Here is a 56,132-nt window from a genome sequence, read left to right as displayed (position 1 = left end):
ACGCGCTCGCGCTCATCGACGGGCGCTGCAACGACCTCGCCGGCGACGCGGACGGCGACCGCTACCGGGTCGAGCTCGACATCGTGTCGGTCACGATGCAGTTCGAGGACCGCGGACAGGTCGAGCACTTCCCGCTGATCGAGGTGCTCGATGTCACGATCGTCGACCAGCACTCCGGCGAGCGCCACCAGGGCATCGTCGGCAACAACCTCTCATCGTACCTGCGGGACCACGACTTCGCCGTCCGCCTGCCGTCGGCGCCCTCGCTCCCCGCCGACTTCGGCCAGCTGCACGGGCAGCTCTTCCAGCACTTCCTGCGGTCGGACGCGTTCCGGTCGGAGTTCGACGCGGAGCCCGTCGTCTGCATCAGCGTCTCGACGAGCCAGACCTACCGGCAGACCGGGTTCGTCCACCCGGTCCTCGGCGCGGAGTACGAGCACGAGCACTCGTCGCTCACCGACGACTACTTCGGCCGCATGGGCATGCAGGTCCGGTACTGCATGCCGCCGGGGTCCACGGCACCGCTCGCCTTCTACTCGCGCGGCGACGTCCTCACCGACTACTCGGACCTGCAGCTCATCGGCACGATCGCCACCATGGAGACGTTCCAGAAGATCTACCGGCCGGAGATCTACAACGCGAACGAGGTCGCGCCGAGCACGTTCCGCCCGACACTCGAGCACCACGACTGGACGTCGACCGGCATCGCCTACGACCGCGAGGAACGCAGCCGCCTCGGTGTCACGCAGGGCCGGTGGAGCGAGGAGCACCTCGTCACACCGCACCGCGACTTCCTCGATCGATGGCTCGCCGAGCAGACCACCCTCACCGGCGGGACCGCACCCGCCGCCCTCGCCCACTGACCGACTGGACCCCCACGCGCATGAGCACGCTCCTCCCCACCTCGATCGTCGGCAGCCTGCCGAAGCCCTCCTGGCTCGCCGAGCCCGAGCGACTCTGGTCCCCCTGGCTGCTCGAGGGTGACGCCCTCGTCGAGGGCAAGCAGGACGCGCTCCGCTCCGCTGTCCACGAGCAGGAGCGCAACGGCATCGACATCGTCAGCGACGGCGAGCAGACCCGGCAGCACTTCGTCACCACCTTCATCGAGCACCTCGACGGCATCGACCAGGAGCGCAAGGAGACCGTGCGCATCCGCGACCGCTACGACGCCGCCGTGCCCACGGTCGTCGGCGCGGTGAGCCGCCCGGAGCCGGTGTTCGTCGAGGACGCGAAGTTCCTCCGCGCGCAGACCGACCGCCCGATCAAGTGGGCGCTCCCCGGCCCGATGACCATGATCGACACCCTCTCCGACCAGCACTACAAGAGCCGCGAGAAGTTGGCGTGGGAGTTCGCGACGATCCTCAACCAAGAGGCACTCGAGCTCCAGGAGGCCGGCGTCGACGTCATCCAGTTCGACGAGCCCGCGTTCACCGTGTTCCACGACGAGGTGCAGGACTGGGGCGTCGCCGCACTCGAACGCGCCGCTGAGGGCCTCAGCGCCGAGACCGCCGTGCACATCTGCTACGGCTACGGCATCGAGGCGAACAACCGGTGGAAGGAGACCCTCGGCGCCGAGTGGCGGCAGTACGAGCGGTCCTTCCCGCTCCTGCAGCAGTCCTCGATCGACATCGTCTCCCTCGAGTGCATCCACTCCCACGTCCCGCTCGAACTCGTCGAACTCATCCGCGGCAAGAAGGTCATGCTCGGCGCGATCGACGTCGCCACCGAGCAGGTCGAGACGCCGGAAGAGGTCGCCGCAGTCCTCCGCCGCGCCCTTGACCACGTCGACGCCGACAAGCTCATCCCGAGCACGAACTGTGGCATGGCGCCGCTGGCGCGCGGAGCGGCCCTGCAGAAGCTCGGTGCGCTCTCGGCCGGCGCGGACATCGTGCGAGCCGAGCTCGCGAGCGTCGCGGTGCCGGCAGTGCGGTAGCGGCGCGGCTCCAGACCGGTCTGGAGGCACGGCTCGGTCCCTCGACGAACGTGACGATCGACTGCTTCGCCTGCTCAGGGCTCTTCCCGCAGCGCTCGGGCCCGCCGCGCGACCACTGACACAAGCAGGTCAGGCTGGGAGCGTTGACTACGCCCATGATCACCAAGAGCACGATCCACGAGGTCGAGAACGCGCCCGTCAAGGACCGCGACGGCGCATCCGTCGGCAAGGTCGCGCAGGTGTTCCCCTCCGCCGAGGACGGCAGCGCCGCGTTCGTCAGCGTCGCGACCGGACTCCTCGGGGGTCACACCGTGCTCGTCCCGGTCGAGGACGCCACGTTCGACGGCACCGACCTGCACGTCGGCTACTCGAAGAGCGCGATCAAGGATGCCCCCTCCCCGGGAGCAGGGAACAGCGTGACCGACACCCAGGCGAATGCCGTCCGCAAGCACTTCGGGCTGTCCCCGGCGGGCAAGGCGACCGGCGACATGGGCGACCCGCACGAGAACCTCGACCAGGCCGGTACCGGTCCGGCGGGCGCTGACGACACCGAGGGCGCGGGAGCGACGCCGCCGGCATGAGCCGCACCAGGACGAGCGACGACCGCGACGCCTTCGCATCGAAGGTGCGTGGCACCTTCTTCCGCGCGGTGGATCCACGCTTCCGCGCATCCGTCATCGCAGGGTCACGGTCCGCAGGTCGGTACTCACGACCTGACGAGCCCACGCTGTACCTCAGCTCGTCCGTCGCGGGCGTGGAGGCAGCGCTCGTGGCGCATCCGGACACGCGCGCCACGGAGCCGGTGATCGTCGAGGTGGACGTGGTGGCGCCCCGGATCGTCGACCTTCGCGACGCGACCGCTCGTGCTGCGGCCGGGGTCGACCTCGAGGACGCGACCGCGCCGTGGCAGCAGGTCGTGGCCGACGGAGGCGTCCCGGCCTCGTGGAGCGTCCGAGACCGCATCGTGGCGCTCGGCGCTGACGGCCTCATCGATCCGTCGCGGAAGCGCCCGGGTCTCTGGCACCTCGTGTTGTTCCGCTGGAACACCGACGACGCACCCCAGGTCCAGGTCAGCGGTGCCACCGGTGCGGCCGACGCTGCAGCGCTCTGACACCCGCTCACCCCGGCTGGGTACGGTCGAACGATGCTGTGCACGTGGGTGTCCCATCCCGAGGTGACCGTCGACGCAACCGTCCGGATCCAGGACTGGGGCCTGTCGCAGGTCGGACGCGCCCGCGCCGCACGCATCGCGACGCTGTTCCCCCAGCCCCTCCGCATCGTCAGCAGCAGCGAGCGGAAGGCCCTGGACACCGCGGAGATCATCGCCGGACAGTCGGACTCGGAGTTCGAGATCGACGAGGACCTCGGCGAGATGGACCGCAGCGCGACCGGCTACCTCGACCCGAGCGAGTTCGAACCGACCGTCGACGCGTTCTTCGCCGAACCGCAGCGGTCCGTCCGTGGTTGGGAACGCGCGATCGACGCCCAGAGCCGCGTCGAGCGCGCGGTCCGACGCATCGCGGCACAGACACCCGAGCGGAGCATCGCGTTCATCGCTCACGGCGGGGTCGGCGCACTCCTGCTGGCGAGCCTCCGACGCGAGCCCATCAGCCGCGCACTCGACCAGACCGCGATGGGCAGCTCCTTCGCCTTCGACCCGCAGGACTGGACGGCGCTGTCGTCGTGGGAGCACATCCGCTGAAGCAGGCCGACGGGGCAGGTCCGGCGGCGGCAGATCAGGTCGAGAGCAGTACGCTGCCGTCAGGGGAACGCGAGGGGGGAACCGTGACCACAGATCATCGGGAACGAGCGACGGCCGGGCAGCTCGAGTGGCCCGCGGTGTCCTGGCCGGGGCTGCCGTAGATGGACCACAAGGACACGCGCTCAGGCCTCCCGTACGACTCATGGCCGGAGTCGGAGGTCGACGACCAGCGCACCATCGCCCAGGTCAACAGCAGCCGGAAGGCCTTCCGCACCACGGCCAGGGCCGGCTTCATCATCGCGCCGGCGATGTTCCTCCTCCCGCTCGTCTACCCGCTGCTCGGCCTCGGGTGGCACTTCCTGCCGATCATCTGCATGACGGCGGCGTGGGCGGTGCTCGTCTCCGCGTGCTCGTTCGCCGCGATGACCACCACGGAGCCAGCAGGTCACCCCTGGGTGCACCAGGTGTGGGCGGTACCCGCGGCCGTCCTCGCGATGTTCCCCGGCGGCATCGCCGCCTTCGCGCTGTACGGGTCGGTCGTCGCAACGGTCCACCAGGCAACGAAGTGACGGGCGGGCGCCGCTGCACCCGCAGGACCCGCGCCTCCCGGCCCGGACCGGAGGCGCGCGAGCGCCGCTGACCCGAACGGTGTGCTGCACCAACCGTTGCTCGGTCGACGTGGACGCTGCTGGCGTTCGTCGGTCTGGTCCGACGACGGGGAAGGTGGCGACGATGCCGCTCAGTGCCCCTCGTGGACTGTTCCCCACGAAAGCCGCCCCCGAGCTCGTCGGACCGCGGCCCGTCCTTCCCGGAGTCATGGCAACGCAGCACTGAGCTGACCGACACGGCAGAGCGATCGGGGTGTTCCTGACCGCGAGCTCGATCGGGACAGCACTCTTCCCGCTCACCCTCGGACTGCCGCGACCATGAGGACATGGAACCGTCCGGCGCCCGTGGCTCGGGAGGGTCCTGTCCGATCAGCAAGTGCTTGCCAAAGTGGCAAGCGTGTGCCAGGTTGGAACCGAGAGGGGAACACCATGGACAACCAGCACAGCATCAGCCCGGCAGAGGCGCGGACGCTCCTCGACACCGCCGATCGCCTCAGTCGACGAGCGCACGAGTCCACCCGGTGGCCGTACGTGACGTTCATCCTCGCGCTCGGCTTGGTGACCTCGTTCGGGACCCTCGGGATGGGCCTGACGACCGGCTCGGCCTTCGGCCTCACCTACGTCGGCACACTCGCCGCCTTCTTCGCGTTGATCGTGTTCTTCGCGGTGTCCATCCGCGGGCGAGCGGCCTTCGCGCGGAGCCGTCGATGGACGATCTACATCGCGAGCTGGTTCGTCACCTACGGGGCTGCGATCGCCGTCGTCGCCTGGGCGCACGGATCCGTCCTGTGGTCCGGGATCACGTCCGGAGCGATCCTGGCGGTCACGATGGCCTGCGCGTCGTACGAGGCACGACGATGACGACGACGAACCAGGCACCGGTCCATCCCCGTCACCGGCTCGACGGGCACTTGCTGAACCCGGTCCGCTTCTCGATCATGGCCGCACTCGACCGTGCCACCACGCTGGGGTTCCGCGAGGTCCGCGACGCCGTCGAGGTCACCGACTCGGCGCTGAGCAAGCAGGTCGCGCTCCTCGAGACGGCGGGGTACGTCGCCGTCGGGAAGGCCTTCACGGGGAAGACCCCCCGGACGTCGCTCACCGTCACACGCGAGGGCCGGACGGCGTGGCGTACGCACCTCGCAGCGCTCCAGGAGATCGCCGACCCGTCCTGATCCCTGCGGTCGTCGCTCACGCGGCACGGGACGAACCTCCTGGAGCGGCCGTCCGCTCCGCTACTGTCGGTGCGGACGGCGGGGAGGCCAGAGTGCACCGAGAAGCGGTCGACACGTTGGGGAACGACGGGGTGTACTTCGACCCACTGTGGCGGATCGAGGTGCGCCTCACGACGACCGAACAGCGTCTCCTCCACACCTGGCCGGTGCGGCGTCTCGCCTTCATCGCCCACGCAGGAGCCGCGTCGATCACGACGGTACAGACGTACTCCCGCCTCGAGCACTCGCTCGGCGTACTCGCACTCGTGGCCCACTTCGCGCCCGAGCACCAGCCCGCACGCACCGCTGCGTTGCTGCACGACGTCGGCCACCTCCCGTTCAGCCACACGCTCGAGGGCCTCGCAGGTCTCGACCACCACGACCTCACCCGACAGCGGATCACCGCGTTGTTCGCCACCGATGCAGCACTCGGCGGCGATGCCGGGACGATCATCGCACTCGACGACGGCAGCATCCCCTCGCCGCTCACGGCGTCGCACGGCGGCCTGAAGCTGGACCACCTCGACTCGTTCCTCCGCAGCGGACAGGCCCACGGGCGCACACGATCAGCACCGCACGAACTCCTGCGACGGCTACATCTGCGCGACGGTGCCGTCGATGCCGATCCGGTCGATGCGGTCGAACTGGCGGACCTCGCGATCAGCGAAGCACTCGCCCAGAGGAGCGCGGCGAACCTCGTGCCCGTCGCCGTCATGCGGGGCCTGGTGAGCCGCCTCTTCGACACGGGAGCCCTCGAACCGACCGAGTTGGCCAGCATGACCGACGACGAACTGTGGTCAGTGCTCCTCTCCACCGCTGTGACCCGTGCCGACGCAGCGTCGTTGCGACGGCATCCTCAGCGGTGGCAGCTTCGCCATCACAGCGACGACAGTTGCGGCGAACCCTTCTCGCACGTGGTCCGACGCAGCTACCTCGACCTCCCCAGGAGTGGCGGTCGCATCACCTCCGACCCGCGCGTCGCCGCCTTGCAGGAGGACCTCCCGATGTGGGTGAGCGCGAAGCGGAGCGACGATCGGACCCACGTCGCCTGAGCCGAACCGCGCCCGGTGGTGGATCGGCCGCGGACGGACCGGCTGTGCGCCTCGTGCAGTACGGGTAGGAGCCGACACGAGCCACGGGCCCCCACCGGTAGGGCGTCCCGCAGATCCGCGCCGCCACGACTCCCCGATCGTCGTCGCGGTCCCCGTCAGGACAGTCACCGGACGGGCTGCGGAGGAGGCTTCCGGTCAGTCCGACGATGAACGGACGAAGAGGTAGTCGGGACGTGGCACATCGAGTGATCCGCTGTAGAAACCGAGTGCTCCGTTGGTCGGGTAGCCCTGGCGCACGAAGTGGTCATCGAAGTAGAACCGGATGCCGGGCGAGTCACCGTCGGCCACCGTCCATCGTCCGGAGAAGCTCGCCGAGTCCTCGCCGTTCGCACAACCCGGAGGGCTCGTCGCAGCGTTGCCGGTTCGGCACGCGAGGTCGGTCGGGATGTTGCGTGCTGTGTACGTCCGGTCCGCCGACACGGTGAACTCCGTCGCTCCGTCGCCGTCTGCACCCTCGAGCACCCAGGTGCCGGTGTAGTCCTCCGGCTCGGGCTGTGCCATGACGGTGCAACCGGTCAACAACAGCGTCAGCACCGCGATCGACGTCGCGATGCCCGCCGAGTGTCTCGTCACCACTTCACCTTCTCCTTCCACGTGAACCGCTCCGTCACCCGTGAGAACGGCCCGTGGTCTCCAGCGGCTCGGTTCAACGCGTCGTAGTCGAGCCCGGGGATCCGCAGGGCCGAGCCGAGCGTGGTCTCGTTCGTTGCCGTGTACTCGACCACGGCGGTCCCGTCGTCGCCCTTCGACACGACCCTCGCATCCACGTCGTACGTCCCGAGGGCAAGGAGAGTCCGGTCCCGTTCGGACGCCACCGGCCAGGTGACGACTGTGCGGATGTCTCGTAGGAGGTTCTGGTTCGTCAACGACGCGGGTCCCGCCTGGTAGCCGTACCCGGTCGCGACGCCTGTCTCCTTCAAGTCGTCGAGGATGTCCCTGCGCTGGTCACCCGGCAGCTCGTTCTTCACGACCTGCGTCATCTTGCTGTCCGATCCGTAGAGCAATGTCCGGGGTGACGTGCCAGTCGCCCACCCGAACAGCATCTCGCCCTGCCCACTCGTCAGGACGGTCCCGGCGTAGAAGTCCGCCGCCATGCCGACGGGGATGCCGACCATCGGGAGCGGACTGAGCGCGCCGAGGACGACGCCGGGACCTGGCCTGCGTGGGTCGAGGAGTGACATGCCGAGCAGCCATGACAATGCGTGTGAGGCGTGCAGGTCCCCGTCCATGGAGAAGGCACCGTTGTTCGACAAGTGGTACGAGATCCCGAGCAAGCCCTGCCGGCCAGCTGCGTACGCCGCGAGTTCAGCGTCCGTGATCGGTCGGAGTCCGGTCGGGTCGGTCTGGTTGACCGGATCGTTACCAGCGAAGGCGTACGGGTTGTCGGCCCAGGCCGCACCTGCCACCGGGGGCAGGGGATCTGGGGACAGGAACGACCGTGCCGACGGGTCGTACGCTCGCGCTCCGCTCAGTTCGAGCCCAGCGACCATGACGGTGCCGGTCTGGCTGACCTCGATGCCGTCGGGGAGGCTCGGTGACGTCGCGACGTCGGCCGAGGACCACGGGTCGTGCATCTGCGCAGAGCGCGCCTGGCGCCAGCCTGAAGTCGACCAGATCCCGTCGACACCGAGCATCCCCGGTACGGAGACGATCGGAACCTCACCGATCGACAGCAGGGTGGGCACGGGGGCCGTCGGGTCCCAGCAGAGCGTCGTTCCGTCGACCTCGGCGAGTTCACCGAGAGCGTTCACCCACAGGTCGAAGCGCTTCACGCCTGCCCCGTCTTCACGCACGACGGCGCGGAGCTGACCGAGCTCGTCCCACTCGTACGTCGTGGTGCCGTCGTCGGTTGCGGCGAGGACACGCCTGCCCGAGCCGTCGTACTCGAACCGGACGACCGCGGTCCCATCGCCGCGGCGTTCGGCCCGCAGGAGCGCTCCGGCAGGATCGTGCAGGTACGAGGTGTTCCCGGACGCGCTTCGCTCCTCGAGCATCCGGCCGGACCGGTCGTAGGTCCAGGTCGACGCAGTCGTCCCGGTCGCGGCCACCAACTGCGACGCCTCGTCGTACTCGTACGTCACGGTCTTGCCGTCCGGATCGCGCACAGCCGTGACACGCCCTCGGCTGTCGCGCTCGAGCGTGGTCGCCCGCCCGCCTGACGTGTGCCCGACGACGAAGCCATCGCGGTACTGCCACGACTGACCCACGGACCCGGCGACGACCTCGGTCAGTCGGCCGTCACCGTCGTGTCGGAACGAGGCGTCGGGGAAGCCGGGTCGCCTGATGCCGGTCAGGATGCCCGCACGACCGCGGTCGTACTCGGTCCTGACTCCGTCTGGCGTGGTCATCGCGCGCTGATTGCCAGCGGCGTCGTACTCCCATCGGGTCGTCGTGCTCCGCCCGGCACGACTCGTCGTGCGCCGGACCAACTCCTGCCGGGCGCCGTACTCCAGCCGGTGCACGGTCTGCTCACCGTCGGGGTGGGTCATGTCGGTGATCGTGACCGATCGGCCGGACTCGTTCCGCGCGACTGCCGCAACGAGTCGGCCGTCCTGACGAACCTCGGCCAGCCGCCCAGCTGGGTCGTGCCCCCAGGTGGTCGTGTGGCCATCGGGATCCCTGCGGGCTGTCGGCCGGCCGGCCGCATCCCGCGTCCACGCCACGGCGCGGCTCATCGAGTCGGTCGTGGATGAGACGTCACCGCACCCGGTCCAGGTGGTCAGCGTGCGCCCGCCAGAGGGGCTGATCTCCTGTGTCACCCGTCCGAGGACGTCTCGGTGGAAGGTCGTGGAGTGCCCGAGCGCGTCGTCGACCGCGACCGCCTGCCCGGCAAGGTCCCGGGTGATCGTCCGTCGACCGTTGGTCGGGTCGTCGACAGTGACCAGGCGTCCGGCAGGGTCGTGACCGTACCGCGTCGTCCCGACGCCGGGCACTCGTTCCGCAACCAGCCGTGAACAGGCGTCGTACTCGAACGTCGTGACGGCGCCCGAGGGCTCGATGCGTTCCACGATCCGCGAGTCCGCATCGTACCGGAGCATCGTCCGGCCACCATCTGAATCGGTCCACGCCGAGAGCCGGCCGCAGACGTCGTACTCGATGGTCGCACGGTCACCGAGCGGTGAGGCCCCGGCGACGACGCGGCCCGCGAGGTCGAGGTCGAGGTCCAAGAACGGTACTGACGCACGACGGTCTGCCTGCTCGACGACGGAGCGGACACCGGTGGGATCGATCCGGGCCGTGGGGCGCCCGATGGCGTCGTACTCCCGGAGCCATCGCCCACCTTCCGGATCCGTGACCTCCTGCAGTCGCGAGAGCCCATCGTGGAGCATCGTCCAGCGGGTACCGTCTGGCTGGAGGAGTTCGTGCACGTTCCCCAGACGGTCGTACTGGATGTCGCTCGCCCGTCCGAGCGGATCCGTGGCGCGCGTGAGGCTTCCACTCGCTCCGTACTCGTAGGTCGTCTGCCCACCAACCGGATCGACGACCGAGGTGACACGACCACCAGCGTCGCGTTCGAGCTTCCACACGGACCCATCCGGGGCCTCACATGACGTCACGCGGCCCGCAGGATCACGCTCGAAGCGCGTTCGGTGTCCCATGGGTGTGGTGGTCGTGACGACGTGACCAGCGTCGTCCCGCGTGTACCGAGTCGTCGCGCCCAGCGCGTCCCTGACGGCAACGAGATCACCCGAACGGTCGTAGTCGTACGTCAGCACGACACCTGCCGGGTCCTCGACGCGGACGAGCAGGTCGTCCACCCATGCCAACGTGAAGCGGGCACCCCGTTCGTCGACGACGTGCGAGGGCGACGTCGCAGAAGAGTCGGCGTACTCGTACGAAACCCTTCGCCCATGGCGCTCGACGCGGTGCACGCGGTCGTGATCGTCGTGGGCCACGAGCGTGTCGGTCCCGTCCTCGGCCAGGGTCCGAGTGAGGCGTCCACGGTCGTCGTACGTGTGGACCGTGACTGACCCGTCACGCGCGGTCGAGGCAACCAGGTTCCCGTGCTCGTCGTGGCTCAACGATTGTCGTCGACCATCTGAGTCGGTGATCGAGACCACACGACCGTGACGATCGGACGTCCATGTGTTCGAGCGCGTGCCGTCCTCGTCGGCGACGGACGTGACTCGTCCGGGGAGGTACGCGAACCGGATCGTGCGCCCCTGCGGCGTCGTCTGCAGGACCACCCGACCGTGCTCGTCGTAGGTGTTCGCACACTCGACGACGCCGTCCGCAGCGGTCACCCGCTCGATCCGACCGTCGACGTCCCACGAGTACGTCCGTGTTCCGCCGGGACCCGTCACCGTTCTGAGTGCACCGTCGTCGGCGTACTCGTACGTGACCGTCCGGCCGTCGGACGAGCGCGCCGAACGGACCAGCCCGTCGAGGTGCAGGAGGTCGATGAACCGTCCGCGTCGGTGCTGGAGCCGCACGAGCCTCTCGTCGCCGTCCCGCACGGCTCTGGTGGTCGCCGCGGTCCCGGTACCGGTCGCGATCCACAGCCCGCTGGTCGTGAACGACCACCAGGAGCCGGCATTGTCGCGGACGACGAGGAGTACCTCACGGTCGGCCGTCGAACCCGCCGAAGGGTCGGGTTCTGGTGCCAGCCACAGGTTCTCTCCGACGGCACGGACCGCTGTGTCGCCCCGGGTCGGGAACGTGCTCCGTCGTCCGTCGTGGTGGACCAACTCGACGTGGTCGGCGAGGACTTCGAGGCGCTGGTCGAGGACCGAGGACCAGCCGCGACCGAAGGACCCACCGACGACGTCGAACGAGTTGTACATCCGCGTGAGCTCGAAGCCCTCAGCGCCTCCGGCGAAGGAGAGGTCACGCTCCAGCTCGACGAAGTTGCCGGTCGCCGTGTTCACGGGGTCGGCTGCGAAGCCACTGGTGGGGACCGCGCCGAGCAACGAGGGCTTGCCGAAGGCGAGGTCGGTCCGCGTCCTGCCCACCCCTGCCGCCAGGAGCGCGGCCAGGAGCGAACTGTCGTTCAGCGAGACGACATCGCCGCTCGCCCCGGCTGCCTCGAAGGCGGCTGCGACCGTGTTCGCCCAGTCCACGTCGCCTTCGTTCGCGGCCGACCAGGCCCGGAAGCCCGCGAGGAGCGGCGACAGGTCGACGCGGCCGAAGTCGCACCTCTGGGTGAAGCCCGCCAGGGCAGCCGCTATCCGCCCCGGCAGCGCCTGCACGCTGCCGTTGAGGGAGCTGGTTCCGGAGGCGAACGATCGGAGATGGTCCGGTCGCGCAGACGAGACACTGCCCCCGGTACCCGGACCGGCGCCCGGCGGCGGCGTGCTCCTCGTGCGCGCCTTGTAGCTCGTACTCGGGAAGGCCGGAACGTCGACCCTGCCACTGCTCGGCGGGGGTTCCTCACCGAAGATCTGGTCCCATGTGCTGTCGACGATGTCGGCCCGGCGAGCCATCACGCGATCCCGCCAGGCACGGGCCTCGCGACGACGGGTGTTCTCGGCGCGCGCGGCATCGCTCAGCGCACGGATGCCGCTCGCGACCTCGCCGAGCTTCGTGGTGAGCTCGCGCGCATCCTCCTGGGCGATCTCCGCGTTCGACCGGAACGTCTCTGCGAAACCGCCTGCGAAGTCGGTGCCGGCCAGCACGACGAGCGCCGCGCGCGACGGAGACTGAAGCTCCACCGTTGTCTTCGCCAGGTCGCACTGCCGTGCGAGGTCGTCGGCCGCGGCGAAGTCGTACGTCAGGTCCGGCAGCGCGTACGCGGTCAGGTCTGTCGGTCCAGTCACCGTTGTGTCCCCCCATGGAATCCGGTGTTGTCTCAGTCGAACCTAACGCAGGCTTGTCGCCCGTGCCGCTGATCCTCGAGGGAACCGGCCCGATGGATCGGACCACCTGACTACGGTGCTCGTACCGTGGCGAGGACCGGCTTCATCGTCGGGACGGTGATGGTCCCCCTCCCGCTCGCCAACGCCCTGCTCGACCGCGGGTGGGACTCCCTGCCGATCATCGCTATGACGGCCGCGTGGGCCGTGCTGGTGTCCGCGTCCTCGTTCGCGGCGGCGGCCACGAAGCCGGGTGGCCATCCCTGAGTGCACCAGCTGTGGCCCGTCCCCGTCGCGGTCATCGCGATGGTCCCCGGCGTCGCGATCACACTCCTGCTGGACGGGTGGCTCGCGTCGACGGCCCAGCACGCGACCAGGCGACGGGCGGATGCGGTCGCGCCTGCGGGATGCGCGCCTCCAGGTCCGGACGGGAGGCGCGGTGGCGGTCAGTCCCGCCGCTCGCGTCGCCGCGCGTAACCCTGGTACCGGGCGTTGATCAGTCCCAGGGACCGTCCGCGGTTCCGAGGTGCTCTGCACCGAGCGGTGTGATCGGCAGTGCCGCGAGGCTCGCGATCCCCACCTGCAGGAGCGCCGCTCGTGAGGTCCCGACGCGTCCGATCGCCCCCATCCCCTCGATGACCGCGCAGAAGTAGGTGCCGAGCGCCTCGGCGTCGGCGTCGGCCTCGACCTCGCCGGCCGCCTGCGCGTCCACGATGCAGGCCGTGTAGCCAGCGCGGATGGTGTCGAAGGCCTCGGTCACGGTGGCGGCCACCTCGGGGTCCCGAGCCGACAGCTCCACCGCCGCGCGGAGCAGCAGGGACGGCGGAGCCTGCGCAGCCCCGTGCTCGACCGCAGCGGAGACCAGCTGCGTCCGGATCCGCGCGATCGGGTGCTCGGCGCTCCGCAGGACGGACTGCACGACCTCGACGGCGTCGGCGGTGTCGCTGAGGAACGCGCGCATGAAGAGTTCCTTCTTGCCGCCGAACGTGTTGTACAGGCTCTGCCGACCGAGCCCCGTCGCCGCGAGCAGGTCGTCGAGCGACGTGCCGTCGAACCCGGACTCCGCGAACGTGCGCCGGGCGCGCTCGACCACGTCGGCCTCGTCGAACTTGCGCGGTCGGGGCATGCGGACTCCTCGGAAGTCGTTGTTGACTGATCAGTCAAGCACGGCGTACCGTTCTGGACCAAGCAGTCAACAACACGTTCAGGAGGTCATCATGACAGGAACACTGCAGGACAAGACCGCACTCGTCACGGGCGGGACGTCGGGCATCGGACTCGCGGTCGTGCGCCGCTTCGTCGCCGAAGGAGCTCACGTCTTCATCACTGGCCGGCGGCAGGAGGCGCTCGACGCACTGCGCGAGGAGTTCGGCGACGCGGTCACGCCGATCCGGGCGGACGCTGCCCAGCCGACTGACATCGCGACGGTCTTCGCCGCGGTCGCCGAGCGTGGTCGCGGTCTGGACGCCGTGCACGCGAACGCCGGCGGCGGGGAGTTCAAGGCACTGGACGCCGTCACCGCCGAGGACTTCGAGGCGACGTTCGGCACCAACGTCCGCGGGACCACCTTCACCGTCCAGGGCGCGCTGCCGTTCCTGCGCGAGGGCTCGGCCGTCGTGGTCACCGGTTCGACGGCGGCGTCCGGCACCGAGCCGTCGTTCGGCCTGTACGGGGCGTCGAAGGCAGCGATCGCGACCCTCACCCGCACGTGGGCGGCCGAGCTCGCACCGCGCGGCGTCCGGATCAACACCGTCGTCCCCGGGCCGACGGAGACGCCGGGTCTCGCGGGCCTCGCCACGGGCAGCCCGGACGCGATGCTCCAGCAGATGGCGAGCGGGATGCCGTTCGGTCGACTCCTCCGTCCCGAGGAGGTCGCCGCCACGGTGCTCTTCCTCGTGTCCGACCAGAGCTCGGGGATGACGGGGAGCGAGCTCCTCGTCGACGGCGGCAGCAGCATCGCCTGATCCACGGGTCGGCTGGGTTCCGGGCCGCCGGTCAGGACCGAGACGGATGCGCCGTCTCCTCGGTCAGTTCGATGTAGTCGACGGCGAGCCGTTCGACCGCTCGACGGAACGAAGGACCGGGCCCGGCGCCTCGTGCGTCGAGTTCATCGAGCTCGTCGTCGACGAGTGCGAGCTGCTGTGCACCCTGGGGCCCCTCGTGGCCGATCTCCCGGTGCACCCAGGACGCGAAGGTGCGGAGCGTCCAGTGCCCGAGGAGGAACCGGTGACTCGCGACACGCAGCGCGAGGAGCGGCACGTCGTCACCCGTGAGGTCCACGGGGCGCACCCCGGCCTCGACGAGTGCCGCCTGACCGAGCTCGACCGCGTCGGAGGTGGCGGCGCCGGAGTACAGGGAAGCGAGTGCGACGAGCGCGTCACCGTCGTGTCCTGACGCCACGAGCTCAGCCGCGAGGGCGCTCACCTCGTCGGTCGAGACCATCCCGAAGGCGAGAGCCGCATTCGCTTCCCGCAAGCTCGAGATCGTCGGACGGAACAACCCGCCGGTGCTTGACGTCGCGGGCCCTCCCCGATCGACCGGTCGGTCGTCGCTCGGAGGAGTGCGCAGCACTGCTGACCGAGGCTCCACCAGACCGCGAGGGACCTGAGCGAAACAGACCGTCGCCCCCGTGGATGGCTGGCCGTGACCGTGCTCGTGGGCGCACTCGCTGCACATCGTCAGCGATTCGTCCGGGTCCATCGAGTGTTCAGCCCACGGGTGCTCGCACTCCGGACAGGCCGTGGTCCGCAGCCGCTTGACGGCGTACCGGTGGTCGAGGACCACCGGTGCGGCCGTGCTCCAGGGCCGCCAGCGCCCCCAGCGACGCACCGCGATCGGTGTCGTCCCGACCTTGAGCAGCGCCTGGCTCTGCACCGACGTCGTCACGACGATCCGGGCGGGGGCGACCCCGACGAGCGTCACGGTCGTCGGGGTCACCTCGACCCGGTCGAGCACGAGCTCACCGGTCCCACCGACGGAGTCAGCGGAGACGTCGACCGCGTTGGGGACCGTCAGCGTCACCGGCAGACGAGCCGTCCCCACGCTCGTGCCGTGTTCGACGGCCCAGCCGCGCAGCACCACCCGCCCGTCGGTCACCTGCGCGTCGCCGACGTCGAAGGTCCCATCATCGAGCATCGCGAGGTCACGCAGGGGCACGGCGCGATCCTCCCATCGTGACGCCGGTCGCGACAGAGCGGTGCCGGTCGCGCGTCACGCGGGCGGCTACGGTGTGCGCGAGCTTCTCCGGCCGTACGCGGAACCCCCTCCTTCGCTGCCGGCGGGCATCGAAGCGAGTCGCCACCTGCTGCGCCTGCCGGATGAACCGGGAGATCTCGTGGGGCACCTGTCCCTCCACCCCGACCGCGTGTACGACGTGGAAGGGCCGTGAAGGCAGCGGCGTCGGGTCCGTCCCCGTCCAGGGGTTGCGGGCGTTGAGCGTCCGGTTGGGGATCCCCTACCGGGACGCGATCGCGACTCAGAGCGAAGTCAGGAGGACGACACGGAGCGACGCTGCTCACAGCACGGGTCGATGAGCGTCTCGTGAACGACCGTCTGTGAACAGGTACTCCTGATATCACGAGTTGCCCATTGAGCAACATTGCCCAATGGGCAACTGTGCTCTAGGTTGGTGTCATGACAGACGAGGTCTCGCTCCGTGAGCAGAAGAAGGCAGCGATCCGTGACGCGTTGAGCGTGACCACCGTGCTGCTCGCCCGGGAGCGGGGGCTCGACAACATCCGTGTCGAGGACATCGTCGGTCGGGTCGGAGTGTCGAGGCGGACGTTCGGGAACTACTTCTCGAGCAAGGAAGACGCGATCGCGGACCGCCACGTGCAACGCGTGCGCAAGGCAGCCGACGATCTGCTCCAGCGGCCACGCGAGGAGCCGTTGTGGACTGCCATCACGGAGGCGCTGCTCGCGCCGTACGAGGCAGGAGAGACGACGACCCCGTCCCGGGAGGAGCAGAGCGGGCTGCTTGCAGTGCTGTCGACGCCGGGCATGCAGTCAGCCGTCGACCGAGGTGCTCGCGCAGCGAACGCAGTGTTCGCGGCCGCCGTCGCGGCCCGCTCAGACGCAGCACCGGAAGATCCCGTTCCTGGTCTGGTGTCCGCCGCTGCGCTTTCGACCTTGTTGACAACGCTGGAGTCCTGGGCGGCGCGCCCGGAGCCACACCCCCTCCAGCCGTTCCTCCGAGCTGCGTTCCAACTCCTCGGCGACGGTTTCGGCCACCTCCGCTGACCACTGATCCCACACTCTTCGTCAGAAGGAAGACCATCATGTACGACGTCGTCATCGTCGGAGGCGGACCCGTGGGCATCTTCGTCGCCTGCGAGCTGAAGCTCGCGGGTGTGAACCCCCTCGTCCTCGAACGCCTCCCCGAGATCAACCAATGGGACAAGGCGCACGGCTTGACCGGGCAGGTCGTCCGACTACTGGATCACCGCGGCTTGTTCGAGCGGTGCGCTGGGAGGGCCGTCCCGGAGCCGGCTCCGAGCTTCTTCTTCGGAGCGCTGCCGTTGCCGCTCCACACGCTCGGCGACCGCAACCCGATGTACCTGCTCCACATCAACCAGCGCGACCTCGAGAGCGTGCTCAACGACCGCGCAGCAGAACTCGGCGTCGAGATCCGTCGCGGCGTCGAGATGTGCTCCTTCACCCAACACGACGACTCCGTCATCGTCGACCTTGTCGACGTCGCGAGCGGAGCAGAGAGCACCGTGTCGGCGCAGTACCTCGTTGGTAGTGACGGGGCGCGGAGCACTGTGCGGAAGCTCTCCGGTATCCGCTTCCCCGGCAACACCGACCACCACGTCGTGGATCGCACAGCCCTGATCGCACCAACTGAGCAGCTGACGCCCGCCAGCCCCGGGAAAGTGCATGTTGCGGGTCTGGGAGCGATCGCGGACAGCTTCCACCGGACCGAAACCGGCGTCGTCACCATCGCCCTCCGTGACCCGGAGCACCCGCTGGTCTACACCGCGGAATGGGAGGACCAGCCTGACCGCAGCTTCCCCGGTGAGGGAGCAGCCATGACGTTGACCGAGATGGAGGACAGCCTCGAGCGCGTCCTCGGCGTCCGCCTCGACCTCCACGCGCCAGCCGACGGTGAGCCGACGTTGCTGCGTCGTCTGACCGGTCGGAACACCCGCGTCGCGGACCGCTACCGCGACCGGCGGATCTTCCTCCTCGGCGATGCCGCACACGTGCACTCCGCCGCCGGCGGACCCGGCCTGAACCTCGCGCTGCAAGACGCGGCGAACCTCGCCTGGAAACTCGCCGCCAGCCTCCACGGCTGGGCCCCCGCGGGCTTGCTCGACACCTACGAGACAGAGCGCCGCCCGCTCGGGCAACGCGTCTTCATGCAGACCCAAGCGCAGACCGCGCTGATGGCGCCCGGCTCGGATGTCACAGCCCTCCGCGACCTCTTCGCCGAGATGCTCGCCGACACGACCACCGTGCAGCGCGTCGCAGATCTCCTCGCCGGCTCGGACGTCCGCTACGACATGGGTCCCGCGAACCCCGACGGCCCTACCGGATGGTTGGCACCGTCAACACAGGTCGAACTCGCCGACGGGACCCTCCGCAGGATCCCGGAACTGCTCCGCACCGCCCACCCCATCGTGCTCGACGCGACCGGCGGACTCCGCCACGCCATCGCCCCATGGAACGACCGCGTGGACTACGTGCCGCTGGCCGCAACGAACGAACAGACCTCGATCCTGATCCGACCCGACGGATTCATCGCCTGGTCCCACACCGATCCCGCCTCCCTCACAGAGGCACTTGCCGCATGGTTCGGAACACCCGACCACGGCTCTGCTGGAACGGTGTGAAGCGTGAACCTCGACGTGATCGGAGCCGCGATCGTCTCGATCAGCGGCGCGCTCTTCGCGACCGCTTCGAGCTGGTGTCTGATCGGTCTCTTCCTCGGAACACGAGCAAAGCCTGTGCTCCCAGCAGCTTCCAGAGCCCACCTGTTCACGTCGGCATCGACGGTCTTCGCCGGGCTCGTGGTCCACATCATCGGATTCTTCCCCGAAGCCTTCGTGCTCATCTACGCGGGTGCAACGTCAACGCTTGTCGCCGTCTTCGTCGCACGTACGACGGAACGCACTACTCCCCGCCGGGTCACGGGACCAGCACTACTCACCGCAAGCGGGATCGTCGCGCTCACCATCGGGCTGCTCATCTGACCGCTGAACAGTCCCAGGGCGAAGGCACGTACGCATGAACGCGTCGTTCGGCGTCCTCACCTACACCCGTCTCTCCGCGGAGCGAGTCCGCCCCGTCGTCGTCCGTCCGACGATCGATCATCGGACGCTCGAGGGCGTGAGTTCTCTGGCGCTCGGGCTTTGACACCGATACCGTGCTCGACCTGACTGCGACGGGCATCGGCGGGCTCTTCTTCCGGAGTCGAGATCCGGAAGCCCGCGCCGCGTGGTACCGGAAGCACCTCGGCATCGACGCCGGCGCGGACACCTTCTGGCGCCAAGCAGCCGGTGTGACGGTCTTCGCACCGTTGCCTGCTGACAGCGACTACTTCGCCGCCGACCAGCCCCTCATGCTCAACATCAGGGTGACGGCACTCGACGAACTGATCCGCCGTCTCGAAGCGGACGGCATCGCGGTCGAGCGCCGCGCCGAGTGGGAGACAGAGTACGGGCGCTTCGTCCGTGTGCACGATCCAGAGGGACTGCCGCTCGAGCTGTGGGAAGAGAACAGTTAGCGTCTGCCCTGGTGGAGTTCGGTTGCATGGTTCCTCTGGAGTCGACCATGTGGCCCTGATCAGGGGAGCGACTGCCCGGTTGGCGATCGTCTACCGGTCGATGCGTGCGAGCCAGTCGCGGATCAGGGCGGCGGTGATTCCGGGTTGTTCGAGGTGCACGTTGTGTCCAGCACCGTCGAGGACGACGAAGCTCCCTCGCGGGTAGTGGTCCCGGAGTGCGAGCCCGTCCTCGTAGCCGACGACGTCGTCCTGCCGACCGAACAGGTGCAGCGCCGGAGCGGTGAACGGTTCCGGGTGGCGCTCCTCCGGCACGGCATCGAGTGCGTAGTCGGCGGCGATACGGTCCATCACAGCAGGGTCGGCACCACGGAGACCCGGCAGCACGTACCGCTCGAACGCTCTGAACGCGGCGGCGTCCTGGATGACGCTGACCTCCTCGAATGCTGCTCGCGCATCGCCGGCGGCCTCGAGGACGGACGGTTCGGTGTACAGCACGGTGCGCTCGGGGACAGCACGGTCTGCGTGTGCCGGATGCACCACACCCGCCAGGGTCGCGATGCCGAGGACGTGGTCTCGGCGTTCGTGGGCGACGTGTCGGGCGATCATGCCGCCGAAGGAGTTCCCGATGACAGCGAAGGGCTCGTCGCCGAGGTGGTCGTCGATGTCGGCGAGGACCTCGGCGGCCACGTCGACCGCGCTCGTCGCGGTCGCGGTCACAGCGGCGGCTTCAGCCCACGGCAGGTCGAGGAACACCAGCCGCCACGGCAGACCCTGCACCGCGTCCGCCAGCGGCAGCATGATGCGGTGGTCCACCCCGAAGCCGTGGAGGGCGACGAGCGGACGACCAGAACCAAGGACTCGCGCGATCACCCAGCAAGCCTACGAATAGCCAGTACCGACAGTTGATCGGTGAGCGAAGCGGACTCCGGAGCGGATCGCGGAGCGCCGCACCCGCGCCGCCCCGTGCTGCTCGACCGCTTCGAGCGTCGCCCCGTGGCGTTCGAGCGTCGCGACCGACCCCGCATTGTCTTCGAGACAGAACGCCACCACGGGATCGATCCCCAGTGAAGCGGCGCGAAGCAACACTTCACCGAGCGCCCACGTCGCGACACCTCGCCCGCGGGCGGACGGCCGGATCCCGTACCCGATGTGACCGACGCTCTGCACGCGCTCGTCATCAGCAGCACGGAGCGCGATCCCACCGAGGACTTCCCCGTCTTCGACGATCCACCACAGCTCGGTCGGGCCGTGCTCGATCCGAGCGACCCAGTCGCGGAAGCCGTCGACCGTGTTCACCTCATCGTCCGAGGTGATTCCGAAGCCGTCTTCGTGCAGCCCGGGACCCCACTCGCGACGTGCTTCGCTCCGCTCCTGGAACAACTCCGCACGCGGTCTCACCAGCTCGAACACACCTCATCCTTGCAACCAGACAGGGCGGACACCAGAAGCGCAGTGGTGCGATGGGGAGCACGCACCGTGACCGACAGACGGTCCTGGACCGGACTCGATCGCACGCGAGACACGCTCAGTGACCGCCTGTCTCACTCGACCCGTCCGGAATCGTTCTCGGTGGAGGGGCGCCTTCCGGACACGTTCGCGGCGCGGGAAGAACGAGAACGCCCCGCCGGCCGGAGCCAGCGGGGCGTCCTCACGAGTCAGACCGGGATCAGAAGTCCCAGTCCTCGTCCTCCGTCACGACGGCCTTGCCGATGACGTACGACGAGCCCGACCCCGAGAAGAAGTCGTGGTTCTCGTCCGCGTTCGGCGACAGCGCCGACAGGATCGCCGGGTTCACGTCCGTCGTCTCCTTGGGGAACATCGGCTCGTAGCCCAGGTTCATCAGCGCCTTGTTGGCGTTGTAGTGCAGGAACTTCTTGACGTCCTCGGTCAGCCCGACACCGTCGTAGAGGTCCTGCGTGTACTGCACCTCGTTCTCGTAGAGCTCGAAGAGCAGGTTGAACGTGTAGTCCTTGATCTCCTGCTTGCGCTCCTCGGAAGCGCCCTCGAGGCCCTTCTGGAACTTGTACCCGATGTAGTACCCGTGCACGGCCTCGTCGCGGATGATCAGGCGGATCAGGTCGGCGGTGTTGGTGAGCTTCGCCCGGCTGGACCAGTACATCGGCAGGTAGAAGCCGGAGTAGAACAGGAACGACTCGAGCAGCGTCGAGGCGACCTTGCGCTTCAGGGGGTCGTCACCCGTGTAGTAGTCGAGGACGATCTGGGCCTTCTTCTGCAGGTTCGGGTTCTCCGTGGACCAGCGGAAGGCGTCGTCGATCTCCGGCGTCGAGGCGAGCGTCGAGAAGATCGACGAGTAGCTCTTCGCGTGCACCGACTCCATGAACGCGATGTTCGTGTAGACGGCCTCTTCGTGCGGGGTGATCGCGTCGGGGATCAGGCTGATCGCGCCGACGGTGCCCTGGATCGTGTCGAGCAGCGTCAGGCCGGTGAAGACCCGCATGGTGAGCTGCTGCTCCTCCGGCGTGAGCGTGTTCCACGACTGCACGTCGTTCGACAGCGGCACCTTCTCGGGCAGCCAGAAGTTGTTGACCAGCCGGTTCCAGACCTCGACGTCCTTGTCGTCCTGGATGCGGTTCCAGTTGATGGCACTGACCGCGCTGATCAGCGGGATGGACTTGCCCGTGGCGTGGACCGGGTCGGTGAGGGTCATGGCTTTCTTCCGGGTGGTGGTGGACAGGACGATCGGACGGACTGGAGGCGCGGGGCGGGGCCCGCCCCGCGCCTCCAGGAAGAGAGCAGCAGCTCTACAGCATGCAGCTGACGCAGCCCTCGACCTCGGTGCCCTCGAGGGCGAGCTGGCGCAGACGGATGTAGTAGATCGTCTTGATGCCCTTGCGCCATGCGTAGATCTGGGCCTTGTTGATGTCGCGCGTGGTGGCGGTGTCCTTGAAGAACAGCGTCAGCGACAGGCCCTGGTCGACGTGCTGGGTGGCAGCCGCGTAGGTGTCGATGATCTTCTCGGCACCGATCTCGTACGCGTCCTGGTAGTAGTCCAGGTTGTCGTTCGTCATGAACGGCGCCGGGTAGTAGACGCGGCCGAGCTTGCCTTCCTTGCGGATCTCGATCTTCGACGCGATCGGGTGGATCGACGACGTCGAGTGGTTGATGTACGAGATCGACCCGGTCGGCGGGACGGCCTGCAGGTTCTGGTTGTAGATGCCGTGCTCCTGGATGGACGCCTTCAGCGCCTTCCAGTCGTCCTGCGTCGGGATCGTGATGTTCGCGTCGTCGAACAGCGAGGCGACGCGCTGGGTCGCCGGCGTCCAGGCCTGGTCGGTGTACTTGTCGAAGAACTCACCCGACGCGTACTTCGAGTCGCGGAAGCCGTCGAACGTCTCCCCCGTCTCGATCGCGATGTTGTTCGAGGCGCGCAGGGCGTGGAACAGCACCGTGTAGAAGTAGATGTTCGTGAAGTCGATGCCCTCTTCGGAGCCGTAGAAGACGCGCTCACGAGCGAGGTAGCCGTGCAGGTTCATCTGGCCGAGGCCGATGGCGTGCGACTTGTCGTTGCCGTCCTCGACGGAGCGGACCGACGAGATGTGCGACATCTGCGAGACCGAGGTCAGGCCGCGGATCGCAGTCTCGATGGTCTTGCCGAAGTCCGGCGAGTCCATCGTCAGCGCGATGTTCAGCGAGCCGAGGTTGCAGGAGATGTCCTTGCCGATCTCCTTGTAGGACAGGTCCTCGTTGAAGGTCGTCGGGGTGTTGACCTGCAGGATCTCCGAGCACAGGTTGGACATGTTGATCCGACCCTTGATCGGGTTGGCCTTGTTCACCGTGTCCTCGAACACGATGTACGGGTAGCCCGACTCGAACTGGATCTCGGCGATGGTCGTGAAGAAGTCACGCGCCTTGATCTTCGTCTTCTTGATGCGCGAGTCGTCGACCATCGCGCGGTAGTTCTCGGAGATCGGGACGTCGCCGAACGGCATCCCGTAGACCTTCTCGACGTCGTACGGCGAGAACAGGTACATGTCCTCGTTGTTCTTCGCGAGCTCGAACGTGATGTCCGGCACGACGACACCGAGCGACAGCGTCTTGATGCGGATCTTCTCGTCCGCGTTCTCACGCTTGGTGTCGAGGAACTTCATGATGTCGGGGTGGTGCGCCGACAGGTAGACGGCACCGGCACCCTGACGCGCGCCGAGCTGGTTCGCGTACGAGAAGGAGTCTTCCAGCAGCTTCATCACGGGGATGATGCCCGACGACTGGTTCTCGATCTGCTTGATCGGGGCGCCGGCCTCGCGGATGTTGGAGAGCAGCAGGGCCACGCCACCGCCGCGCTTGGAGAGCTGCAGCGACGAGTTGATGCCGCGCGAGATCGACTCCATGTTGTCCTCGATGCGGAGGAGGAAGCAGGAGACGAGCTCGCCGCGCTGGGCCTTCGCGGTGTTGAGGAACGTCGGGGTCGCGGGCTGGAAGCGGCCGGCGATGATCTCCTCGACGAGGTCGATCGCGAGCTGCTCGTTGCCCTGCGCGAGGCCGAGGGCGGTCATCACGACGCGGTCCTCGAAGCGCTCGAGGTAGCGCTTGCCGTCGAACGTCTTGAGCGTGTAGCTCGTGTAGTACTTGAACGCACCGAGGAACGTCTGGAACCGGAACTTCTTGGAGTACGCCAGGTCGTTGAGCTGCTGGATGAAGTCGAGCGAGTACTGCTCGATCGTCGCGGCTTCGTAGTACTCGTTCTCGACCAGGTAGTCGAGCCGCTCCTTCAGGTTGTGGAAGAAGACGGTGTTCTGGTTGACGTGCTGCAGGAAGAACTGCTTGGCGGCCTCACGATCCTTGTCGAACTGGATGTTCCCGTCCGCGTCGTAGAGGTTGAGCATCGCGTTGAGGGAGTGGTAGTCCATCCCCGTCTGCGGCGACGTCAGATCGACGTCTGCAACTGCTGCGTCCAAAATGCATCCAATCCTGAGTTGACCGCCTGCACGTCGTCAGGCGTTCCGAAGAGTTCGAAGCGGTACAAGAGCGGGACGCCGCACTTCTCGGCGATGACGTCCCCGGCGAGCCCGTAGGCCTCGCCGAAGTTCGTGTTCCCTCCGACGATCACACCGCGGATGAGCGAGCGGTTGCGTTCGTCGTTGAGGAACTTGATGACCTGCTTGGGGACCGCGCCCTGACCGTTGCCGCCACCGTAGGTGGGCAGCACGAGCACGTACGGCTCGTCCGCGTGGAGGAACGGGTCGCTCGGGAGGAGCGGGATGCGGTCCGCGTCACGGCCGAGCTTCTCGACGAAGCGGGCCGTGTAGCCGGACACGCTCGAGAAGTAGACGAGGCGACTCATGTGCGCGCTCCTTGTGAGAGGTGCGGACAGCAGATCAGGGGTGGCCCGTCGGAGGTGCTGCGCGCCTCCGGGCCGGCGGAGCTGCGGGCCCCGGTGACGGGACCCGCACGGCTCACGCGAGTTCGGCGCTGAGCGTCGCGATCTTGTCGGGACGGAAGCCCGACCAGTGGTCGTCGTCGGTCACGACGACGGGGGCCTGCATGTAGCCGAGGCTCTTGACGTGCTCGAGCGCTGCTTCGTCGGCGGAGACGTCGAGCACCTCGTACTGGATGCCCTTGTTGTCGAGCGCGCGGTACGTCGCGGTGCACTGGACGCAGGACGGCTTGGTGTAGACGGTGACGGCCATGATCTCCCCTGGTTCTTGCTGGGTGTTTCGTGCTGTGGAGGGTGGTGCTGATGCCTGTGCGCAGACGAGTCCGGGAGGGGCCGCTGCGATGGCATCCACACTACATCTAGTGGCTGGCTGCGTCACCGACCACAAGAGGAAGTGTTACAGCCGTGTAGTTCTCCACAAGCCCCTCCACAATGTGAACACCTCGGGGAGGCCCGTGATTCCGCCAGTCTGCGACCGACCACCGACACTTGCCCACACCCGTGGACAGCGTCGATCCACATGTGTGGAATCGGCGCGTCGGCGTGTCGCGGGAGCGTCCACCGAGCACCGCGAGCAGCCGGTCTGTCCACAGCACCCCCGGACGGGTGACGGCCCGATCCGTCCGGTCGGTACGCTCGTCCCGTGAGCGCCTACGGACCCCTGCTGAAGACCCCCGGAGTCGGTCGCGTCATCGCAGCGCAGCTCACCGCGCGCTTCCCGTTCGGCATGCTGTCGCTCGCGTACCTGCTGCACGTCGAGCACGTGTTCCACTCCTACGGCGCCGCGGGGCTCGTCCTCGCGACGACGAGCATCGGCCAGGCGATCGCCGGTCCGCTCACGAGCCGGTGGATGGGCAGCTGGGGCATGCGCCCGGTGCTGATCCTGACGAGCGCCGTCGCCCTGGCGAGCATGGTCGTCATCGCGTTCGTCTCGATGCCGCTCTGGGGGTACGTCGTCGTCGGGTTCCTCGGCGGGCTGGCGGTCCCGCCCGTGCAGCCCGCGGTGCGCACCATCTACCCGAAGATGGTGACCTCGTCGCAGCTCACCCCCCTGTTCTCGCTCGACGCCAGTGCGCAGGAGCTCATCTGGGTCGCCGGCCCGGTCATCACCACGTTCGTCGCGACGCAGGTCGGCACGGTGCAGGCGATCGTCGTCGCCATGGTGTTCCTGGTCGTGGGCGGCGTGTGGTTCATCGCCTCCCCCGAGCTCGGTCGCGTCCGCATCCCCCGGTCGAAGCGCGCGTTCGGTGTCGTGCTGAAGCGGCCGTCGGTGATCGTCGCGACGCTGACCGGCCTGCTGCTCATCGGCGCGTGCTCGGCGGTCGAGGCGAGCGTCACCAGCGTCTTCGGAGAGGGCAGTCCGAACGCCGGCATCGTCCTCGCGGTGTTCGCGGTCGGGTCGCTCGCCGGCGGCCTCGCGCTCGGACACCGACCGATCTCGAAGAACACGCTCTGGGCGCGCATGTCGATCGTCTTCGTCGGGCTCGCGCTCGCGGTCGGCGGCACCGACTTCTGGTGGCTCTGCCTGGCCCTCGTCATCGCCGGTGCCGGCATCGCCCCGGCACTCGCGGTCATGTTCGGCTCGGTGTCCGCGACGGTCAAGTTCTCCGACACGGCCGAGGCCTACGGCTGGATGGGCACCGGCCAGCTCATCGGTGCCGCCGGCGGGTCCGCGGTCGCGGGCTTCCTCATCGACGCGAACGGCCCGACCGGTGGCATGACCGTCGGAGCGGTCATGGCGGCGGCGGGGGTCGTCCTGCCGCTCGTGACGAAGCGGTGGTTGCCCGACCTGCGCGGCCGCGACGCGAGTCCCCTCCCCGACACCGAGCCGGTCACGCTGCCGAGCTGACGGCCGGGAGGCACGACGCACCCCCGCCCCGATGGGCAGGATGGGTGCATGGTCACCTCCTTCCCCCTCCGCGACGGCCGGTCGATCCCCGCGATCGGGTTCGGCGTCTACAAGGTCGACGACGCCGAGGCGGAGACCGCCGTCCGCCTGGCGCTCGACGCCGGGTACCGCCACGTCGACACGGCCGAGATGTACGGCAACGAAGCCGGCGTCGGGAAGGCGATCCGTGCCTCCCGGCTGGACCGCGACGACGTCTTCGTGACCACCAAGGTGTGGAACGACCACCAGGGGCGCGACGCGACCCTGCGGGCGTTCGACGCGAGCCTCGAGCGGCTCGGACTCGACGCCGTCGACCTGTACCTCATCCACTGGCCGGCGGCGGCGAACGGCCGGTACGTCGAGACGTGGCGGACGCTCGTCGAGCTGCGCGAGCAGGGTCGGGCGCGGAGCGTGGGCGTCTCGAACTTCCAGGTGCCGCACCTGCAGCGGGTGGTCGACGAGACGGGCGAGGTGCCGGCCGTCAACCAGGTCGAGCGCCACCCGTGGCTGCCGCAGCGTGAGCTGATCGCGTTCCACGAGGAGCACGGCATCCGGACCGAGGCGTGGTCCCCGCTCGGACGCGGGCGGCTCGTCGACGACCCGGTGCTCACGCGGATCGCGGACGCGCACGGGGTGAGCGTGGCGCAGGTGCTCGTGCGGTGGAACGTGCAGCAGGGGGTCGTCGTGCTGCCGAAGTCGGTGACGCCGTCGCGCATCCGGGCGAACATCGACGTCGACGGGTTCGAGCTGACCGACGAGGACCTGACCGCGATCGCCGGCCTCGAGAACGGACAGCGGACCGGGTCGCACCCGGACTCGGTGTCCTGACGCGGTCGCGGTCGCGGTTGCCGCCGTCGCCGTCGCCGTCGCCGTCGCCGTCGGAGTTCTAGCCCCGGCGGTCCTCCTCGGACTGCCACGGCAGGTTCAGGTCGCCCGGCTCGGGCTCGACGTCGCCCGCGTCGTCCGCACCGCCGGTGCCGGGTGCCGCCACCACGCGGGACGGGTCGATGCCGTCCTGCTCGAGGTCCTCACGGCTGCGCTGCTGCGTCTGCGACGCGACCGTCTCCCGTTCGCTCGACGGGCTGTAGGACGTGTCGGCGGCACGCTGCTCGCGGCCGCTCACGCCGTCGACGTCGTCGCTGTGCGCCGCGTCGCGGAGTTCGTCGTTGCGGGCGCGGTCGTCGGACTCGTCGGGGCCGGGCACGTTCGGGATGCTGTCGCTCATGCCCCGCACAGTAGGCCGGGGCTCCTGGTACCGGTTCGGTCACGACGGCCGTGATCCGGTTCCCGCTCGGGTACCGTCGTCCCGACGAAGGGGGTCGGACGATGGGTCGGACGAGGGCACGGGGCACGGCGGCCGTTGCACTGGTGGGGATGAGCACGCTGCTGCTGACGGGCTGCTCGGTGTTCGGCGACGACGCACCGCTGCCGAAGCCGACCGGGCACGCAGCGCCGAGCGCCTCCGCGACGCCGGGGCCCGTCGACGGCTCGGGGGCCGCGGGCGACACCGCACAGCCCGTCGCGGCGCCGCAGGCGGTCCCGGCGGGCACGGTGGTCGCGGAGACCGACGCCGTGTCGAAGTCCGGCGACACCTCGATCCACGTCCGGGTCGTCGCGAACGACCACGGCACCTTCGACGCGCAGCTCTCTGGCTACCGCACCACCCAGCCGCAGCCGATGTCCGTGCAGTTCCGGCGCACGGCGCAGCACGGCGACGGTGGGGACAGCGAAGCGGTCGCCACGACACGGTGGGGAACCGACGGACAGCCGCCCGCGACGGTCAGCCTGGCGGACGGCGGCCCGTACCCGGACTGGCTGCACACGGTCGTGCTGGTGCCGGACCAGTCCGACGGTGACGACAGCGACCGCCCGTGGGTCCACAAGGTGCTCGCGATCGGGAAGCTCTCCTGGTCGATCCCGAACCCCGACCCCGACCTCAACGTCACGCTCGGCAAGGCCCGACCGGGTGCGTACGGCTACGCGTTCGACGCCGACGACGAGACCCTCCGCGGTACGGACGGCGTCCCGGTGAGCTACCGGGTCAACGAGGGCGACGACCAGTCGACCATCGCGAAGCGCTTCGGCATCACCGTGGACCAGTTGCGGTGGCTCAACCCGACGATGCAGACCCGTGGCAACGGTTGGGTGCTCGCCGGCTCCTGGATCAACCTGGACCCGGCCTCGCGCTGACACAGAGCCTGATGCGGGTCCGTTACGCTCGACCAGCACCCCGCACCACCCAGGAGGCCAGATCGTGACCATCGTCGCCGCCGCAGACGGCTCCGCCCTCGGCAATCCCGGACCGGCCGGCTGGGCATGGTACGTCGATGACGACCGCTGGGCAGCCGGCGGGTGGCCGCGTGCGACGAACAACATCGGCGAGCTCACCGCCGTGCTGCAGCTGCTCCGCGCCACGAAGGACACCGGCGAGCCGCTGCACATCCTCTGCGACAGCCAGTACGCGATCAAGGCGTGCACGGAGTGGCTGGCCGGGTGGAAGCGCAAGGGCTGGCGGAAGGCCGACGGCAAGCCCGTGCTGAACGTCGAGATCATCAAGGAGCTCGACGCCGAGCTGCAGGGCCGCAAGGTCACCTTCGAGTGGGTCCGCGGTCACGTCGGCCACGAGATGAACGAGGCCGCGGACGTCCGTGCCCGCGGCGCTGCGACCGCCTTCCAGAACCGCACCGAGGTCCCGACCGGTCCGGGTTGGCCGGACACCGTCGTGCCGCCCGCTCCGGAGCCGGCGCAGGTCGAACCGCCCGCCACCCTGTTCTGACGAGCGGACGACGACGGGCCCGGGCGATGTCCTCGCCCGGGCCCGTCGTCGTGCGCTCAGTAGGTGCCGTCGCGACGGTCCTGCCGGGTGATCTGCTCCCCCGACGCCGGGTCGACGCCCGACCGGGTGGTGGTCGTGATCCGACGCCCGCCGAACCCGACCGCCAGGCTGATGATGAGCAGCACGACGCCGGCGGCCATCAGGATGTAGCCGATCAGGCGTAGGTCGATGCCGGCGATCTGGTAGTCGACCGCGAAGGCGACGATCGCTCCGATGACGATCAGGGCGATGCTCGATCCGATGCGCATGACGGGTCCTTCCGTGGTGCCCCGTCCCGGGTGTCCGGGGCTGGCGTCGAAGGTACCCGGACCGCGGCGGCGAGGTTCCGTGTGGCGGCCGAGCGAGGCCGCCCTCAGTCGACGTCGACCTCGGCCCAGCCGTCGAACCGGCCGATCTCGGTGACGCGCACCACGGCTTCGCCGGTCTCGTCGGACGCGTCCAGGTCGATCGTCGCCGAGAACCCGAAGTCCTTGTCGCCCTCGGGGTCGGCGAAGATCTGCCGTGCCCGCCAGGTCCGACCCGGCCCGTGCTCGTCGAGCACCAGGTACGCCATCGACCGGGCGTCCCCGTCGGTCCCGATCGCGTCGTGCTCCTCGTAGTACTCCTCGAGCACGGCGTCCCACTCCTCCTGCCCGAACCCTGCGGCCCCGTCGAGCGCGGCGAGCCCGGCAACGTCGTCGGCCGCCGCAAGCAGCACCCGCTGGAACAGGGCGTTCCGCACGAGCACGCGGAACGCGCGCGGGTTGCCGGTGAGCCGGGCGGGCTGCGGCGGCGCGATCTCGTCGTGTTCCGCGGCGGCCTTCGCGACGGAGCCGTTGACCAGCGCCTCCCACTCGTCGACGAGCGAGGAGTCGGTCTGCCGCACGACCTCGCCGAGCCACTCGATCAGGTCGTCGAGCTCGGGCGTGCGCTGTTCCTCAGAGATGGTCTGGCGCATGGTGCGGTAGGCGTCGGACAGGTACCGGAGCACGAGTCCCTCGGAGCGGGTCAGCTGGTAGAACCGCACGAAGTCGCCGAAGGTCATCGCCCGCTCGTAAACGTCGCGCACCACGGCCTTGGGCGACAGCGTGAAGTCGAGCACCCACGGCTGTTCGGCCGCGTAGGCCTCGTACGCGGCGGTCAGCAGTTCGTCGAGCGGCTTGGGCCAGGTGACCTCCTCGAGCAGCTCCATCCGCTCCTCGTACTCGATGCCCTCGCGCTTCATCCGGGCGACCTCCTCGCCGCGCTCCTTGAACTGCTGCTGCGCGAGGACGGCGCGCGGGTCGTCGAGGGTCGCCTCGACGACCGACACCATGTCGAGCGCGTACGTCGGGGACTCGGGGTCGAGCAGTTCGAAGGCGGCGAGTGCGAACGGCGACAGCGGCTGGTTGAGCGCGAAGTTCACGGGCAGGTCGACGGTCAGGCGGTAGCGCCCGTCGACCTTCTCGATCACGCGGGCGTTGATCAGCGTGCGGGCGATCGACAGCCCGCGTCGGGCCATCGCGAGCTGCCGGGAGCGCGGCTCGTGGTTCTCGAACACGAGCGAGCGGACGTCGGCGAAGGCGTCTCCACCGCGGGCGACGACGGCGAGCACCATCGCGTGCGTGATCCGCATCCGCGACACCATCGGCTCGGGCTCAGCGGCGATGAGCCGGTCGAACGACGCCGGGCCCCACGAGACGAACCCCTCCGGCGCCTTCTTCTTCTTGACCTTGTTCTTCTTCTTCGGGTCGTCCCCGGCCTTGGCGACGGCCCGGGCGTTCTCGATCTCGTGCTCCGGCGCCTCGGCCACGACGTCGCCCTCGGTGTCGTAGCCGGCTCGTCCGGCTCGTCCGGCGATCTGGTGGAACTCGCGGGCGGACAGCTGCCGCATCCGGGAGCCGTCGAACTTCGTCAGCCCGGTGAGCAGCACGGAGCGGATCGGCACGTTGATCCCGACCCCCAGGGTGTCGGTGCCGCAGATCACCGGCAGCAGGCCGCGCTGGGCGAGCTGCTCGACGAGCCGGCGGTACTTCGGGAGCATCCCGGCGTGGTGCACGCCGATGCCCGCACGGATGAGCCGCGACAGCGTCTGCCCGAACCCGGCGCTGAACCGGAACCCGGCGATCGCCTCGGCGATCTCGTCCCGGCGTTCGCGCGACGCCACCTTCACGGACATGAGCGCCTGCGCCCGTTCGAGCGCCGCGGCCTGGGCGAAGTGCACGATGTAGACCGGCGCCTTGCCCTCCTCGAGCAGGCGTTCGACCGTCTCCTGCACGGGCGTCAGCACGTACTCGTACGACAACGGCACGGGCCGCGAGACGCCGGTGACCCGTGCGGTCGGGCGCCCGGTCCGGCGCGACAGGTCGTCGGCGATGGTCGTGACGTCGCCGAGCGTCGCCGACATGAGCAGGAACTGCGCGCGCTCGAGCACGAGCAGCGGCACCTGCCACGCCCAGCCGCGGTCGGCATCGCCGTAGAAGTGGAACTCGTCCATCACCACGACGTCGACCTCGGCGTCCGGGCCCTGGCGGAGCGCGGTGTTCGCGAGGATCTCGGCCGTGCAGCAGATGATCGGGGCGTCCGCGTTGACGCTCGAGTCACCGGTCACCATGCCGACGTTCTGCGCGCCGAACAGGTCCACGAGCTGGAAGAACTTCTCGGAGACGAGGGCCTTGATGGGCGCCGTGTAGTAGCTGCGCTTGCCCTCGGCGAGCGCGGCGAAGTGCGCCCCGGCCGCGACGAGGGACTTGCCGGTGCCGGTCGGCGTGCTGAGGACGACGTTCGCGCCGGAGACGAGCTCGATGAGCGCTTCGTCCTGCGCCGGGTAGAGCGGTCGTCCGCCCGCCTCGGCCCAGTCGGCGAACGCCTGGTAGACCGCGTCGGGGTCGACGGCGCCGTCGACCGCCGCCGGCAGGGCGGCGAGGAGCGGCGGGGTGGTGGTGACGTCGGTCATGCGCCCATCCTCCCAGGTGGGCGGTGACCGGCAGACGAGCCGGCGGCGGACGGGAGGCACGGGGCCGCTCCGTCACGCACCCGGCGTCCGCACGCACCGACCGCAGGTCGCAGGCCGGAGACGAGCCGCGCCACCCGTCCGGCACCCTGTCGGGAATCGATGCGCGCGCATAGACTCAGACCGTGCGCGAACTCGGCTTCCTCTCCTTCGTCCCCAACCACGGCGGCACCGCCGGTGCTGCTGCCGCCCTGGAGGACGGTCTCCGCCTGTTCGAGACGGCCGAGTCGCTCGGGTACGGCACCGGCTGGGTCCGGGGCCGCCACTTCGAGCCCTTCCTGACCAGCCCGATGACGTTCTTCGCGGCGGCCGCCCAGCGCACGAGCACCATCGGTTTCGGCACCGCCGTCCTCGGCATGCGGTACGAGGACCCGATCCGCCTCGCCGAGGACGCCAGCACCGTCGACCTGCTCAGCGACGGTCGGGTGCAGCTCGGCATCAGCACCGGGATCGCCGGGTACGGCCCGATCCTCGACCCGGTGTTCGGCGGGTCGGAGCGCAGCTTCCGCGACGAGGCCGAGGTGCGTGCGGCGCGGCTGCTCGAGGTCCTGCAGGGCGAGCCGCTCGGCACCGCGGGGAAGGGCTACGAGAGCATCCCCGCCGGTGCCGACCTGACCCTCCAGCCGCTGTCGCCCGGCCTGCGCGACCGCATCTGGTGGGGCGGCGGCAGCACGGGCACCGCGGTCCGCACGGCCGAGAAGGGCCTGCTGCTGCACTGCTCGACGCTCAACACCGAGGACACGGGCGCCCCGTTCGCCCAGGCACAGGCGGACCAGCTCACCGCGTACCGCGACCGCTTCGCCGAGCTGCAGGCCGCCGGCGAGCACCCCGGCCGCACCCCGAAGGTGGCGGTCGGTCGGATCGTCGTCCCGCTGCTCGACGACCACGACCGCCGGGTGCACGAGGAGTTCCTCACCGGGTACGCGAGCGGGATGGACGACGAGGGGCGCCCCCTGAGCGGTCCGCCGTTCCGGTTCAGCAGGATCGTGTCGGGCGGTGTGGACGAGATCGTCGACGCCCTGGCAGCCGACCCTGCGGTCCAGGCGACCGACGAGCTGGTGATCACCCTGCCGGCGAACGGCGACGCCGCGGCGCACGAACGCATCCTGCGGGTCGTCGCCGAGGAGATCGCCCCGCGGCTGCCCTGAGCACGACCGCTGACGACAGACACCCGGCCGGGGCTCGAGTCGGGGTGGTGAGGTCCGACGAGCCCCGGGCCGGATGACCATCTCGTCCCTGATCCGTACGGGATGGTGGCATCACTCTTTCACTTTCTGAAGGATTTGTCATCATCACTTCCCCGTGAACGGGCACATGGCCAGTTGCGCACGACAACCCCTGGTCAGACGCGGAAAGGTACGCTCTCGTACCTTTGCCCACAGGACGACGAATGCGCCCCCGCGCGGACGCGGGGACGCATTCTGGACGCACCGGGATCGACGGGGTTCCACGGCCGGATCAGGAGGCCGCTTCGCTCACACGACGATCCCTCGGTGGTGCGCGCGCCGACGGTAACCAGCCGACTGGCGCGGATTCATGCTACTGAATGCATCCACGACCGTGCGGAAACCGGATCACTCCAGTTCGAGGGCCGCGGATCCGGCCAGGTCCGCGACCGAGGCACCGACGTGGAGCTCGAACGTCCCGGGCTCGTAGCGCCAGGCGCCGTCCCAGTGTGCGAACGCCCGGGCCGGCACCTCGATCGACACCTCGGTGGACTCCCCTGCCCCGAGCCGGACGGGCGCGAAGCCGACGAGCCAGCGAACGGGACGGTCGACCGTCGACTCCGTCCGCGAGGCGTAGACCTGCACGACGTGCTTCCCGGCACGGTCGCCCGTGTTCGACACGGTCGCGGTGACGATCGCGGCGTCACCCTCCGTCACGGTCGGCGACGCGGCGACGCCGTCGATCGTCCAGGTGGTGTAGCCCAGCCCGTGGCCGAACGGGTAGGCGGGCTCGGTGCCGGCGCGCAGCCAGGCACGGTAGCCCACGTGCACGCCCTCGTCGTAGGCGACCTTGCCGTCGACCGGCGTCACGTCCTGCACCGGGACGTCGGCGAGGGTCACCGGCCAGGTGGTGGGCAGGCGCCCGCCGGGCTCCGCGGCACCGGTCAGGACGTCGGCGAGCGCGTTGCCGTACTCCTGCCCACCGAACCAGGTCAGGAGCACCGCAGCGACGTCGTTCCGCCAGGGCATCTCGACCGGCGAACCGGAGTTCACCACGACGACCGTGTTCGGGTTCACGGCGGCGACGGCACGGACCAGCTCGTCCTGGTGGCCCGGCAGCGCGAGCGACGAGCGGTCGTAGCCCTCGGACTCGACCTTGCTGTTCGTCCCGACGACGACGATCGCCACGTCGGCGTCGCGGGCCGTCGCGACCGCGGCCTCGACGAGTGCGGCGGGGTCGGCGTCGCTCGGCTCGGTACCGAACTGGTAGGCGAGCACACCGCCCAGCGCCTCGTCCTGCACGATGTCGTGCTCGATCCGGATCGCGAGCTGCTGCCCGGCCTCGACCGACACCGGCACCGAGCGCGCCGGCGGGTTGAGGAACGCCGCACCGAGCTGGTCCCCCTCCATCGGCACGGTCTCGTCGAGCAGGAGCTCGCCGTCGATCCACATGCGCGAGCGGCCGGCGGCACCGATGCCGATCCGCACGGTCCCCGTCGTCTCGGCGGTGTACGTCGTGGTGACGTCGAGTCGGTCGGACTCCTGGATCGGGGCGTCGCCGCCGAACCAGAACAGCGCGGTGGCTCGGCGGTCCTCGACGAACAGCTCCTCGCCGTCCTTGACGAACGCCACCCGTGCGCCGGGCTCCCCCGTGGCCGGGTTCGTGATGGTGGACAGCGGGAACTCCGCGATGCCCTCCTGCACCACGGCGCCGATGGCGTAGTCGACCGTCGCGCCGGGGAAGGCCGCTCGGATGCCCTCGATGGGCGTGACGACGTGCTCCGGCACCACCGTCGCCGAACCGCCGCCCTGCGTGCGGGCTTGGTCGGCGTTGTGCCCGAGGAGCGCGATCCGCGACACCGCGGACGCGTCGAGCGGCAGGATCCCGGCGTTGCGGACGAGGACGGTGCCCTCGGCCTCGGCCGTACGCACGAACGCGACGCCGTCCTCGACGTGCACCGGCTGCGCGGCCACGGGCTCGAAGCCCTCGAGCGCGCCGACGCGGGCGGCGAGCATCAGGATGCGGCGGACCTTGCGGTCGACGGCCTCCATCGGGACCTCGCCCGACTCGACCGCCTGCAGCAGGGGCCCCTGGCTCCACCAGGGGTTCGGCCCGGGCATCGCGACGTCCTGCGACGCCTTCGCCGACTCCACCGAGCGGACGCCGGTCCAGTCGGACACGACGATGCCGTCGAAGCCCCACTCCGAGTTGAGCGGGGTCTCGAGCAGGTCGTTCTCGGACGCGGTGACGCCGTTGATCGCGTTGTAGGACGACATGACCGCCCAGGCGTGCGCCTCGGTCACGGCCTTCTCGAACGCGAGCAGGTACAGCTCACGGAGCGCACGGTCCGACACCTCCGTCGACGCGGTGAACCGGTCGGTCTCGTAGTCGTTCGCGATGTAGTGCTTCGGGGTCGCGGCGACGCCGTTCTCCTGCACGCCGTCGACGTAGGACGCGGCGAGGTCGCCGGTCAGCAGCGGGTCCTCGCTGAACGCCTCGAAGTGGCGACCACCGAGGGGCGAGCGGTGCAGGTTGATCGTCGGGCCGAGGACGACGTCGACGCCCTTCCGGCGGGCCTCGACCGCCGCGGCGGCACCGTAGCGCTTCGCGATCGCGCGGTCCCAGCTCGCCGACAGGGCGGTGGCGGACGGCAGGTTGAGCGACGGGTCGCGCTCGTCCCAGACCTCGCCGCGGACGCCGGACGGACCGTCGGACATCAGGATGCGGCGCAGCCCGATCTTCTCGACCGGCCAGGTCGTCCAGAAGTCGCGCCCGGTCAGCAGCTGGACCTTCTCCGCGGTCGTCAGCTGTCCGACGAGCGCGGCGATGCGCTCGTCCAGCGGCGACGCGGCGGTCGGCCGGGAGGCGCGGGTGGTGTCGTCCACGGTGGTCACGATGGTCGGTCCCTTCGTTGTGCGACGCAGGCGACGGGGCATGACCTCCGCGCGCCATCGTCGGCGGCTGCGGGCAGCGTAGCACCCAAAACCTATCGGAAGTAGGTTTGTTGGGTCTCGAACCCGCTGTACGCTCGCGCCATGGCACGACGGGGTTCGTACGCGAAGGGGATCGCGAAGCGCGAGGAGATCCTCACGGTCGCGCTCGACCTCGTCGCGCAGCAGGGGTTCCGGCGCACGAGCATCAAGGACATCGCCGACGCGGTCGGGCTCACCCAGGCCGGGCTGCTGCACTACTTCGACTCGAAGGACGACCTCTGGGTGGCGATCCTCCGTCGCCGCGACGAGGTCGACCTGGCGCACGACTGGGGCACCGCAGCCGAGGACCCCGGTGCGTTCCTCGCGGCGATCGTCCGGCACAACACCGAGGTCCCGGGCCTCGTGCAGATGTTCGTGAACCTGTCCGCCGCCGCCGCGACCGACGACGAGCACCCCGCGCACGAGTACTTCCGCGAGCGCTACGAGCGCAGCCGGAGCGACTTCGCCCGGGACTTCCGCACCATGCAGCAGGACGGCCGGCTCCGCTCCGACGTGGACACCGAGCAGCTGGCGAGCGTGCTCCTGGCCATCTCCGACGGCATGCAGATCCAGTGGCTGTACGACCCGTCGCGGGACATGGCCGACCACGTCGAGCTCGTCGCACGGCTCGCGGTCGCGCAGTCCGTCACGCCCGCCCCGGCCTGACGCCGGCACTCCGGCCGCGCTCGACCGCTCCGGCCCCGGCCCCGGGCCGCGTCGGCCGCATCGCCTGCGCCGCCTGCGTCGCCCGGACAGGTACCGCCAGTGCCTGGTCCCCGCTCGGGCGCGCACGGCAGGATGGGGTCCGGCCGACCAGGCCGTCCGACGACGATGTGGAGTGACGCGATGACGCGTGTTGTGGTGACCGGAGGCAGCGGGAAGCTCGGACGGGCGGTCGTCCGCGACCTCGACGAGCACGGGTACGACGTGGTCCTGCTCGACCGGGTGCCCTCTCCCGACAAGCCGGAGCGGGTGCCGTTCGTCCGCATCGACCTGAGCGACTACGGCCAGGTGCTCGGAGCGCTCACGGGCATCGACGACCGCTACGACCGCGTCGACGCCGTGGTGCACCTCGCCGCCGTACCGGCCCCCGGACAGGTGCCCGACGTCGCCCTCATCACGAACAACGTGACCGCGTCGATCAACGTCTTCCACGCCGCCCGCGTCGCCCGGATCAAGAACGTCGTGTGGGCGTCGAGCGAGACCCTGCTCGGCATCCCGATGGGCGAGCACCACCCGCCGTACCTGCCCGTCGACGAGGAGTTCGCGGTCCGCCCGCAGTCCTCGTACTCGCTCGGCAAGGCGGTCGAGGAGGAGATGGCCCGCCACTTCACCCGCTGGGACCCGGAGCTCAAGATGATCGGGCTGCGCTTCTCGAACGTCATGGACGAGACCGACTACCCGTCGTTCCCGTGGGACGCCTCCCCCGAGGCGAAGACCTTCAACCTGTGGTCGTACATCGACTCGCGCGACGGGGCGCAGGCCGTGCGGCGGTCGCTCGAGGCCGAGCTCACCGGGTTCGAGGCGTTCGTCATCGCGAGCCCCGACACCGTGATGGACACCCCGACGATCGAGCTCGTGGAGCGCTTCGTGCCGGACATCGAGCGCCGTGCGGACATCGACGGCACGAGCTCCCTGCTCTCGAGCGAGAAGGCCCGCGAGCTCCTCGGCTACGCCCCCGAGCACACCTGGCGGAACCACCGCTCGCGCTGACCGGAGGGGAGGCGCGGGGCGGCCTCAGGACGTCGGTGCGAGCAGCAGGCCGTCCAGCACCAGGTCGCGCACGCGCGGCAGCAGGTCTGCCGCGAGCGCGTCCTCGTCGACGCCGGTGATCTGCGCGATGGCGCCGACGATCGCCGCGACCGACAGCTCCCCGTCGCAGGCACCCACAAACGCGGCGAGCGCCGTGTCCGCGTCCACCCGACGGCCGAAGCCACCGCCCTGCATGAGCGTGATCACGGTCGGGTCGTCGTTCCCGGGCCAGTAGTGCCGCTCCTCGGTCACGTCACCGGCGACCCGCAGGTGTGCGGCGGCGAGCGCCTCGTCGTCGTGCGCCTCGAGCCACCCGGTGGCGTCGAGCACCCGTGCGACCGTCGCGCCGAGCCCCACGGGGTTGGAACCGAGCGCCTCGGGGACCCGCTCGGTGCGGCGGAGGCGAGCCGTGCCTCCCGGCCGACCCATCTCCGTTGCCGACGCCGACGCACGCCGGACGACCACGTACCCGAAACCGACCCCGGTGACCCGCCGGGTCGCGAAGTCGTCGAGCCAGGCGTCCACGAGCCGGTCGAACCCGTCCGTGCCGGGCTTCGTGCCGCCGTCGCGGATCCAGGTCTCGGCGTAGGCGGGCGGGTCCTCGCGCTCCCGCTCGACGACCCACAGGTCGAGGTCCTCGGCGTCCGCGAACCACGAGCGCACCCGGTCGAGCCCGTCGACGCCCCAGCGGTACTCCCAGTTGCCGAGCAGCTGCGCGGTCCCGCCGGGTGCGAGGTGGTCGGCGAGCCCGCGGAGCACGGTCTCGACGAGCGCGTCGCCGACCATGCCGCCGTCGCGGTACTCGTAGGACGGCACGTCGTCGCGACGCGGGGTGATGACGAACGGCGGGTTCGACACGATCCGGTCGAACCGCTCGCCCGCCACCGGCTCGTACAGCGACCCGAGCCGGAACTCGATGCCGTCGATGCCGTTGAGCGCCGCGTTGAACCGGGCGATGTCGAGCGCACGGCGGGAGATGTCGGTGGCGACGACCTCGTCGGCGAAGCGACGGGCGTGCATGGCCTGGATCCCGCACCCGGTCCCGAGGTCGAGCACCCGTCGGACCGGCACCGGGACCTGGAGCCCGGAGAGCGTGGTGGTCGCGCCGCCGATGCCGAGCACGTGTTCCTCGCCCAGTGCGGTGCCGAGTGCGAGCTCCCCGAGGTCGGAGACGATCCACCAGCTGCCGGCGCCGAGGTCGTCGACGAAGGCGTAGGGCCGCAGGTCGACGGTCGGGTGGACCAGGAGGTGGTCGGCGTCGGGAGCACCGGCGTCGTCCGTGTCGTCGTCGATCCGGAGCAGACCGGCCGCGAGCACCGCGTCGAGCCCGGCCGTCGGGAACGCCCGCTCGGCATCGCTCCGGTCGACCGGCAGGCCGAGCACGAACAGCGTCGCGAGCGTGGTCAGCGGCGTGGTGTCCCGCGCGGCGAGCGCCCGCAGCGCGGCGACCCGGGAACCGCGGTGCAGCGATGCAGCGGCCTCGGTGCCCCAGAGTGCGTCGATGCGGTCGACGGTGAAGCCCGCGGCGTCGAGGTCGGCGGCGAGCGCCGTCGTCACCGCGGGGACGGTCGTGATCGTCGGGAGCTCGTGGGCGATCGGACCGCGGGGCCGGCCGGTCACGCGGGGACCTCCTCGCGCATGACGGTCGCGGGGACCTGCCACGCGGCCACCAGGTCGAGGAGCCCGGGGAAGCGCTGCTGCACGTCCTCGACCCGTACCCGGCTCGAGCGCGTCAGTCCCTCCTGGTGCTGCTCGAGCAGGCCGGCCTCGCGCAGGACGCGGAAGTGGTGCGTCAGCGTCGACTTCGGTCGGTCGACCCCGACCCACCCGCAGCTGCGGACGCCGCCGGCGGCGTCGACCAGGTAGCGGTGCAGGATCGTCAGCCGGATCGGGTCGCTCAGTGCGTCGAGCACGACGGGCAGGTCCATCTCGGCGACGGTCGGCTGCGGCAGGCGTTCTGGGGCGACGACGGAGTCCACGGGCGCGGCGGGCATGCGACGACGGTAGCACCGCGCTGGCAGTAGTACGACTTGCGTCGTACTGGCGCACTGCTGTACGAATACTGTCGTACAGCAGTCGATCCGGCCGGAAGGTGCCACCATGCAGTCAGCACGCGGAGTCGCGGGGTTCTGGATCCTCGCCGCCATGCTCTTCGTGGCGATGGCCTCGTCCTCGGTCCCGTCGCCGATCTACCCCGTCTACGCCGCCGAGTGGGACCTCACGCCGCTCATGCTCACGGGGGTGTTCGCGATCTACGTCGCCGGGCTCCTCGTCACCATGCTCGTCGTCGGTCGGCTGTCCGACCACGTCGGCCGGAAGCCCGTGCTCGTCGCCGGCGGCCTGCTGCTCGTCGTGTCGCTCGTGCTGTTCACCGGTGCCGACGGGTTCACGGCCCTCGTGGTCGACCGGATCGTGCAGGGCGTCGCGGTCGGGCTGCTCATCGGCGCCCTCGGCGCGGCGCTCATCGACAACTCGCTCGAGCGCTTCCCCTCGCTCGCGGGCGTGCTGAACGGTGCCGTCCCACCCTTCGCCCTGGCGACCGGCGCGGTGTCGAGCGGCGCCCTCGTGGAGTGGGGCCCGGCACCGGAGCAGCTCGTCTACGTGCTCTTCGGTGCGCTCCTGCTGCTGCTCGTCGCCGCCCTGGTCGTCGTGCCCGAGCGGGTCACGCGCCGACCGGGTGCACTCCGCTCCCTCCGCCCGACCGTGTCCGTGCCGCGGGCGTCGCGGGCGCTCTTCCGCGGCGTCGCCGGGGCGCTCGTCGCCAGCTGGGCACTGGGCGGGCTGTTCCTGTCGCTCGTGCCGTCGGCCCTCGGCGCGGTGTTCGGCATCCACGACCACTTCGCAGCCGGGGCCCTGATCGCCGTCGTCACCGGCGTCGGCGGACTCACCGGTCTCGCCATCCAGCGCCTCGACACACGTCGGAGCCTGTTCCTCGGCCTCGTCGCGCTCATCGTCGGCCCCGTCGTCACCGTGGCGTTCGTGTTCGCGCACTCGCTGCCCGGACTCGTCGTCGGCAGCGCGATCGCGGGCGTCGGCTTCGGCGCGGGCTTCCAGGCACCCCTGCGGATGCTGCTCGCCACCGCGGCGCCGACGCACCGCGCCGGACTCCTGTCGTCGGTCTACATCGTCAGCTACCTGGCGTTCGGCGTACCGGCCGTCGTCGCGGGACTCGTCGAACCGGCGTTCGGCTTCGTGCCGGTGCTCGCCGGCTACGGCGCCTTCATCGTCCTCGCCGCGGCGATCGCCCTCGTGCTGCAGCTCGCGTCACGCAGCGCGGCCGGGGTCGAGGAGCGCGCCGCCGAGGCCGTCGAGCGCACCGCGACCGGTTCCGTCCGGACCGTCGCCGAGTAGCGCTGCGCGCGGGCTAGTGCCCGGCCCGCGCCCGGTTCGGTCGCTGTGCACGGACGCCGGTGCTGCGGTGTGCATCGGCGTGCGCCGCGTCGACGTCGGCCTTGCCGCGGTCGGCCGCCCTCCGCAGCCACTGCGGTCCGTGCGCCTTCGCCCAGTCCCAGAAGCGGTGGAGCTGCGCGCGCAGCCACGTGATGATGCGGTGGAAGAAGTGGAACTCGCTCGCCAGGATCGTGAGGCCGATGAAGACCACGAGCCACCCCGGACCGGGCAGCGGCACGAGGATGAGCCCGATCACCACGACGAGTCCGCCGACGATCCCGACGAGCACCTTGTAGAACAGGTGCCACCCCGGCCGCGCGTGGATCCAGGCGCGCATCCGACGGAACCACCGGAAGCGGTGGTGCTGGTCGTCGGCGTCGGTCTCGGGAGCCGTGGTGTCGGCACGCACGACCGCGTCGGGTCGCTCGTGGGTGTCGTCCATGGCGGCAACCTAGGGCGCGCGGCTGGGAAACGGCGGCGCAACCGGTCCACGCCACGTGAGCGGTGGGACGGGCGGACACCGCGCCTCCCGGCCGTCACGGGCCTCGGCCCACCGGCGCCCTCGTTCCGTCGAGACGCCGCGGTCTCGTCGAGACGGCGTCGGATGCACCGGCGTTCTGCGCGCCCCGCGGCGTCTCGCGCAGACGGGGCCGTGTCGCGCAGTCGGGGCTGTGTCGCGCACGCCGCAGACCCGTCAGCGGACCCCGTCGGCCTGGAGGCTCGTCACGCGTGTGCGACGCACGTCGCGGCCCACGGGACCGCGGCGAGACGGGCCTTCGGGATCGGTTCGCCGCCGACGGCGCACCGCCCGTAGGTGCCGGCGTCGAGCCGCACGAGCGCGGCGTCGACCAGGCGGATGCGTTCCCGGGCGTCGTCGCGCACCGCACCGAGCGACCCGCGCTCCCAGGCGAGGGTCGCACCCTCGGGGTCGTGCTCGTCGTCCGAGTTGGCGTCCTGGCGCGCGTCGCTGACGTCCCGCATGCTGCGCTCGACGTCGGCGAGCAGCCGCTCGTTGCGCCGCCGTTCGTCGGCGAGCGCGGTGCGGGGGTCGTCCATGCCGACGACCGTAGTCGCGTCGGAATGCGGCCGCAGCAGCATGCGTTCGCATCGGCATGACGAAGATCGGGTTCCTGTCCTTCGGGCACTGGCGCGACGTGCCGGGCTCGCGTGTGCGCAGCGGCCGCGAGGCCCTCGTGCAGGCGATCGACCTCGCCGTCGCGGCCGAGGAAGCGGGTGTCGACGGCGCGTACTTCCGCGTCCACCACTTCGCTCCGCAGCAGGCGGCGCCGTTCCCCCTGCTCTCGGCGATCGCCGCCCGGACCAGCCGCATCGAGATCGGCACCGGCGTGATCGACATGCGCTACGAGAACCCGCTCTACATGGCCGAGGAAGCCGCGGCCACCGACCTCATCTCGGGAGGCCGACTGCAGCTCGGTGTCTCGCGGGGGTCACCCGAGACCGCCCTCGCCGGGTACCAGCAGTTCGGCTACGTGCCCGAGGCGCACGACACCAACGGCGGCGACATGGCACGCTCCCACACCGACGTGTTCCGTCGTGCGATCGCCGGCGAGCCGATGGCGCACGCGAACCCGCAGATGACCGGGTCGGCCGGGTCGCTGTCGGTGTCCCCGCTGTCGGACACGCTGCCCGACCGGATCTGGTGGGGTGCCGGGACCCGCGCGACCGCCGAGTGGACGGCCGAGCAGGGCATGAACCTCATGTCGTCGACCCTGCTCACCGAGGACACCGGCGTGCCGTTCGACCAGCTGCAGGCCGAGCAGATCGAGCGCTTCCGGACGACGTGGCGCGAGATGGGCTGGGAGCGGACGCCCCGGGTCTCGGTGTCGCGCAGCATCATCCCGATCACCGACGACGAGTCGCGGCACTACTTCGGCGTGCGGGCACAGGTCGAGGGGCAGGACCAGGTCGGGCACCTCGACGGCGGGCTCGCCCGCTTCGGTCGGTCCTTCATCGGGGAGCCGGAGCAGCTCGTCGCCGAGCTCGCCGCCGACGCCGCGGTCCGCGCTGCCGACACCGTGCTCGTCACCGTGCCGAACCAGCTCGGCGTGGACTTCAACGCCCGGCTGCTCGCAGCGACGAAGGCCGTCATGGACGAGGTCGACGCCGCGACCGTCCCCGCGTAGGTCGGGTCGTCCGGCTCACGCCCCGGCGGGCGCTTCCGGCCAGAGCAGGCGGAAGCGCTCGCACAGCACCGGCATGTCCGGTTCGTACCCGCGCGGGTTCTCGGAGTGCTCACGCCAGTAGCGCTCGTGCGCCGCGCGCCAGTACGCGAGGGTGCGGTCCCCCTCGCCCTCGGCGCGGGCGTGCTCCTCGCCGACCTGGTCGAACGGGACGACCCGCAGGTCCGTCGTCTCGATCACGGCCCGGGGGTCACCCCTCCCGTCGAGGATGACGCTGAGCTCGCCGACCTCGGGCAGCGGGTCGCCCGTCGCCTCGTAGTCCCACATCGACGACGCCGTGCCGTCCTTGATGCCGCGGAGCACCAGGTCGAGCAGACCGTCGGCGTGGTCCGGCGTCGCGCCGAACGCCCACGCCTCCGGCACGGCCTCGGGCAGCTCCGGTGCCTCGGTGCGGCGGGCGGCCCAGAAGGCGGACAGGGTCTCGGCGTCGGCGGTGATCACCGTACGACCGTAGCGCAGGTGCGGCCGGTCCCCCTTGTTGCCGACACCCGCTGTGGGACTGTGGCCGTGCCTCCCGGCTGCGTAGCGTCGAGGTGCACCATCCACCGCACCCGCGAGGAGCACCCCGTGACGCTGCCGGCCGCCGGCTGGTTCCCGGACCCCCAGGACGCCCACCGCCTCCGGTGGTGGGACGGCCACGCGTGGGGCGGGGCGACGCGGGTGCTCCCGGCACGGCAGGGGCCCGTCGCACCGGTCGTCGTCGCACCGGTCGGGCCGTCGTTCTCCGTCGAGGGCGCAGCGGTGCGCACGGGATCGTGGGCCTCTGGCGGGTCCGTGCAGCGGGTCGGGGCGGCGGCGCTCGTTGCGGTCCTGCTCGCGGTCGTGTCGATCGTCTGGAACCCGGTCGGCATCGCGAGCACGCTGGCCGTCGTCACGGGCGTCCTCGCGATCGTGCGTCCCGGCGCGACCGGCGGCTGGCGGGCGCTGTGGCGGAGCGCCGCGGCGAGCGCCCTCGTGGTCGCGGTCGCCACGGGCGTGGTCGCTGCGTCCGCGCAGTTCCACCTGTTCTGAGCGCGCTGGCGCAGCGCTACCGCCGCGCCCTCGGCGCCCGGCGCTCGGCGCTCGGCGCTCGGCGCGCCGCACCACGGGAAGCACGTCGCGCCACGGTTTCTCATGGCGCGACGTGCTTCCGGTTGTGCCCGAGCACGTCGCGCCGCACGTCACCCCGGCCCCGCCTCCGGCTCCGGCCCCGGCCGCCCGGCCCCGGCCGGGCGCAGCGCTACCGCCGCGCCCGCGGGTGCGCCGTCTGGTACACGTCCCGCAGCATGTCGGCCGTGACGAGCGTGTAGATCTGCGTCGTCGCGACGCTCGCGTGCCCGAGCAGCTCCTGCACGACGCGCACGTCCGCGCCGCCCTCGAGCAGGTGCGTCGCGAACGAGTGTCGGAACGTGTGCGGTGACACGTGCGCCGCCAGTCCGGCCCGCTCCGCCGCCGCCTGGATCACGAGCCAGGCGCTCTGCCGCGACAGCCGCGCACCACGGGCGCCGAGGAACAGCGCCGGGGTCGACGGCCCACGCGCCGCGAACACGGGCCGGGCCCGGACGAGGTAGGCGTCGAGCGCGGCCCGCGCGAAGCTGCCGAGCGGCACGATGCGCTGCTTGTTCCCCTTGCCGGTGACCTTCACGACAGCGAGCCCGTCGCCCTCGTCGTCCTCGGGGTCGGACAGCGTCGCGACGTCGTCCACCGACAACCCGACCGCCTCGGAGATGCGCGCTCCCGTGGCGTAGAGCAGCTCGAGGAGCGCCCGGTCCCGCAGCTGCACGGGGTCGTCGTCGGCCGAGCCCGCGGCGCCGAGCAGCCGCTCCATGTCGTGCACCGAGATCGCCTTCGGCAGCCGTGACGGCGCCTTCGGTGGCCGGACGGCCGTGGCGGGGTCGAGCGGCAGCCAGCCCTCGGCGGCCGCGAACGCGGTGAAGGACCGCACCGAGCTGAGCATCCGGGCGACCGACCGGGGCGCGAGCGGTTGCTCCGGTCGCGAGGTCAGGTGCGTGACGAACCCGGCGACGTCCGCGCGGGCGAGGCGTGCGACGTCCGTCAGCGCCTCCGCTCCCCCAGCCCGGTCCGCGCCCGCGGAGTCGACCGCCGGCGTCGAGGCGAGCCACTCCGCGAAGACCGCCAGGTCCCGCCGGTAGGCCGCCACCGTGTGCTGCGACAGTCCCCGCTCGACGGCGACGTGCCGCAGGTAGGTGTCGGCGGCACGGTCGAGGGGGATCACCCGACAAAACTAGTGCGGACCGCCCTGCGGAGGTCGTCAGTGCAGCCCGGCGTCCGGCTCGCCGAAGCGGCAGGCGGTGAAGGTCACCGTGAGCCCGGCCCGGGTGGGTGCGGCGCAGAACAGGCCGGCCGACACGACGGCGTCCGGGTCGAGGTGCGCGACCCGCACCAGCCGGGGCTCCTCGCCGTCGGCCCAGGCCCGGACCGTCACGGCGTCACCGGAGCGGCTCGCGCGCACCGTCACGACCCGCCCGGTCCAGGACGGCACGGGCGCGACGGACCAGTCGGACGTCCCGTGCGTCACGACGGCCCCGACCTGCGGCAGCCCGTCGGAGAACTCCACGCCCGCCTTCACCCACTCCTGCTCGTCGACCCGCAGGAACACCCCGGCCTGGTCGAACTGCTCCGCGAAGTCGAGGACGAAGGAGACCTCGACGGCGAACGCGCCGTCGGTGGGTCGGAGGAGCGCGTGCTCCGAGTCGTGGACGAACCCGTACGAGGTCGTCCGCCAGGCATCGCTGCCCTCCTCCGCGGTCACGATCAGGGCGGCGCGGTCGACGACGGGTTCGACGGCGACGGGCTCGTGCGTCCAGAGCCCGTCCCGCAGCAGGGCACCGAGCCCGCTGTCGGCCGTCACGCCGTCGCGCCCCGCTCGACCGCGCCGCGCTCGACCGCGCCGCGCTCCATCGCATCGACCGCGAGGGTGGCGACGACGAGCGCCGAGTTCTGCAGGCGGCCTGCGAGGATCCCCTCGACGAGCTCCGCCCGCGGCACCCACCGGGTCACGATGTCCGCCTCCTCGGCCTCACGCTCGAACGCAGACGCCGTCGCACGGACCCCACGGGCCCGGTAGACCTGGATGAACTCGTCGCTGCCGCCCGACGAGGTGTTGTACCGGACGAGGGGCTCCCAGTGGTCCGCCTCGAGGTCGGCCTCTTCCCCGAGCTCCCGCTGCGCGGCGGTGAGGTGGTCCTCGCCCTCGTGGTCGAGGAGCCCGGCCGGCAGCTCCCAGTCGCGCAGCTGCACGGGGTGGCGGTACTGCTGGATGACGAGCACGCGGCCCTCGTCGTCCTCTGCGAAGACGGCGACGGCGCCCGTGTGGTCGATGTACTCGCGGACCATGTCGTGCCCGTCGTAGTCGACGTGGTCACGGCGGACGTCCCAGACGGCGCCCTCGTACACGACGGTGGAGTCGGTGACCTCGTACGAGGCGTGTTCGTCGGCGATCGGTGCGTCAGCGGCAGTCACCAGCCCATCCTGGCACGCGGCTCCGTCAGCCCTCCCCGGGACGGACGGGAGGCGCGGTGCCAGCTGGCACCGCGCCTCCCGTCGGCGACAGCGCGCGTTCAGCGACAGCGCGCGTTACGCGACGACCTCCGCCGACTCCTCGGCCGGGTCGAACAGGCTGGACGCCTCGTGGCGCGCGATCGCCGCGTCCACCAGCCCGGCGAACAGCGGGTGCGCGTTCGTCGGACGCGAGCGCAGCTCCGGGTGTGCCTGCGTGGCGATGTAGAACGGGTGCACGTCGCGCGGCAGCTCGACGTACTCGACCAGGGTGCCGTCGGGCGAGGTGCCCGAGAACACCAGGCCGGCGTCCGCGATCTGCTGACGGTAGGTGTTGTTCACCTCGTAGCGGTGACGGTGGCGCTCCGAGGCCTCGGACGCACCGTAGAGCTCGGCCGCGAGCGACCCGTCGGTGAAGTGCGCCGGGTACAGGCCGAGGCGCATCGTGCCGCCCATGTCGCCACCGGCGATGATGTCGACCTGCTCCGCCATGGTCGCGATGACCGGCGTCGAGGTCTCCGGGTCGAACTCGGTGCTCGACGCGTCGGTCAGGCCGGCCTCGTGGCGGGCGTACTCGATGACCATGCACTGCAGGCCGAGGCACAGGCCGAGCGTCGGGATGCCCTGCTCACGCGCGAACCTGAGCGCGCCGAGCTTGCCCTCGATGCCGCGGACTCCGAAGCCGCCGGGGACGCAGATGCCGTCGACGTCACCGAGCTGCTTCGCGGCACCCTCGGGCGTCGTGCAGTCGTCGGACACGACCCACTTCAGCGTGACCTTGGCGTTGTGGGCGAAGCCACCGGCGCGCAGGGCCTCGGTGACCGACAGGTAGGCGTCCGGCAGGTCGATGTACTTGCCGACCAGGGCGATCGTGACGTGCTTCTTCGGCTCGTGCACCGCGTCGAGGACGGGGTTCCATGCTGACCAGTCGACGTCGTGCGCGTCGAGCTTCAACGCGTCGATGATGACCTGGTCGAGACCCTGGTCGTGCAGCAGCGTCGGCAGGTCGTAGATCGAGGGGACGTCGACGGCGTTCACCACGGCGTCCTCGTCCACGTCGCACATGAGGGCGATCTTGCGCTTGTTCGACTCCGACACCGGGCGGTCCGAGCGGAGCACGAGGGCGTCCGGCTGGATGCCGATCGAGCGGAGCGCGGCGACGGAGTGCTGCGTCGGCTTGGTCTTCTGCTCGCCCGAGGCGCTCATGAACGGCACGAGCGACACGTGCACGAAGAACACGTTGTTGCGGCCGAGCTCGTGGCGGACCTGGCGGGCGGACTCGATGAACGGCTGGGACTCGATGTCACCGACCGTGCCGCCGACCTCGGTGATGATGACGTCGGGCTGCGGGTCGTTCTCGGCCTGCTCGCGCATCCGACGCTTGATCTCGTCGGTGATGTGCGGGATGACCTGGACGGTGTCGCCGAGGTACTCGCCGCGCCGCTCCTTGGCGATCACGCTGGAGTACACCTGACCGGTCGTGACGTTCGCGGCCTGCGACAGGTTGATGTCGAGGAAGCGCTCGTAGTGCCCGATGTCGAGGTCCGTCTCGGCACCGTCGTCGGTCACGAAGACCTCGCCGTGCTGGAACGGGTTCATGGTGCCCGGGTCCACGTTGAGGTACGGGTCGAGCTTCTGCATGACGACCTTGAGGCCGCGCGCCGTGAGCAGGTTGCCGAGGCTGGCCGCCGTCAGGCCCTTGCCGAGGGACGAGACGACCCCGCCGGTCACGAAGATCTGCTTCGTGACCTTCGGGGTCGAGGTCGAAGAATTGGTTCCGCCGCTGAGAGTGTCCGCCACGGGGTTCCATCGTACGTCAGAACTGCCGGGAGGCGCGACCCGCGTTCGCCGCGGGCGTTGCGCCCGCCGACCGGTCACCCCCGCCGTCTCCGCAGGACGCAACGTCGGCGACTGTGCGCAGCGCTGTACCGCTGCGACGAGCCGCCTTCGTTGCGTGTTGCGGACGCGAGCGGAGAGCCGGGGGCGGGGCGTGCCTCCAGGCCGGAACGTTGCCTAGGCGCGCTGGCCGGCGACGTCGAGGAGCTCGCGCGCGTGCTCGATGCCGCTCGCGCTGTCGCCCAGGCCGGAGAGCAGGCGGGCCATCTCCTGGAGCCGGTCCTCGCCCTCGAGCCGGCGCACGCTCGACGAGGTCACGGCGCCGCTGGCGTCCTTGACGACGTTGAGGTGGTTGTTCGCGAACGCGGCGACCTGCGCCAGGTGCGTGACGACGATGACCTGCGTCCGCTCGGCGAGCTTCGCGAGCCGCCGACCGATCTCGATCGCCGCGGCTCCGCCGACGCCGGCGTCCACCTCGTCGAACACGAAGGTCGGGACGGTCGTGCTGCCGGCCATGACGACCTCGATCGCGAGCATCACGCGCGAGAGCTCGCCGCCGGACGCGCCCTTGCCGATCGGGCGGGGGTCGGTGCCGGAGTGCGGCTGGAGCAGGATCGCGACCTGGTCGCGCCCGTGCCGGCGGTACTCGCCGCCGTCGGTGACCTCGACCACCAGGGTCGCGCCGGCCATCGCCAGCGTCCGGAGTTCCGCGGTGACCCGCTTCGCGAGGTCGCCCGCGGCCTTCGTGCGGGCCGCGGTCAGCGCGGCGGCCGTCTGCGCGAGGGCCTGCTCGTCCTGCTCGACGCTCTGCTGCAGCGCGACGATGCGGTCGTCGTCACCGTCCAGCTCCAGCAACCGGTCGCTCGCCCGCTGGCCGTACGCGATCACGTCGTCGACCGTCTCGCCGTACTTGCGCGTCAGGTTCGCCAGGAGTGCCCGGCGTTCGTTGACGAGCTCGAGGTCGTGCCCGGCGTCCGGCTCCAACGAGCCGAGGTAGCTGGACAGGCCGGCGGATGCGTCCGAGGCCTGGATCCCGAGTTCGGTCAGCTGCTCGAGAACGGGCTGGAGGGCCGGGTCGGACCCGGCGACGCGCTCGACGGCCCGGCGTGCCGCCTCGACCAGTCCGACGACGTCGGCGACCCCGTCGAGGGACTCGCTGGACAGTGCCTCGTGGGCGGTGCCGGCGGCCAGGCGGAGCTCCTCGAGGTTGCCGAGGCGTTCGGCGCGTTCGGCGAGCTCGACGTCCTCGCCGGGCTGCGGGTCGACCGACTCGATCTCGTCCGACGCGGCGCGGATGCGTTCGGCCTCGGCGACGCGGTCGTCGCGGTCCCGCACGAGCGTCTCGAGCTCGCCGGCGTGCGCCTGCCAGGTGTCGTAGGCGGCGACGTAGGCACCGAGTGCCCGCTGCACAGCCCTGCCGCCGAAGCCGTCGAGGGCGGCGCGCTGCGCCGAGGCCGACGTCAGGCGGATCTGGTCCGACTGCCCGTGCACGGTCACCAGCTGGTCGGCGAGCTCGCCGAGCACCGCGACCGGGGCACTGCGGCCACCGACCGTCGCACGGCTGCGGCCCTCCGCCGAGACCGTGCGGGTCAGGATGAGCTCGCCGTCCTCGACGGTCCCGCCCGCGTCCTCGACACGCTCCGCGACGGCGGCGTGGTCCGGGACGTGCCACCGCCCCTCGACCACCGCGCTGGAGGCGCCGCGGCGCACCGAGCCGGCGTCCGCCCGGGCACCGAGCAGCAGCCCGAGCGCCGTGACGATCATGGTCTTGCCCGCACCGGTCTCGCCGGTGACGACGGTGAAGCCGGGTCCGAGCTCGAGCGTGGTCTCGCCGATGACGCCGAGGTCGGAGATGACGATCTCCTCGATCATGCGTCGTCCTCGGTCGCCGGACCGCGCCAGCCCGCGACGGGCAACTGGAACTTGGCGACCAGCCGGTCGGTGAAGGGCGCGTCCTTCAGCCGGGCGACCCGGACGGGGTCGGGCGATCGACGGACCTCGACCCGGGCACCCGGCGGCAGGTCGTGGGTGCGACGGCCGTCGCACCACAGGACACCGACGCCGCTCGTGCGCCGGAGGACCTCGATCGCGAGGGTGCAGTCCGGCCCGACGACGATCGGACGCGAGAACAGGGCGTGCGCGCTGAGCGGCACCATGAGCAGGGCGTCGACGTCCGGCCAGACGATCGGGCCGCCGCCGGAGAACGAGTAGGCCGTGGACCCCGTGGGGGTGGCGACGACGACGCCGTCGCAGCCGAAGGACGACAGCGGCCGACCGTCGACCTCGGTGACGACCTCGAGCATGCGCTCGCGGGAGGCCTTCTCGATCGTCGCCTCGTTCAGCGCCCACGACGAGTAGACGACCTCGTGCCCGACGACCACGTCGACCTGGAGCGTCACACGCTCCTCGACCTTGTAGTCGCCGACGAGGGCACGCTCGACCGTGGCCCGCAGCCCGTCGCGCTCGCTCTCGGCCAGGAAGCCGACGTGTCCGAGGTTCACGCCCACGATCGGGGCGCGCGTCCCCCGCACGAGTTCGGCGGCACGGAGGATCGTGCCGTCCCCGCCGAGGACGATGACGATCTCGAGGGCGTCGGCCTGCACGTCGACACCCAGGATGTCGACCTGGCCGACCGAGGCCTCGGCCCGTCGGACGTCGGCGTACTCGTCGAACGGCATCACCGGGGTGAGTCCGGCGGCGTGCAGCAGGTCGCAGACCTCGACGGCGGCGTCGATGGAGTCCTGTCGGCCCGTGTGGGAGACGAGCAGGATGTGCCGGTCGTCGTCGCTCATGCAGCCCCTTCGGTGAGTTCGGTGGCCCGACCGATCCACGCTGTCGGGTTCCCCCATCCTGCCGGATGACCCCCGACACCACGCTGGAAGTGCGCGAGGTACTCGTGGTTGCCGTGCGTGCCGACGATCGGCGATGCGGTCAGCCCGACCGTCCCGAGGCCCGCGTCCCACGCCGACCAGAGCACGTTCATGAGCGCGTCGTTCCGCAGGGCGGGGTCGCGCACGATGCCCTCGCGCACACCACCACGGCCGACCTCGAACTGCGGCTTCACGAGCAGCACGAAGTCGTCCGCAGGCACGGCGACCGCCAGCACGGGCAGGACGATGCGCAGGGAGATGAAGGACAGGTCCCCGACGACCAGGCTCGTGCGGGGCGCTGCGTCGTCGAGCGCCGCGTAGGTGTCCGGCGTGAGGTCACGGGCGTTGCACCCCTCGACAACACGCACCCGCTCGTCGATCGCGACCACCGGGTCGAGCTGACCGTGCCCGACGTCGAGGGCGACCACGCGGGCGGCTCCGTGGTGGAGCAGCACCTGTGTGAACCCGCCCGTGGACGCGCCGACGTCGAGCACGACGCGCCCGCTCGGGTCGACGTCGAAGGCCTCGAGGGCACGGACGAGCTTCCGCGCCGCACGCGACACCCACTCGTCCTCGGTGTCGACGACGAGCTCGGCGTCCGGCGCGACCGGGGCCGACGGCTTCACGACCGCCGTGCCCCCGACCGTCACGCGGCCGGCCTGGACCAGCTTCGCCGCGGCGGTCCGTGACCTGACCAGCCCGCGAGCGGCGAGCAGGGCGTCCAACCGGACCGGGCGCTCCTCGTCGTGCTCAGGCACCGGCACCGCCGTCTCCTCGTCCGCTCCCCCACACCTGCGTGGCGCCGGCAGCGCGACCCGAGCTGTGCCCCTGCGGTGCCTGGCCGCTCTCGAGGCGGGTGCGCAGATCGTCGTGCAGCGCGGCGAAGGCGTCGGCGCGCTCGGGCAGGGGCAGCGCCTCGGCAGCCGCGGTGCGTTCCGCGAAGCCATCCGGCTGCTGCGCGGGCAGTCGGTGCTCGCCCGGCTGCTGCTCGCCCGGCTGCTGCTGTCGCTCGCCCGGTTGCTGCTGCTCGCCCGGCTCCTGCTCGGGCGGCTGCTGCGGGTGGGGCACGTCGGTCACGCTACTCGCCGCCGTACAGCTTCGGGTCGACGTCGAGGCCGTAGATCGCCAGTCCGGACTCCCAGATCAGCGCTGCCCCGGCGCGGAGCAGGTCGATCGGGGTCCCGCTGTCGAGCACCCGGACGACGTGCCCGTGCATCGCGACCGTGGCGCCACCGACCGTGACGTACCGGGTGCCGTCCGGGTCCTGCCGCCGCACCGTCACCGGGTACGGCTCGGACAGCCCACGGAGGTCCTGCAGGACGTACGTCGGACGCGAGCGCTGGTCGGCCGCGAGCACCTGCTTCGCCTGGTCGATGCCCGTCAGCACGAGCACGCTCGGGATGCCGGCGTCGTTCGCGCCCTTGATGTCCGTGTCGAGCCGGTCGCCGATGAACAGCGGGTGCTCGCCGCCGAAGCGGGCGATCGCGGCGTCGAAGATCGGTCGCTCCGGCTTGCCCGCCACCACCGGCATCCGCCCGACGGCCTGGTGCACCGCGGACACGAGCGTGCCGTTGCCGGGCGCGATGCCACGCTCGACCGGGATCGACCAGTCCATGTTCGTCGCCACCCACGGCACGTCCGGATCGGCGAGGGCGAAGGACGCCTCGGCCAGGTGCGTCCACCCGAGGTCCGGCGAGAAGCCCTGGATGACCGCTGCCGGAGCGTCGTCGGCGCTCGTGGTCACCGTGAAGCCCGCCTCCTCGACGATGCTCGTCAGCCCGAGGCCGCCGGTGACCAGCACGGTGGACCCGGCCGGCACCAGCGTCTCGAGCAGCCGCACGCCCGCCTGCGACGAGGTCACGACGTCGTCGGCGGTCACCTCGAGGCCGTAGCCCTCCAGGTGCTCCGCGACGTCCGACGGCCGACGAGAGGCGTTGTTCGTGATGTAGCCGACCCGAGCGGTCAGCGACGCCCGTGTCAGGGCCTCGACAGCGTGCGGGATCGCGTTGCGTCCGCGGTACACGACGCCGTCGAGGTCGGTGAGGACGACGTCCACACCGTCCGTCGGCGGCGTCGGGACGTCAGTCGGCTGCGGAGCCGTCGACGTCGCGGGGGTTGTCGTCGTCGATCTCGCCGAGGTCGTCGTCGGGGTCGACGTCGTCGCCGAGCTGGTCGGTGTCGTCGAGCGCTCCGGTCCCGTGCTCGTCACCGGCGACGGACTCGTCACCGACGACGACGTCGTGCTCGTCGTGTCCTTCGACTTCTTCCTCGACCACATCGACAGTCTCCCATGCGTTCTCGTCGGCGATCTCGGCCAGGGCGGCGGCAGCCCGGTCGACCCGCGCCCACCACTCGTCGGCCTCGTCCTGGCGGCCGAGCTCCTCGAGCGTGGCCGCGTAAGCACTGTAGAGGGCCGGCGACCAGCTGTACGCCGTGGTCGGGTCGAGCTGCGGGATCTCGAGCTCGCCGAGCGCGGCCGTCGGGTTGCCCAGGTCGATCCGGGCGCCGGACATCGCGATCGCGAGCTCCACCTGCACCGCCGTGTCCAGCGCGGCGCGGTCGACCGACCGGCCGAGCTCGAGCGCCCGCTCCGGACGTCCGAGACCCCGCTCGCAGTCGACCATCATCGGCAGCTGGTCGTTCTTGCCGGAGATGCGACGGTAGGTGCGCAGCTCACGGAGCGCCGTGGCGAAGTCGCCCGTCCGGTACGCGGTGATCGCCGCGGTCTCGCGGACGACCGCCACACGGCCGGCCCGACGCGCAGCGCTCAGGGCGTGGAGGTTGGCCGTCTCCGGGTCCTCGTCGACGAGCAGCGCCGCCATGACGAGGTGCTTCGCGACCCACTCGGCGTTGTCCTTGCTGAGCGTCTTGAGCTCGGCGCGGGCAGCCGGGTCGAGGTCCCGCGGCGAGACGCTCTCGTCGATCTCGGGGTCCTCGTGTCGCGGACGGACGGAACGCGTGCCGTACGGGTCACGGTCCTCCCAGTCGTCACGGGCAGCCTCGCCGAAGCGTGCGCCGGCATGACGGGAGCCATCGCCGAACCGAGGGCGGTCGCCCCGGTCGTCGTCGCGGCGGGGGCGGTCGTCGCCACCGCGGAACGGACGACGCTCACCACCGTCACGCTGCGGCCGACGGTCATCGCCACCACGGAACGGACGACGGTCATCACCGTCACGCTGCGGACGACGGTCATCACCGTCACGCTGCGGACGACGATCGTCGCCACCACGGAACGGACGACGCTCGCCACCGTCACGCTGCGGACGACGGTCATCGCCACCACGGAACGGACGACGCTCGCCACCGTCACGCGCCGGACGACGGTCGTCGCCACCACGGAACGGACGACGCTCGCCACCGTCACGCGCCGGACGACGGTCATCGCCGCCACGGAACGGACGACGGTCGCCACCGTCACGCGCCGGACGACGGTCGTCGCCACCGCGGAAAGGCGCGCGGTCATCGCGACCGCGGAAGGGACGATCACCATCACGCTGCGGACCACGGTCGCCACCGTCACGCTGCGGACGACGGTCGTCGCCACCACGGAAGGGCGCGCGGTCATCGCGACCACGGAAGGGACGATCACCATCCCGCTGCGGCCGACGGTCGTCGCCACCACGGAACGGACGGCGGTCACCATCACGGCCCGGGCGGTCAGCGCCTCGAGGACCGTCACCTCGGGGCGGACGCCCCGCACCGTCGCGGTCACCCTGCCGAGCCGGCCGACGGCCACCGTCACCGAACGACCGGTCGCCCTCGCGGAAGCCCCGACGGTCGTCACGACCACTCCGGCCGGCGTCGCGGGCTGGACGGTCACCGTCCCGTCGCGCACGATCCCCCTCGCGACGCTCGAAGTCGCGCGGCCCGGACGACCAGCGGCTGCCTTCGCGCCGCTCCCCGCGATCCCGGTCGTTGCGCTGCTGCTCGTCGTCGTTCGCCACCGTTGCTCCTCATCGCGTGCCCGTGCTCGAATGCGCCGGGCGATCGTCCGCTGTGTCGTTGTGGGGGGTGCCGCACGGTCGTCCGTGCTCACTGCTGGGCCCAGTCCATCACGAACCGGAGCGCGAGTCGAGCGACCTACGGCGGAAACAGATGTGGCCACCGGCCTCCACGAGAACGAGGGTCTCCCCTACGAGTTCTCGATGGAGGGCCGATGGCCACATCACTTACGTTGAGTCCGGCGGCGTCCTACTCTCCCACAAGGTCCCCCTTGCAGTACCATCGGCGCTGAGAGGCTTAGCTTCCGGGTTCGGAATGTGACCGGG

The 56,132-nt window shown here is 70.6% G+C and carries 56 protein-coding genes and 1 rRNA gene (1 of these 57 running past the window's edge); 27 read left to right on the top strand and 30 right to left on the bottom strand.

Annotated elements, in window-relative coordinates; genetic code table 11:
• The 9 genes from J2X59_RS11985 to J2X59_RS11945 form a co-directional block, all read left to right on the top strand.
• Positions 1–863: the 3' portion of a putative oxygenase MesX gene (locus tag J2X59_RS11985; RefSeq protein ID WP_326496819.1), read on the top strand. The gene continues 133 nt to the left of window position 1, outside the view; the window shows 863 of its 996 coding nt (coding positions 134–996); the start codon falls outside the window, past its left edge; its stop codon occupies positions 861–863.
• Between the two features lie 20 nt (positions 864–883).
• On the top strand, positions 884–1,933 hold the full coding sequence (locus J2X59_RS11980; protein ID WP_326496818.1) for a methionine synthase: 1,050 nt from the start codon (positions 884–886) through the stop codon (positions 1,931–1,933).
• Positions 1,934–2,088: 155 nt separating this feature from the next.
• Positions 2,089–2,514 carry a PRC-barrel domain-containing protein gene (locus J2X59_RS11975; RefSeq protein WP_326496817.1) on the top strand — a complete coding sequence of 142 codons (426 nt, stop codon included), beginning with the start codon at positions 2,089–2,091 and terminating at the stop codon, positions 2,512–2,514.
• Positions 2,511–3,044: an RES family NAD+ phosphorylase gene (locus J2X59_RS11970; protein ID WP_326496816.1), complete on the top strand. Its 534-nt coding sequence runs from the start codon at positions 2,511–2,513 to the stop codon at positions 3,042–3,044. Before J2X59_RS11975 ends, J2X59_RS11970 begins: the two co-directional genes overlap by 4 nt.
• 63 nt (positions 3,045–3,107) lie before the next feature.
• A complete protein-coding gene (locus J2X59_RS11965) occupies positions 3,108–3,635 on the top strand; it encodes a histidine phosphatase family protein (protein WP_326496815.1) in 528 nt (175 codons plus the stop codon).
• Positions 3,636–3,796: 161 nt separating this feature from the next.
• Complete coding sequence (locus tag J2X59_RS11960; protein ID WP_326496814.1) at positions 3,797–4,204, top strand: hypothetical protein; 408 nt, start codon at positions 3,797–3,799, stop codon at positions 4,202–4,204.
• A gap of 468 nt (positions 4,205–4,672) precedes the next feature.
• Complete coding sequence (locus J2X59_RS11955; protein ID WP_326496813.1) at positions 4,673–5,104, top strand: chemotaxis protein CheY; 432 nt, start codon at positions 4,673–4,675, stop codon at positions 5,102–5,104.
• Positions 5,101–5,418 (top strand): winged helix-turn-helix domain-containing protein, encoded by a 318-nt coding sequence (locus J2X59_RS11950; protein WP_326496812.1) that lies wholly within the window; start codon positions 5,101–5,103, stop codon positions 5,416–5,418. Before J2X59_RS11955 ends, J2X59_RS11950 begins: the two co-directional genes overlap by 4 nt.
• A 131-nt stretch (positions 5,419–5,549) precedes the next feature.
• On the top strand, positions 5,550–6,509 hold the full coding sequence (locus J2X59_RS11945; protein WP_326496811.1) for an HD domain-containing protein: 960 nt from the start codon (positions 5,550–5,552) through the stop codon (positions 6,507–6,509).
• A 195-nt stretch (positions 6,510–6,704) separates the two neighbouring features.
• Here J2X59_RS11945 and J2X59_RS11940 read toward each other — a convergent pair whose 3' ends face one another.
• A complete protein-coding gene (locus J2X59_RS11940; protein ID WP_326496810.1) occupies positions 6,705–7,142 on the bottom strand; it encodes a hypothetical protein in 438 nt (145 codons plus the stop codon).
• On the bottom strand, positions 7,139–12,325 hold the full coding sequence (locus tag J2X59_RS11935) for a DUF6531 domain-containing protein (protein WP_326496809.1): 5,187 nt from the start codon (positions 12,323–12,325) through the stop codon (positions 7,139–7,141). Before J2X59_RS11935 ends, J2X59_RS11940 begins: the two co-directional genes overlap by 4 nt.
• Positions 12,326–12,451: 126 nt before the next feature.
• Between J2X59_RS11935 and J2X59_RS11930 the strand changes: the two genes are divergently transcribed.
• Complete coding sequence (locus J2X59_RS11930; protein WP_209685901.1) at positions 12,452–12,628, top strand: hypothetical protein; 177 nt, start codon at positions 12,452–12,454, stop codon at positions 12,626–12,628.
• Between the two features lie 229 nt (positions 12,629–12,857).
• On the opposite strand, the gene J2X59_RS11925 is transcribed toward J2X59_RS11930, so the two are convergent.
• On the bottom strand, positions 12,858–13,487 hold the full coding sequence (locus J2X59_RS11925; RefSeq protein WP_326496808.1) for a TetR/AcrR family transcriptional regulator: 630 nt from the start codon (positions 13,485–13,487) through the stop codon (positions 12,858–12,860).
• 91 nt (positions 13,488–13,578) lie between these two features.
• Here J2X59_RS11925 and J2X59_RS11920 point away from each other — a divergent pair, with 91 nt between their 5' ends.
• Positions 13,579–14,325 carry an SDR family NAD(P)-dependent oxidoreductase gene (locus tag J2X59_RS11920; protein WP_326496807.1) on the top strand — a complete coding sequence of 249 codons (747 nt, stop codon included), beginning with the start codon at positions 13,579–13,581 and terminating at the stop codon, positions 14,323–14,325.
• Positions 14,326–14,356: 31 nt separating this feature from the next.
• Here the strand turns inward: J2X59_RS11920 and J2X59_RS11915 are convergent, their stop codons facing one another.
• Positions 14,357–15,517: a hypothetical protein gene (locus J2X59_RS11915; protein WP_326496806.1), complete on the bottom strand. Its 1,161-nt coding sequence runs from the start codon at positions 15,515–15,517 to the stop codon at positions 14,357–14,359.
• A 477-nt stretch (positions 15,518–15,994) separates the two neighbouring features.
• Here J2X59_RS11915 and J2X59_RS11910 point away from each other — a divergent pair, with 477 nt between their 5' ends.
• The 5 genes from J2X59_RS11910 to J2X59_RS11890 are packed head-to-tail and all read left to right on the top strand — an operon-like array spanning position 15,995 to position 19,088.
• Positions 15,995–16,600: a TetR/AcrR family transcriptional regulator gene (locus tag J2X59_RS11910; RefSeq protein ID WP_326496805.1), complete on the top strand. Its 606-nt coding sequence runs from the start codon at positions 15,995–15,997 to the stop codon at positions 16,598–16,600.
• 38 nt (positions 16,601–16,638) lie between these two features.
• Positions 16,639–18,195, top strand: coding sequence for an FAD-dependent monooxygenase (locus J2X59_RS11905; protein ID WP_326496804.1), 1,557 nt, complete (start codon positions 16,639–16,641; stop codon positions 18,193–18,195).
• Positions 18,196–18,198: 3 nt separating this feature from the next.
• Positions 18,199–18,555, top strand: coding sequence for a hypothetical protein (locus tag J2X59_RS11900; protein ID WP_326496803.1), 357 nt, complete (start codon positions 18,199–18,201; stop codon positions 18,553–18,555).
• Positions 18,556–18,589: 34 nt separating this feature from the next.
• Positions 18,590–18,718 carry a hypothetical protein gene (locus tag J2X59_RS11895; protein WP_326496802.1) on the top strand — a complete coding sequence of 43 codons (129 nt, stop codon included), beginning with the start codon at positions 18,590–18,592 and terminating at the stop codon, positions 18,716–18,718.
• Positions 18,719–18,728: 10 nt separating this feature from the next.
• Positions 18,729–19,088 (top strand): VOC family protein, encoded by a 360-nt coding sequence (locus tag J2X59_RS11890; protein WP_326496801.1) that lies wholly within the window; start codon positions 18,729–18,731, stop codon positions 19,086–19,088.
• Between the two features lie 90 nt (positions 19,089–19,178).
• Here the strand turns inward: J2X59_RS11890 and J2X59_RS11885 are convergent, their stop codons facing one another.
• The 6 genes from J2X59_RS11885 to nrdH all read right to left on the bottom strand — a co-directional run bounded on the left by J2X59_RS11885 (position 19,179) and on the right by nrdH (position 24,736).
• Positions 19,179–19,958: an alpha/beta fold hydrolase gene (locus tag J2X59_RS11885; RefSeq protein WP_326496800.1), complete on the bottom strand. Its 780-nt coding sequence runs from the start codon at positions 19,956–19,958 to the stop codon at positions 19,179–19,181.
• A 9-nt stretch (positions 19,959–19,967) separates the two neighbouring features.
• Complete coding sequence (locus tag J2X59_RS11880) at positions 19,968–20,498, bottom strand: GNAT family N-acetyltransferase (protein ID WP_326496799.1); 531 nt, start codon at positions 20,496–20,498, stop codon at positions 19,968–19,970.
• Between the two features lie 256 nt (positions 20,499–20,754).
• A complete protein-coding gene (gene nrdF, locus J2X59_RS11875) occupies positions 20,755–21,756 on the bottom strand; it encodes a class 1b ribonucleoside-diphosphate reductase subunit beta (protein ID WP_058725585.1) in 1,002 nt (333 codons plus the stop codon).
• A 94-nt stretch (positions 21,757–21,850) separates the two neighbouring features.
• Positions 21,851–23,956 carry a class 1b ribonucleoside-diphosphate reductase subunit alpha gene (gene nrdE, locus J2X59_RS11870; RefSeq protein WP_209685910.1) on the bottom strand — a complete coding sequence of 702 codons (2,106 nt, stop codon included), beginning with the start codon at positions 23,954–23,956 and terminating at the stop codon, positions 21,851–21,853.
• A gap of 17 nt (positions 23,957–23,973) precedes the next feature.
• On the bottom strand, positions 23,974–24,390 hold the full coding sequence (nrdI, locus tag J2X59_RS11865; RefSeq protein WP_066656296.1) for a class Ib ribonucleoside-diphosphate reductase assembly flavoprotein NrdI: 417 nt from the start codon (positions 24,388–24,390) through the stop codon (positions 23,974–23,976).
• A gap of 112 nt (positions 24,391–24,502) precedes the next feature.
• On the bottom strand, positions 24,503–24,736 hold the full coding sequence (gene nrdH / locus J2X59_RS11860) for a glutaredoxin-like protein NrdH (RefSeq protein ID WP_058727719.1): 234 nt from the start codon (positions 24,734–24,736) through the stop codon (positions 24,503–24,505).
• Between the two features lie 390 nt (positions 24,737–25,126).
• On the opposite strand from nrdH, the gene J2X59_RS11855 reads away from it, so the two are divergent.
• Both J2X59_RS11855 and J2X59_RS11850 read left to right on the top strand, forming a co-directional pair.
• Entirely contained in the window at positions 25,127–26,332 is a 1,206-nt protein-coding gene (locus J2X59_RS11855; RefSeq protein WP_126890650.1) for an MFS transporter, read from the top strand.
• Positions 26,333–26,380: 48 nt separating this feature from the next.
• Positions 26,381–27,199, top strand: a complete 819-nt coding sequence (locus J2X59_RS11850) for an aldo/keto reductase (protein ID WP_311206605.1) — start codon at positions 26,381–26,383, stop codon at positions 27,197–27,199.
• A 58-nt stretch (positions 27,200–27,257) separates the two neighbouring features.
• Here the strand turns inward: J2X59_RS11850 and J2X59_RS11845 are convergent, their stop codons facing one another.
• Entirely contained in the window at positions 27,258–27,596 is a 339-nt protein-coding gene (locus J2X59_RS11845; protein WP_326496798.1) for a hypothetical protein, read from the bottom strand.
• Positions 27,597–27,745: 149 nt separating this feature from the next.
• Between J2X59_RS11845 and J2X59_RS11840 the strand changes: the two genes are divergently transcribed.
• Together J2X59_RS11840 and J2X59_RS11835 are read left to right on the top strand one after the other, a co-directional pair.
• On the top strand, positions 27,746–28,561 hold the full coding sequence (locus J2X59_RS11840) for a LysM peptidoglycan-binding domain-containing protein (RefSeq protein WP_326496797.1): 816 nt from the start codon (positions 27,746–27,748) through the stop codon (positions 28,559–28,561).
• Positions 28,562–28,625: 64 nt separating this feature from the next.
• Positions 28,626–29,147, top strand: coding sequence for a ribonuclease H family protein (locus J2X59_RS11835; RefSeq protein ID WP_326496796.1), 522 nt, complete (start codon positions 28,626–28,628; stop codon positions 29,145–29,147).
• Positions 29,148–29,203: 56 nt separating this feature from the next.
• Here the strand turns inward: J2X59_RS11835 and J2X59_RS11830 are convergent, their stop codons facing one another.
• Positions 29,204–29,455 carry a DUF6458 family protein gene (locus tag J2X59_RS11830; protein ID WP_326496795.1) on the bottom strand — a complete coding sequence of 84 codons (252 nt, stop codon included), beginning with the start codon at positions 29,453–29,455 and terminating at the stop codon, positions 29,204–29,206.
• Positions 29,456–29,559: 104 nt separating this feature from the next.
• Positions 29,560–32,121, bottom strand: a complete 2,562-nt coding sequence (locus J2X59_RS11825) for a DEAD/DEAH box helicase (RefSeq protein WP_326496794.1) — start codon at positions 32,119–32,121, stop codon at positions 29,560–29,562.
• Between the two features lie 182 nt (positions 32,122–32,303).
• Here J2X59_RS11825 and J2X59_RS11820 point away from each other — a divergent pair, with 182 nt between their 5' ends.
• A complete protein-coding gene (locus J2X59_RS11820; RefSeq protein ID WP_326496793.1) occupies positions 32,304–33,326 on the top strand; it encodes an LLM class flavin-dependent oxidoreductase in 1,023 nt (340 codons plus the stop codon).
• 426 nt (positions 33,327–33,752) lie between these two features.
• On the opposite strand, the gene J2X59_RS11815 is transcribed toward J2X59_RS11820, so the two are convergent.
• Complete coding sequence (locus J2X59_RS11815; protein WP_442781435.1) at positions 33,753–36,281, bottom strand: beta-glucosidase; 2,529 nt, start codon at positions 36,279–36,281, stop codon at positions 33,753–33,755.
• A gap of 99 nt (positions 36,282–36,380) precedes the next feature.
• Between J2X59_RS11815 and J2X59_RS11810 the strand changes: the two genes are divergently transcribed.
• Positions 36,381–36,983: a TetR/AcrR family transcriptional regulator gene (locus J2X59_RS11810; RefSeq protein WP_326496791.1), complete on the top strand. Its 603-nt coding sequence runs from the start codon at positions 36,381–36,383 to the stop codon at positions 36,981–36,983.
• A 180-nt stretch (positions 36,984–37,163) separates the two neighbouring features.
• Positions 37,164–38,030, top strand: coding sequence for an NAD-dependent epimerase/dehydratase family protein (locus tag J2X59_RS11805; RefSeq protein WP_066658693.1), 867 nt, complete (start codon positions 37,164–37,166; stop codon positions 38,028–38,030).
• Between the two features lie 24 nt (positions 38,031–38,054).
• Here the strand turns inward: J2X59_RS11805 and J2X59_RS11800 are convergent, their stop codons facing one another.
• The gene (locus J2X59_RS11800; RefSeq protein ID WP_442781434.1) at positions 38,055–39,689 is read right to left on the bottom strand and encodes a DUF7059 domain-containing protein; all 1,635 of its coding nucleotides are present in this window, start codon (positions 39,687–39,689) and stop codon (positions 38,055–38,057) included.
• Positions 39,686–40,063 (bottom strand): ArsR/SmtB family transcription factor, encoded by a 378-nt coding sequence (locus J2X59_RS11795; RefSeq protein ID WP_066656359.1) that lies wholly within the window; start codon positions 40,061–40,063, stop codon positions 39,686–39,688. The genes J2X59_RS11800 and J2X59_RS11795 overlap by 4 nt, the downstream gene beginning before the upstream one ends.
• Before the next feature lie 106 nt (positions 40,064–40,169).
• On the opposite strand from J2X59_RS11795, the gene J2X59_RS11790 reads away from it, so the two are divergent.
• Positions 40,170–41,420, top strand: coding sequence for an MFS transporter (locus tag J2X59_RS11790; protein WP_326496790.1), 1,251 nt, complete (start codon positions 40,170–40,172; stop codon positions 41,418–41,420).
• A gap of 13 nt (positions 41,421–41,433) precedes the next feature.
• Here J2X59_RS11790 and J2X59_RS11785 read toward each other — a convergent pair whose 3' ends face one another.
• Together J2X59_RS11785 and J2X59_RS11780 are read right to left on the bottom strand one after the other, a co-directional pair.
• Complete coding sequence (locus J2X59_RS11785; RefSeq protein ID WP_326496789.1) at positions 41,434–41,901, bottom strand: TIGR02611 family protein; 468 nt, start codon at positions 41,899–41,901, stop codon at positions 41,434–41,436.
• A gap of 281 nt (positions 41,902–42,182) precedes the next feature.
• Positions 42,183–42,515, bottom strand: a complete 333-nt coding sequence (locus J2X59_RS11780) for a TraR/DksA family transcriptional regulator (RefSeq protein WP_326496788.1) — start codon at positions 42,513–42,515, stop codon at positions 42,183–42,185.
• A gap of 56 nt (positions 42,516–42,571) precedes the next feature.
• Between J2X59_RS11780 and J2X59_RS11775 the strand changes: the two genes are divergently transcribed.
• Positions 42,572–43,603 (top strand): LLM class flavin-dependent oxidoreductase, encoded by a 1,032-nt coding sequence (locus J2X59_RS11775; RefSeq protein WP_442781433.1) that lies wholly within the window; start codon positions 42,572–42,574, stop codon positions 43,601–43,603.
• Between the two features lie 15 nt (positions 43,604–43,618).
• Here the strand turns inward: J2X59_RS11775 and J2X59_RS11770 are convergent, their stop codons facing one another.
• Entirely contained in the window at positions 43,619–44,098 is a 480-nt protein-coding gene (locus J2X59_RS11770) for an ASCH domain-containing protein (protein ID WP_326496859.1), read from the bottom strand.
• A gap of 129 nt (positions 44,099–44,227) precedes the next feature.
• Between J2X59_RS11770 and J2X59_RS11765 the strand changes: the two genes are divergently transcribed.
• Positions 44,228–44,671, top strand: a complete 444-nt coding sequence (locus tag J2X59_RS11765) for a DUF2510 domain-containing protein (RefSeq protein ID WP_326496787.1) — start codon at positions 44,228–44,230, stop codon at positions 44,669–44,671.
• A gap of 208 nt (positions 44,672–44,879) precedes the next feature.
• On the opposite strand, the gene J2X59_RS11760 is transcribed toward J2X59_RS11765, so the two are convergent.
• The 10 genes from J2X59_RS11760 to J2X59_RS11715 all read right to left on the bottom strand — a co-directional run bounded on the left by J2X59_RS11760 (position 44,880) and on the right by J2X59_RS11715 (position 54,686).
• Positions 44,880–45,872: a site-specific tyrosine recombinase XerD gene (locus J2X59_RS11760; RefSeq protein WP_326496858.1), complete on the bottom strand. Its 993-nt coding sequence runs from the start codon at positions 45,870–45,872 to the stop codon at positions 44,880–44,882.
• 39 nt (positions 45,873–45,911) lie between these two features.
• Positions 45,912–46,511, bottom strand: a complete 600-nt coding sequence (locus J2X59_RS11755; RefSeq protein WP_326496786.1) for a DUF1349 domain-containing protein — start codon at positions 46,509–46,511, stop codon at positions 45,912–45,914.
• Entirely contained in the window at positions 46,508–47,122 is a 615-nt protein-coding gene (locus tag J2X59_RS11750; protein WP_326496785.1) for an NUDIX hydrolase, read from the bottom strand. Before J2X59_RS11750 ends, J2X59_RS11755 begins: the two co-directional genes overlap by 4 nt.
• 114 nt (positions 47,123–47,236) lie before the next feature.
• Entirely contained in the window at positions 47,237–48,958 is a 1,722-nt protein-coding gene (locus tag J2X59_RS11745; protein ID WP_066656378.1) for a CTP synthase, read from the bottom strand.
• Between the two features lie 213 nt (positions 48,959–49,171).
• Positions 49,172–50,866: a DNA repair protein RecN gene (gene recN / locus J2X59_RS11740; RefSeq protein ID WP_066656385.1), complete on the bottom strand. Its 1,695-nt coding sequence runs from the start codon at positions 50,864–50,866 to the stop codon at positions 49,172–49,174.
• Positions 50,863–51,786 (bottom strand): NAD kinase, encoded by a 924-nt coding sequence (locus J2X59_RS11735; protein WP_066656388.1) that lies wholly within the window; start codon positions 51,784–51,786, stop codon positions 50,863–50,865. Before J2X59_RS11735 ends, recN begins: the two co-directional genes overlap by 4 nt.
• The gene (locus tag J2X59_RS11730; RefSeq protein WP_251160755.1) at positions 51,783–52,628 is read right to left on the bottom strand and encodes a TlyA family RNA methyltransferase; all 846 of its coding nucleotides are present in this window, start codon (positions 52,626–52,628) and stop codon (positions 51,783–51,785) included. The genes J2X59_RS11735 and J2X59_RS11730 overlap by 4 nt, the downstream gene beginning before the upstream one ends.
• Complete coding sequence (locus J2X59_RS11725) at positions 52,615–52,932, bottom strand: hypothetical protein (protein ID WP_326496784.1); 318 nt, start codon at positions 52,930–52,932, stop codon at positions 52,615–52,617. The genes J2X59_RS11730 and J2X59_RS11725 overlap by 14 nt, the downstream gene beginning before the upstream one ends.
• Before the next feature lie 10 nt (positions 52,933–52,942).
• Positions 52,943–53,920, bottom strand: coding sequence for an HAD-IIA family hydrolase (locus tag J2X59_RS11720; protein ID WP_066656392.1), 978 nt, complete (start codon positions 53,918–53,920; stop codon positions 52,943–52,945).
• 25 nt (positions 53,921–53,945) lie between these two features.
• Positions 53,946–54,686, bottom strand: coding sequence for a hypothetical protein (locus J2X59_RS11715; protein ID WP_209685948.1), 741 nt, complete (start codon positions 54,684–54,686; stop codon positions 53,946–53,948).
• 198 nt (positions 54,687–54,884) lie between these two features.
• Between J2X59_RS11715 and J2X59_RS11710 the strand changes: the two genes are divergently transcribed.
• Positions 54,885–56,042, top strand: a complete 1,158-nt coding sequence (locus tag J2X59_RS11710; RefSeq protein ID WP_326496783.1) for a hypothetical protein — start codon at positions 54,885–54,887, stop codon at positions 56,040–56,042.
• Here the strand turns inward: J2X59_RS11710 and rrf are convergent.
• Positions 56,043–56,132 (bottom strand): 5S ribosomal RNA (gene rrf / locus J2X59_RS11705); the annotation flags it as partial.

It is taken from the genome of Curtobacterium sp. 260, from assembly GCF_030803485.1.
In the GTDB taxonomy this organism is placed as follows: domain Bacteria; phylum Actinomycetota; class Actinomycetes; order Actinomycetales; family Microbacteriaceae; genus Curtobacterium.
Note: the sequence above shows the minus strand (reverse complement) of the source record. Positions and strands in the feature narration are given on the sequence as shown.

Excerpts from the sequence above, each read along its gene's own strand:
- J2X59_RS11980 (WP_326496818.1), top strand. The coding sequence starts at position 884 with ATGAGCACGCTCCTCCCCACCTCGATCGTCGGCAGCCTGCCGAAGCCC.
- J2X59_RS11975 (WP_326496817.1), top strand. The coding sequence starts at position 2,089 with ATGATCACCAAGAGCACGATCCACGAGGTCGAGAACGCGCCCGTCAAG.
- J2X59_RS11970 (WP_326496816.1), top strand. The coding sequence starts at position 2,511 with ATGAGCCGCACCAGGACGAGCGACGACCGCGACGCCTTCGCATCGAAG.
- J2X59_RS11960 (WP_326496814.1), top strand. The coding sequence starts at position 3,797 with ATGGACCACAAGGACACGCGCTCAGGCCTCCCGTACGACTCATGGCCG.
- J2X59_RS11955 (WP_326496813.1), top strand. The coding sequence starts at position 4,673 with ATGGACAACCAGCACAGCATCAGCCCGGCAGAGGCGCGGACGCTCCTC.
- J2X59_RS11950 (WP_326496812.1), top strand. The coding sequence starts at position 5,101 with ATGACGACGACGAACCAGGCACCGGTCCATCCCCGTCACCGGCTCGAC.
- J2X59_RS11925 (WP_326496808.1), bottom strand. The coding sequence starts at position 13,487 with ATGCCCCGACCGCGCAAGTTCGACGAGGCCGACGTGGTCGAGCGCGCC.
- J2X59_RS11920 (WP_326496807.1), top strand. The coding sequence starts at position 13,579 with ATGACAGGAACACTGCAGGACAAGACCGCACTCGTCACGGGCGGGACG.
- J2X59_RS11910 (WP_326496805.1), top strand. The coding sequence starts at position 15,995 with ATGACAGACGAGGTCTCGCTCCGTGAGCAGAAGAAGGCAGCGATCCGT.
- J2X59_RS11905 (WP_326496804.1), top strand. The coding sequence starts at position 16,639 with ATGTACGACGTCGTCATCGTCGGAGGCGGACCCGTGGGCATCTTCGTC.
- J2X59_RS11895 (WP_326496802.1), top strand. The coding sequence starts at position 18,590 with ATGAACGCGTCGTTCGGCGTCCTCACCTACACCCGTCTCTCCGCGGAG.
- nrdF (WP_058725585.1), bottom strand. The coding sequence starts at position 21,756 with ATGACCCTCACCGACCCGGTCCACGCCACGGGCAAGTCCATCCCGCTG.
- nrdE (WP_209685910.1), bottom strand. The coding sequence starts at position 23,956 with ATGGACTACCACTCCCTCAACGCGATGCTCAACCTCTACGACGCGGAC.
- nrdI (WP_066656296.1), bottom strand. The coding sequence starts at position 24,390 with ATGAGTCGCCTCGTCTACTTCTCGAGCGTGTCCGGCTACACGGCCCGC.
- nrdH (WP_058727719.1), bottom strand. The coding sequence starts at position 24,736 with ATGGCCGTCACCGTCTACACCAAGCCGTCCTGCGTCCAGTGCACCGCG.
- J2X59_RS11850 (WP_311206605.1), top strand. The coding sequence starts at position 26,381 with ATGGTCACCTCCTTCCCCCTCCGCGACGGCCGGTCGATCCCCGCGATC.
- J2X59_RS11845 (WP_326496798.1), bottom strand. The coding sequence starts at position 27,596 with ATGAGCGACAGCATCCCGAACGTGCCCGGCCCCGACGAGTCCGACGAC.
- J2X59_RS11840 (WP_326496797.1), top strand. The coding sequence starts at position 27,746 with ATGAGCACGCTGCTGCTGACGGGCTGCTCGGTGTTCGGCGACGACGCA.
- J2X59_RS11830 (WP_326496795.1), bottom strand. The coding sequence starts at position 29,455 with ATGCGCATCGGATCGAGCATCGCCCTGATCGTCATCGGAGCGATCGTC.
- J2X59_RS11825 (WP_326496794.1), bottom strand. The coding sequence starts at position 32,121 with ATGACCGACGTCACCACCACCCCGCCGCTCCTCGCCGCCCTGCCGGCG.
- J2X59_RS11815 (WP_442781435.1), bottom strand. The coding sequence starts at position 36,281 with ATGCCCCGTCGCCTGCGTCGCACAACGAAGGGACCGACCATCGTGACC.
- J2X59_RS11810 (WP_326496791.1), top strand. The coding sequence starts at position 36,381 with ATGGCACGACGGGGTTCGTACGCGAAGGGGATCGCGAAGCGCGAGGAG.
- J2X59_RS11805 (WP_066658693.1), top strand. The coding sequence starts at position 37,164 with ATGACGCGTGTTGTGGTGACCGGAGGCAGCGGGAAGCTCGGACGGGCG.
- J2X59_RS11795 (WP_066656359.1), bottom strand. The coding sequence starts at position 40,063 with ATGCCCGCCGCGCCCGTGGACTCCGTCGTCGCCCCAGAACGCCTGCCG.
- J2X59_RS11790 (WP_326496790.1), top strand. The coding sequence starts at position 40,170 with ATGCAGTCAGCACGCGGAGTCGCGGGGTTCTGGATCCTCGCCGCCATG.
- J2X59_RS11785 (WP_326496789.1), bottom strand. The coding sequence starts at position 41,901 with ATGGACGACACCCACGAGCGACCCGACGCGGTCGTGCGTGCCGACACC.
- J2X59_RS11780 (WP_326496788.1), bottom strand. The coding sequence starts at position 42,515 with ATGGACGACCCCCGCACCGCGCTCGCCGACGAACGGCGGCGCAACGAG.
- J2X59_RS11775 (WP_442781433.1), top strand. The coding sequence starts at position 42,572 with ATGACGAAGATCGGGTTCCTGTCCTTCGGGCACTGGCGCGACGTGCCG.
- recN (WP_066656385.1), bottom strand. The coding sequence starts at position 50,866 with ATGATCGAGGAGATCGTCATCTCCGACCTCGGCGTCATCGGCGAGACC.
- J2X59_RS11735 (WP_066656388.1), bottom strand. The coding sequence starts at position 51,786 with ATGAGCGACGACGACCGGCACATCCTGCTCGTCTCCCACACGGGCCGA.
- J2X59_RS11715 (WP_209685948.1), bottom strand. The coding sequence starts at position 54,686 with ATGGCGGCGCTGCTCGTCGACGAGGACCCGGAGACGGCCAACCTCCAC.
- J2X59_RS11710 (WP_326496783.1), top strand. The coding sequence starts at position 54,885 with ATGACGGGAGCCATCGCCGAACCGAGGGCGGTCGCCCCGGTCGTCGTC.